Source organism: Pseudoalteromonas sp. SG44-17, assembly GCF_014164235.1.
Classification (GTDB): Bacteria; Pseudomonadota; Gammaproteobacteria; order Enterobacterales; family Alteromonadaceae; genus Pseudoalteromonas; species Pseudoalteromonas rhizosphaerae.
Genome location: NZ_JACJEV010000001.1, coordinates 256953 through 314623 on the forward strand (window position 1 = coordinate 256953; position 57671 = coordinate 314623).

A 57671-nucleotide genomic window follows, 5' to 3' on the forward strand; every position below is an offset into this window, starting at 1 on the left:
CGCCGATTATAACCACTCTACTATTCTACGAATAAAGAATGGTGGGTCATGATGGACTTGAACCATCGACCAATGGATTAAAAGTCCACTGCTCTACCAACTGAGCTAATGACCCGCTCTGCTGTTGCAACTAAATGCAACCAAACACTAATACGTAAATCCGCCGATAAAAGACCATTCTATAACTTGCTAATGAATGGTGGGTCATGATGGACTTGAACCATCGACCAATGGATTAAAAGTCCACTGCTCTACCAACTGAGCTAATGACCCGCTCTTTTTGCCGCAATTTGAGTGGTTGAACCATTCGTTTGCTGCGGGCGCTTATAATACTTATTTAAAAAATGAGTGCAACAGAAAATGTCTCTTTTTTTAAGTTTTTATGTCTAGCTGACCAATTTTAGACCGCTTATGACAAAAAGCAGTCTAATCAAGCTGATTCTACATTTTTGAAAGGCGATCAGTGGCCAATTTTGCAGCAGTTGTACTTGGGTATTGGTTAAGCAGATCCTGAAAGGTTTTTGATGCTTGATCGGCTAAACCTTGCTCTTGCAATAAAGTTCCAAGCTTTAACATTGCATCTGGACGCTTATTTGAATTTGGAAATTCATTTACAACAACTTTAAAATGTTCCGATGCTTTTACTGCATCATTTTTAATTGTCAGCAATTGCCCTAACCAATAATGAGCGTTGGACGCATAAACAGAATTTGGATACGTTGTTAAAAACGTTTGAAACTCTGGAATTGCCTGATCGTAGCGCTTGTCCTTCATAATTAATGCCACTGCACGCTCGTAAGCCTCATTCTCAGACAGATCCGAACTAATAGCTTGCGATGCAACAGGCTCTGCATATTGCTCTGTACTGGGTTGCGAGTAAGCTTGGCTCACGCGATTTTCAATTTCTTGATACAGCTCACGTTGGCGTTGCAGTACTTTCTCAAGCTTATAGGTCTGTTCTTCGGTGATCCCGCGAACTTGACTCACTTCATCTTGCAGCATATTTAGCTGTTGCTGTAACTCAACTTGTAATAAATTTCTCGACTGCATCATACTTTCAAGGGCAGCAAGGCGTTTTTCTATACTCGATTGTGAACTCGCAGCTTCTGAAACAGGAGCGGGAGCAGCCCAAACTTGGGTGCTCCCGCTCAATATCATGGCTGCCAAAATAATTTTCGGCTTCATAATGTCTCTAATTTAGTAAACTAGTACCGCACGGCGGTTTTTAGCGAAAGCAGATTCAGTGCGTGATTTAACCATCGGCTTTTCTTCACCGTAGCTCACTACTGACATTTGGCTTGCAGAAACACCTAAACTTTGAAGGTATTTTTCAACTGCTTGGCCACGATGCTCACCCAATGCGATATTGTACTCAGGTGTACCACGCTCATCTGCATGACCTTCAATTAGTACTTTAACTGATGGATTCTTTACTAAAAACTCAGCATGAGCTCGAAGTAATTCACCGTACTGACCTTGAATCGTCGCTTTATCAAAATCAAAGTAAATTACTTGCTCTTGACGTAATGCTTCGTATTTTTGAGTGAGTTCTTCTTGTGCTTTTTGATCAGGTGTTAATGTTGCCACTTCAACAGTGTCATTATTAGCTGTTTGCTCAACTGTCGCTTGATTTGATTGATTTGCTGCACCTTCGTCGATATCTGAAGATGAGCTACAAGCTGCTAGAGTCATAACAGGCACAGCAATTAGCAGGCCTTTAAGTATTTTATTAAGTTGCATTGAGTAGATTCCTATATTGAGTAAACCAGCAAATATTACTGTAAATAAGGCGACCACGCGGGTGCCTTTACTTGTCCATTTAGCACAGGTAAACGTGCTTTAAAACGACCGTCCATTGATACCAGCGCTAGTACCTGCTTATTATTATGTAGCGTGCTATAAATAATCATCGAGCCATTAGGTGCGATACTCGGTGATTCATCTAGACGCGTTCGAGTTAATACTTGAAACGCTCCAGTAGCCAGCTCTTTCTTAGCAAGATGGTACTGCCCGTTAGTACGGTTAACCATCACTAATTCTTTGCCATCAGGGGTAATAGAACCTGCTAGATTCATATCACCATCAAAGGTCATTCGTTGTGACCTACCTGTTTGTAAATTTAACTTATAAATCTGAGCATTACCACCCCTTTCCGAGGTAAACACGATATCTTGACCATTCGGATGCCAAGACGGTTCAGTATCTATACTACGGTGGCGAGTAAGGCGTGTTTCTTTACGTGTAGCTAAATCTAACATATACACTTCTGTGGCACCGTTTCTGTCTTTTGACAGTACTAATAATAGTTTTTTACCGTCAGGTGAAAACTGTGGCGCACCATTGATACCTTGATGGCTGGTAATGATTTCACGCTTACCAGTGTATAAATCTTGCATATAGATTTGGCTTTGACGATTTTCAAACGTCACATAAGCTAATTTAGTACCATCAGGTGACCATGCTGGAGACATTAACGGCTCTTGAGAGCGTAATAAAACTTGTTCATTAAACCCATCGTAATCAGCAACAACAAGCTGATAAGGTTTTGGTTCGTCATCACGCACAATGACGTAAGCAATTTTTGTTAAAAAGGCACCGCGCTCACCGGTAAGTTTTTCATAAATAACATCACTAATACGATGAGCGTAGCGTCTAAACCCAGATTCGCTTATCACACTTTCGCGTGCTTCTTGAACATGATCTTGATTTTTAACTAATTTACCATTGCTCATCATTTGCGTTTCACCGCCGGTGATTTGGCCGCGGATAACATCAACAAGCTCATAACGTACCAAATAACGGCCATCTGTTTGCTGTTCAACTTCACCAACTAAAATTGCTTCAACACCCTTATTTACCCACGCACCATAATCTATATCTGCATTTTTGCTTGGCAGCTGTGGCATTTCGTCAACACTAATTGGTTTAAATTTACCACTGCGCATCAAATCGGCAGCAATAACATCACTGAGCTTTTGTGGAATTGGCCCAACACCTTTATATTTAAAAGGGATGATGGCTATAGGGCGTGCACTATCAACACCTTCTGTTATGACTATTTCAAGCGCAGCATTTGCAACACTGGTAAAGCCAAGAACTAAAATTAAACAAACTGTTTTCAACTGATTGAACATATAATTCCTTTAAAATTGTGGCTTGATCGTTAAGTTAATATTTTTTAATTGCTCAAACACGTCTTGATCTTTAGATACCGGCAGTGTTTCAGCCATACGAACCGCCCTTAGCGCCGCTTCGCATACTAACTTATCACCACCTAAAGATTTCACTTGTGTGACCAGACCATTAAAACCTAAGCGAATATTCACACGGCATTGTTGGTTTTTCATTTTTTCATCAATTAATAAATTTTGCTGAATACGCGCCATAATTAATGCTTTGTATTTATCAACCTCAGTGCCGACCTGTTGCTGACGCAATTTATTTCGCGCGGCTTGCTCCGTGGCTAACTGCTCTTGCAGCATTTGCTCTTGTAATGCTTTTTGACGCGCCTCTTCAGCAGCTTCTGCGCGTTTTTTAGCGGCTAACTCTTCACGTTTGCGGTCGTCTTCGGCTTTTTTTAATGCCTCTTCTGCCTGTTTACGTTTCTCAGCTGCCGCTTTTGCAGCTAACTCAGACGCTTCTTTTTGCTTTTCAGCCTGCTGCGCTTTTTCACGTTCTTTTTGCTCTATTTCACGCGCTTTTTTAGCCTGTGCTTGCGCTTGTGCCGTTTCTTTCTCTTTTGCTCGGCGCTCTTGCTCTAGCTTCTTAATTCGACGATCTTCAGCTTCACGTTGTTTACGTGCATCAGATGCTCGGCGCTCTAAATCACGAATGCGTTTATCTTCAGCACGTTTTTTATCATCTTCTTTGCGTTTCAACTCAGCAATTTTTTGTTCAACCATTTTCTGGTCAACAGTCACTGCTGAAACAGCATTTTCAGCATCAGGCATAGCCTTGTTCAAGGTGACTTCCATTACTTTAGGCGGTGAAGTATGAAAACTCGCGGTTCCTACCAGAACGCCTATTATAGCGAGGTGCAATAACACTGATTTTAATACTGAAGCACCCATATTAGTTTTTATTCCCTTCAAACGACTCAGTCATTAATCCAACTGAAGGTACACCGGCATTTTTTAAGAAATCCATCAATAATAATACTTCTTGATACGATACTTTACCTGAGCCTTTGATCATCACTGGAGTTTCTGGGTTTTTCATCAGTTGCAACTTAATAACAGCGGCAACATCTAATGCTTCCATCGGTTCTTCTGGATCAGTACCAATACTGACATAGTACTTACCTTGTGCATCAATTGAAGCAATGATCGGTGGCGTATCTTTAGTATCGACTAAATCTGATTCTTCCATTTTTGGCAAATCAACTTTAACACCATGAGTGATCAAAGGCGCAGTAGCCATAAAAATAATCAGTAGCACCAGCATTACATCAATGTAAGGAACTACGTTTATCTCTGCAACAGGACGACGCTTCTTACGCTGATACATTCGCTTTTGCCTCTATTTGGGTAGCTGCTTGACGGTGTAAAATATTTGCAAACTCTTCCATAAAGTTAATGTAGTTAGATTCTAGCTTTTCAACTCTATTAGCAAAACGGTTGTATGCAATAACCGCAGGAATAGCTGCGAATAACCCCATAGCTGTTGCAATAAGCGCTTCAGCTATACCTGGGGCAACCATTTGCAAGGTTGCTTGCTTAACTTCGCCTAACGCGATAAAGGCATTCATAATGCCCCACACAGTCCCAAACAAACCAATGTAAGGACTGATAGACCCCACTGTTGCTAAAAACGATAAACTTGATTCTAATTTTTCGATTTCACGAGATAACGCAACTCGCATTGAACGATGCGTCCCTTCCATTACAATGCTAGCACTTTGAAAAGAGTTTTTCTTATGGCGAGCAAACTCTTTAAAGCCTGCTATAAATAATGCTTCAACGCCGGTTGAGCTACCGCTACGCGATGAGATCTCATTGTAGAGTTTACTTAAATCAATGCCTGACCAAAATTTTTGCTCAAATCGCTTAGTATTGGATAATGCATCTGAAATTGCTTTTTTGCGCTGAAAAATAATTGCCCATGACATCACTGACATACCTACTAATGCCAGCATAACTAATTGCACAAGAAAACTTGCTTCTAGAATTAAATCTAAAAAATTAAGCCCTGAACCCACATTAAACTCCTAATAAGATTTCTTGTATAAATAACATTTCATTATACGCTAGGTATATGACCGAAAAAATGGCCAAAAGTTGCAACTAGTGTATCGATTCAGCTCAGTACTGACAACGCTATTGCTGTGAATTAGCAACAAAAAACGTTGAAGAGCAGGCTGACACCATTTTTATAACCTTATTAGTCAATCTTAACGCAACTATTTAAGACTGGGCTGTTAAGGTAAATACATGCTGCGGTGCTTATTTATAAACAAAAACTGTGTAAAACACCCCGTTTATTCACTCTTAATGAATAAACAAGCATAACTGACTGTAAGCATGGTCAATGCAACAGTTTAACTAATCTATAAAAAAAACACTCAAACAAATAAAACATCACAAATTCAACAAATTAATATATTACCGTGAACTTTATGAACAAAAATAAAGCGTTCATAAAAATCTTGCTATTAGTTTTTTTTATCTGAAAATTAAATTTTTCTAGTTTGAACAAAAACCAACTATTGCGTATTATTCTCCCATACCGAGCTAGCGCAGCAATGAATACTTCATTCAGCCCAGTTCTTTGCAATATGATTCTGATTTTTCGTATTGCTATGCTTAAAGTCTTCTTGATAAAACTTGATGAATTTAAGCAGTGTTACTTAGATTACTTCCTTCAACTTGTTGTTTGCCCGCATTTTATGCGGGCTTTTTTTTGTCTGCAAATCACGCACAGCACTACCTCGCTATGGCGCATACAATATCGTTTACAAACTTAACAGCATGTGAATTGTATTAGCCCAAATAACTAAATAATCTAAACTTTAAGTAATATGCTAATCACGCGATTAACTTAAACACAGCAAAATAGACATTTGAATAGTGGCTAAAAGAACAGTATAGAAGATGTGAGAGGTGAGTTTGCAGCCATACGCACGCATACAGCTACAATAAATGTACTTTATTCTTGTTTGGGTAATAAGCCAAAGTGATGATAGGCGTTATCAGACACAATACGCCCTCTTGGCGTACGTTGGATAAATCCTTGCTGGATGAGGTAAGGCTCGATCACATCTTCAATGGTTTCTTTTTCTTCACCGATAGCGGCGGCTAAGTTGTCTAACCCTACCGGACCCCCCATAAACTTTTCAATGATCGCGAGTAAATATTTACGGTCCATATAATCAAAGCCGCTTTTATCGACATCAATCATATTAAGTGCCAGCTCTGCCACTTCGGCATTTACAGTACCGTCTGATTTAACTTGCGTGTAATCTCGTACCCGGCGTAATAATCGATTAGCGATACGTGGCGTACCACGAGAGCGTTTAGCAATTTCAATGGCACCTTCATCACACATGGCTAAATTTAAATAATGAGCAGAACGCCCCACTATAGTCGATAAATCTGCCACCGAATAAAACTCTAAACGCTGCACAATACCAAAACGGTCTCTAAGTGGTGAAGTTAACGAGCCTGCGCGAGTGGTTGCGCCAATTAAGGTAAAAGCGGGTAAATCGAGCTTAATGGAACGAGCTGCAGGCCCTTCACCAATCATTAAATCGAGTTGATAATCTTCCATTGCAGGATAGAGTATTTCTTCAACTTGCGGGCTTAGCCTATGTATTTCATCAATAAAAAGTACATCGCCTTCTTCTAAATTGGTCAGTAGTGCGGCTAAATCACCGGCTTTTTCAAGCACTGGGCCCGAGGTTGTTTTAATACTGACATTTAGCTCATTGGCAACAATGTTTGCTAGTGTGGTTTTCCCCAAACCCGGCGGACCAAATATTAATAAATGATCAAGCGCTTCACCCCGACTACGTGCAGCTTCTATAAATATTTCCATTTGCTGTTTAACATGGGGCTGACCAGTATAATCGGCTAATAGTTTTGGTCTAATCGCGCGATCGACTACATCTTCATTACTTTGTTCAGTCGCATCTATTAAACGATCCGCTTCAATCATGGTTTACTCACAACATTGATTTTAGAGATTCTTTGATCAGAACCTCTGTAGACATACCAGGCTTGGCCACTGATTTTACTGTTTTTTGTGCTTGCGCCAATTTATAACCTAATGACACTAACGCAGAGATTGCATCATCTGCCGCATTATTAGCAATAAGTGCGTCAGAGGCGGGCTCTATAACTGCATTATCACTAAATGGCGTGAATAAGTCATTACCCCAATCTTTTAATCGGTCTTTCATTTCAAGTACCAGGCGCTCTGCGGTTTTTTTACCCACACCTGGCAGTTTCACTAAACTGGTGGCATCTTCGTTATTCACACAGCTAACAAATTGCTTAGCCGACATCCCTGAAAGTATTGCTAATCCGAGCTTTGGCCCAACGCCATTGGCTTTTAATAGCTCTCTAAATAATGCTCGCTCAATTTTATTATTAAAGCCAAATAATAACTGGGCGTCTTCTCTTACTACAAAATGAGTATACACAATGGCATTTTCGCCAATGTTTGGTAAATCATAAAAACACGTCATCGGCATGTTAACTTCGTAACCAACACCGCTTACTTCAAGCAAAATTTCTGGCGGTTGTTTTTCTACTAAGATGCCATTTAAGCGACCTATCATGTTATTTCCTTAATCGTCCTCTAACGGTTTTACTGGCACTGCCCGCTAGTTTTATTAAATTTTGATCGGAATGAGCATGGCATATCGCAATGGCTAATGCATCGGCTGCATCCGCTTGCGGTGTGCCTGGCAATTTTAAAATATTTTTAACCATATGCTGCACTTGCGATTTATCGGCACCACCGTGCCCTACCACCGCTTGTTTAATTTGCCGCGCCGAGTATTCAAACACCGGTAACTCAGCCATTGCCGCACCAACAATTGCAGCTCCTCTGGCTTGGCCTAATTTAAGAGCTGAATCAGGATTATGCGCCATAAATACTTTTTCAATGGCAAAATGATCGGGAGAGAATTGTTCGATTAGTTGACTGATCCCCTGATAAATCATTTTTAATCGAATAGGAAACTCGTGATCGGCCAGTTTTATACAACCGCTGCCTAAATAAGTAAATTTAGCACCTTGATGGGCAATCACCCCATAACCGGTTAATCGTGAGCCAGGATCAATCCCTAAAATAATAGCCAATACTTGCCCAATCAGTGTAAATAGTTAAGTACGCTAATAATGCCAGAGCACTGTATAAATTACCAGTGCATTATTGGCATAAAAAAGCCCGTAAAAACGGGCTTGTTTACTTGCTAACCTTTTAGGCTAAAGAGCGTAGTAACCCTTGGGTATTTTTACGCATGGTTCTAGCTATCATAAAGTAGCCCAGTGATGCCACAAACACACCACCCACTAATGGTCCAATAAGCCAAATATGCGGGTGCAGCTTACCTGCTAAGTCAAACATCTCACGTTGCACTATTAATAAAGCCACATCACTGACCAACGCAGCGACAAAACCAGCAGCGCTGCCCAGCAATAAAAACTCATATAAAGTGGCATTTTTTATTAGCCGCCCTTTGGCGCCTAAGGTACGCAATATGACAATTTCCTGCATCCGTTCACCAAGGCTTGCTTGCACTTGCGAAATTAAAACCAAGCCACCACACATCACCACTATCGCCAGTACAAATCCAATTGCCAGCGATACTTGCGAAATAGTAGAACGTATTTGTTTGACAAAGCTGTCAACGTCGATGGCGTTGATTGTCGGGTAGGCACGTAGTAGCTCACTAAAATCGCGTTTTTGCTCGGCTTCGATACGCACTGATGAAATATACGTCGCAGGAAAATCAGCCAGTACATCAGGGCTTAATATAATAAAGAAATTAGGCTTTAAAGTAGCCCAATTAACTTTACGAACACTGGTGATTTTGGCATCAAATGACTGGGCGCCAATCAAAAATGTTAGCGTATCACCCAGTTTCACATCTAAACGTTCTAGCATAGATTCTTCGATGGATACCTCAGCGGTGGCATTGTCGCCAAACCACTGCCCGTCTATGATCTCATTTTGCACAGGGACTTGCTCTAACCATGTAAGATTTAGCTCACGGCCAATACCTGCGCGTGCTTCTTCGTCTTTCTTCTCGTTGTCTTGCAATGAGACTTCGCGAGCAACTAATTCACCGTTAACAGCGTTTACGCGACCACGAATAGTCGGATAGAACTCAGATACTTGAATATTTTTTTGCTCTAAAAAGCTTGTTACGTCTGGCAATTCAGTTTCGGTTATATTGACTAAAAAAGCATTCGGCGCGTCGCTTGGAAGTTGCGATTGCCAATCTGCGATCATATCGTTTTTCAGCACCACTAAAAATAACAATAGCTTTATTGCCAACGAAAAACTGATCAACTGTACCGCATTAGCATTGGCACGTTTTTGCAACGAAGCAATCGCTAATGACCAACTATTCCCCGGGCGCAATCCTAGTTTACGTCCGCTGCCAAAGATTAACCGCGATAATACAAATAGTATTGCAATCAAAATTAAAGTGGAGACAAACAAAATAGCGGTAATTTTAAGGTTATTACTAAACAACCACATTAATAAAAAGACTGTTAAGCCCGACATCGCTAAATGCACTTTACTTACTAATAGCTTATCGCCTAAGTTACGGCGTAATACCCTAAGCGGTGGAATATCAAATAAATCTAATAACGGCTTGATTGAAAACATCACCGCACAGATAACGCCAGTACTAATCGCCACAAACCACGGTTTTATACCCGCAGCAGGAAGAGTATTGTTCATTGATTTAGCTAAATAACTAGTAGCTATCTCTTGTAAACCATAGCCAATGGCTAAGCCAAGTATGACCGACAAAGCACACACCAGTGATAAATGCAGTAAGTAAATTTTGCGAATTGTCGATCGGCTACCACCTAAGGTTTTCATCATCGCAACTGGGTCATATTGGCGTTCGCAATAACGCTTTGCAGACACGGCAATCGCCACCGCCGCTAAAATAATGCCCAATAATCCCGCTAATAATAGAAAGCTTTCAGCGCGGTTTAAGCTATTTGCAATCGGCGACTGTCTGTCTTTAACACCATACCATTGCTGATTTTCTTTCATTTGTGGTTTTAGCCAGCTATAAAAGTCAGTAAGGTTACTCTCATCCCCTGCATACAACTGACGGTAAAAAACACGGCTGCCCGGCTGGATCACTTCAGTTTTGTCTACATCTTGGTTATTTAACAACACACGACGACTACTTGAAAAAATATTAAATGGTGCATCTGGCTCTTCCACCAATACTTTTTCAATATTAAATTGCGCAGCGCCAAGCTCAACCGTATCACCTACTCTTACATTTAGTGCATAAAATACCGATTCACTAAACCACACATTACCAACAGTTGGCCCTTGCGTAGCCACTTCAACCTCGCCGGTTAAGCTGCTTTTAACTTTTAGTTCGCCCTTAAGTGGGTAATGCTCAGACACCGCTTTTACTGAGCTTAATTGCATTTCGTCATTAGCAAACAACATAGTATCAAAGTAAGTGAGCTGTGCTGTTTGTAAGTTGTATTCGCCTGCTGTTGTTAAATATTCACCCGGTAATTCATGGTTGCTTGCCAACACGCGATCAGCGGCAATAAAGGCACTGCTTTTTTGTGCAATGCTTTGCCCTATGCGATCAGTCACCATAGAAAGCGTTAGTACTGTTAATACTGCCAACGCTATGGCCGCACAAATCACCGTGAGTTCACCACGGCGAAATTCACGGCTAAATAATTTTAATGCTAATTTAACCCACATTCGCCACAGCCTCATTGGTATTTTTAACTAATTGACCCGCTTCAATTTGTAACACATGCTGGCACTTTGCTGCTAACGCCTCGTCATGTGTGACTAAAATCAACGTCGTGCCATGAAGCTGATTAAGCTCGAATAACAGTGACTCAATTAACTTACCATTTTTGCTATCAAGATTTGCTGATGGCTCATCGGCGAATAAAATCTTTGGTGTGCCAATAAATGCGCGAGCAATCGCTACACGCTGCTGCTCACCACCAGACAATTGCGACGGATAATGCTCAATTCGATGACTTAAACCTACTTTTTCCAGTAGATCGAGTGCTTGTTGCTTGGCATTTTTTTCACCAGCGAGCTCTGCCGGTAACATCACATTCTCAAGTGCTGTTAAACTCTGTACCAACATAAATGATTGAAATACAAAACCGACTTTTGCAGCTCTTAATGCCGCACGCGCTTCTTCATCAAGTTCATGCAGCGGCTCACCATCTAAATAAATTGATCCCTGAGTCGATTGGTCAAGCCCGGCGAGCAAACTTAATAAAGTTGATTTACCTGAACCCGAGGTACCAACTACAGCAACTGAGTCTCCAGACTTGACATTAAAGGTGATGTCACTGAGGATGGGCAAATCCCCTTCAAGGGTATTAACCGTTTTAGAAAGACCTTTAACCTGAATGATATTTAATTGAGATAGCGCTGACATATGATGTATTCAATCCTACGTTTTATTTTCGTTTTACTATTAGTAATCAAACCACTTAGTGCGGCAGCTGACAACACAATTTTAATTTTAGGTGATAGTTTAAGCGCCGCCTACGGCTTAAAACAAGAGCAAGGCTGGGTTAAACTGTTACAAGATAAGTACGACAACGAGCAAGCACCAATCCAACTTATCAATGCCAGTATCAGTGGCGAAACCACCGGTGGCGCACTGCGTCGTTTAGACGCCCTACTTAATGAGTTTCAACCGAGCCATGTACTTATAGAGCTTGGTGGTAACGACGGCCTGCGTGGCTTTCCAATTAAACGCCTAAAAGAAAACCTAGCCAGTTTAGTGAGCAAGAGCAAACAAGCTGATGCCAAAGTAGCGATTATGGAAATACACATCCCGCCTAACTATGGTCCACGTTATACCGGATTATTTACCGCTAGTTTTGCTGAGGTTGCTGGTGCCACAAACAGCCATTTAATGCCATTTTTTATCTTGAATGTCGCTGCTGATAATAGCCTGATGCAAAACGACAACATACACCCTAACAAAACTGCTCAACCTATACTACGAGATGTGATGTATAAATCGATCAATGACTGGATAAATAACTAAACATCCTCATAAAATGATTTATTTCACTCAGTACGTGCAATAAATGTTCAAACAAACAAAAGCTTATTGATTTTTGAAAAAATATACGTACTATTGCTTGCAACGTCGGTATGTAGCGCAGCTTGGTAGCGCACTGTCATGGGGTGGCAGGGGTCGAGAGTTCGAATCTCTCCATACCGACCATTTAATTTATTTAAGTATTAAACACTTATAATTTAAATAAATTATAAGTAGCTTCACTGCTTACAGCTAATTCAGCTCGCTCATATGTGTAGTTATTAGATAAATCACTTTAATATGTAACAACATCCCTATCTTTTCCCTAACACACTAATGTGTAGCATAACTCTTAATCGTAAAACTTAAAACGTCAATTGATAACACAAGGCTCTAGGTGTAGGATTAAATGAGTTGCTCATTTACGATGATTAAATCTCATAGTTTAAAATTATCAATAACTACTAATAAGCCAAAAGATTGCAATACTAATCATCATCAACGCCGAAATCCTGCCTAATAATTGACCTTGCCCTCGAGCTAGTAGCAATCTGTTAATTTTTTGGCCTCCATAAGCATAGATGAGTAAATTTAAGCATTCAATTAGTGCGATCAAGCCTGTAAAAAGTAACGTTTGTAGACCCGATGGCAAAGCTGAGTTCATAAAAGGTGGCAGCAATGTCATTAGAAATAACCAGGACTTAGGGTTTGAAATCGAAACTAAGAAGCCGCGCAACATTAAATCAATGTTATCACTGTCAACTTGCACTGTAGCTGCATTAACTTTTGCATCCAGCCAAACATTAATACCCATCCATATAAGATAAAAAGCACCAACATATTTGAACAATTGCATAGCTGCGGGAAATTCAACCAGCACTTTGGTATAACCCAGTAGGGCTGTTAGAGCAATAAGTGATACCCCAAAAACCTCACCAAAAATGACCCAAACTGCCCTTTTTACGCCCAAGCTGGCACCGTAACTCAGGGCAAGCATCATAGACAAACCTGGTGACACTGAAATCAGGAAAAAGGTCGGAATAAATATCAACAACAACGCCCAATCAGACATCATGCTTCTTTTACTCGCTCAAGCACACCGGTCATAGACCTTAGGTACTTCAGTGCCTCAAAACTGAACCCCTGCTCGGCTATCCATGACTCGCTAAATGGCGGATAAATTAGTGAAGCGCCCTCATTGACTCGCTTTACCCAGTCTGGATTACCTAATGCGGCAGTACCAATAGCCACTAAATCTGCGCCACCAGCCAATGCCAACTTAGCGTCTTTTTCATCTTGAATTTTTCCTGCTACCATCATAGGAATATTGGCTGGATTAGCTTTACTTAACTCAGTCAACAAGTCAGTGCCAACCTTGCCGTTAACTGATTTAAAAGTATTGCCCATTGAATAATGCACATAATCAATTTCCTCAGCTGCCAGTAAACGGGTGACAGCTAACTGATTTTCTAGTTCGATCCCAACCACATTGGCATAACTTTCTGGCGATAGACGTACGCCTATCAGGAACTTACGTGGCATACGTGCACGAATCCCTCGCACTATTTCGATCAAAAACCGAGCTCTATTTTGTATACTGCCTCCCCACTGATCAGTGCGTCGATTAACTTGGGGATTGAGGAAGTTACATAGTAAAAAATTATGTGCTGCGTGCAATTCAACACCATGTAAGCCTGCGTCATAAGCTCGTTGCGATGATCGAACAAATGCCTCGATGAGCTCATGAATATCATTATCTTTCAGTTCCGTTACCCCCAGAGCATAACGGTCGCCTGGTTGCTCAGCGCTAGGCCCTGAAGGAGCACCTTCATTCAAATCAGGTAAAGCCCTTACTCCACCATGATGAAGCTGTACCAATACCTGCGCTTCATTTTCATCCGCTATTTTAGCTAAACGCGAAAAGGCATTCTGCTGCGAAAGCGTCATAAGTGCGGGTTGTCCTGACCAGCAACGACCACCAGGCAACACTTGAGTTGCCGCGGCAATAATTAAACCAAACCCGCCACGAATACAATTTGCAAGCCAATCAAGTTCAGCTTGACTTGGATCGCCATTGTCAGCACTCATGTTATGAGTAAGAGGCGCAAGTACTGCACGATTTTTAAGCTGCACTCCTGCTTGAAGAAATTCAAACGTATTATTTATATCTTTTTGCATGTCTTTAACCTGTTATGAAATGATATTTAGTACATTGTAACCAATGCCAAACAGGATATAATCAGAGCACCAGGAAATACATTAATGCCCAACAGGACATAACAATGAATAATCACAAAACAGATACTCTTTATCTTATGCGCCTGTTGGTCGCTATAGTTCGATTCGACTCGTTCGTCTTGGCGGCCGAGCATCTTGGCATAACGCCAAGTAAAGCCTCTAAAGACATTAAATATTTAGAACACACTTTAGGAACCGTATTACTCAACCGCACCACTCGAAAACTTCACCTCACAGATGCAGGTGAGCTGACCTTTAGCCAAGCAGAACAAATGATCACATTGCATGAGCAGTTAATTGATGGTTTACACAATCGACGCAACGCACTCAGTGGCGAGCTTCGCATCTCAGCCCCTACCTTGTGGGGTGAAATAATGCTCACGCCTATACTGCTTAAATTTCGCGCCGAACACCCTCAGGTACGTTTAATAACTGACTTCAGCAACCATAAATCTGACCTACATAGAGACAATATCCATGTGGTATTTCGCAGCACTGAGCTAAACAACGAACCCTATCTCGCTCGCTTCATTGCAAAAGATGAAATGGTATTGTGTGCAACTGACGCATACCTGTTACAGAATCCACCACTCAGTCATCCAGAGGACTTACAAGCGCATAGTCTAATCACTCGATGTAACGGATATTCACGCTATGAGCAATGGATCTTATTAAATGATGGCAAAGAGTTGATAGTGAATGTTGCCGGCGAATTGGCTTTTAGTGACAAAAAAGCAATCCACGCTGCGATGTTACAGGGAGTTGGAATAGCACAGCTACCTCGCTATCTAGTCGCCAGCAAATTAGAACAAGGAACAGTTCGTGAAGTATTACCAGCCTTTCGCCCAAAGGGCGCACGTTTTTACGCCCTTTATACCCAGCGACGCGCTGAGTCAGCCTTAGTGACTCATTTTGTAGAGTATGTTACTCAATCACTAGGTGAAAAACTAAATTAGCCGTAGAGTTGTATCTTACATAATATTTTTCTATTTTAAGTTATGCTGACTTTTTATGTATGAAAAGCAAATATATTAACAAAAACCACTAAGTAGAAGGATTTACTGATGCCAGGTGCCTTTGCACACATTACTGCGGCTAACTTAGCTACTGAGAATAACGCCCTGATTGGAATGAATATTCCTACCAAAGCAAAGCTGATATTAAGTCAAAATCAAAAATACCTTGAGTTAGGCTGTGTATCGCCTGACTACCCTTATTTAGCTGTGGGTAATTCAGAGCAAAATAAATGGGCTGATTTAATGCATTATCACAATACCGGTGATGTAATTAAAGAAGCAGTAAAGTATTGCAAAAATCTAGAGGGATCAGCGCAAGAAAAATGCTTTGCTTGGCTGTGTGGTTATATGTCGCATGTTGCAGCTGATATCACCATTCATCCGGTGGTCGAGCTTAAAGTGGGCCCGTATGAGCAAAACCAAACTGATCACCGCACTTGTGAAATGAATCAAGACGCTTACATTTGGCCAAAGTTAAACTTGGGTGAAATTGGCCTTGCTGAACGCGTTGAGCTGAATATCGGCTCGTGTACCAACCAGAATAATTGCCTTGATGAAAATATTAAACAACTATGGCAGCATGTTTTATCGCATATCCACCCAGATTACGCACAATCAGCAGCTCCTGACTTTGATGCGTGGCATTCAGGCTTTCAACTGGTTGTTGATCATGCTGAAGAAGGATATCGGCTTTTTCCATGGGCAAGGCATGTTGCGGCAAACAATGGGCTACTCTACCCTCGCCAAGATGAGATTAATTACACTTACATTGAGCAGCTTAATACTCCAAATGGCCCAATGCACTACGACGACATTTTTAATTTAGCGGTTAAAAATATACAGTATTTTATATCGATTATTGATAATGCTATTTTTAATGATGAAGAGTGCTGGCAAATTTGTAATTGGAATTTAGACAACGGTAAAGACGAAAATGGCAACTTAACCGCTTGGAATATTTAAAATGAAATACTTAACTCTAATCTTAGTAATTGTTTTATCTGTGGGCTGCTCTAGCCTAGCTAATGCACATGATCCAGAAAAGATGGCTGATCTTGCATCACAACTAAAAGATATTTCAGCCGCGGTTGATGGCACATTAAAGTTCAGCACCAAAACCTATACTGATCCGCAAGCATTACTAATGGCTGCTATCAACAGCAATAAAAACAACCTCATCCCTTTTGAGGGCTATCAGTTAAAAGTTTTCATTCAAGATAAAAATGCCGTTTTATTACTTTGTGAGGATGACATTTTACTTATTGAAGATGCCGGTTGTACTGCGCCATCCGATATCCAGCATTGGCAATCAATTGACACTCAAGCCTGTAAAGTTACTATCAACGCCAGCAAAATTTGTAAGCGTTAAAAAATTGCGATTTATTCTTTTTTATAAAGTTTAATTAGGCCAACTTATTTTTTAAATACAATGTTTACCTTCATTAATAAAAGGAATTTCAATGAATAACAAAATAACCAAGGTACTTATATTTTGTATCGCCCCCCTAATATGTGTATTTAACCTACACGCAGAGCCTTTGCTTTCCCCCTATCCAAGTGCCAAGCTGGAGAACTCCGTTATTTTAGCGGGTGAAGAAACTCGCCTTGTTACAAAGTTTGTTGCTACAGCTGAAAAGTCTCAACAATTTGAGTATAAAAAATTCATTGGTGATACAGGCCATTACGCTTATACGATAAAAAATGTTGCTTCGTTAAAGGTAACAAAAAATTATGAAAGTGCGTTAAGTGATGCTGGTTTTAAAGTGGTTTATACATGTTCTTTAAGTGATTGTTATTCAGGAGATAAACGTGAACAAAGAAAATTATTAGCTGAAAAGTCTAGCTACTTTAACCCTAGTAATCAATTCCAACAACCTCACTATATTTTCGCCACAAAAGGGGATGAGTCCCCCGATGCTGCTATTTCGTTATTTGTTGGTCAGTATAAAAATACGACGCGAGTATTATTAACCACAGTGGATATAAGAGACATTGAATCAGGACTTGTCACTGCCAATTTTGACGCATTTACCAAACACAATAGTAAACAGATAACCAAGGCACCGCGTAAAGATAAAGGGGGCTCAGCAGATCATCCATTAATAAGTCGCTACCCTAGTAGTTATATTGAAGATTACAAACAGGTTGATTATGAAGAATTCAGCATTCCTGTTGGTATTGTTGATACAAAAACTAACACACTCCCAATGCTAGACGTTACCGGAGACTTAACCCAAATTACTTATGTCGTAAACAGGGTGTCAACGCTAAAAATTTATCATAATTATCTAAGTGCTTTAGTAAAAGAAGGGTTTGAAACGGTATTCTCTTGTCAAAAAGATTCATGCAGTGGTAATACCAGAGATAGGTTAATCCGTGAGGATTTACAAAAGTTAGGGGATAAACTCGCTGTAAAACAAGCTTATAATTACTGGCGCCAACCTCGATACCAAGTTATGAAAAGTACTGTTGAGGGCCAAACTACCTATGTAGCTTTTTTTATAGGTAACTATGAAGGCGATTCTCGTATTCAGCTTGTAGTGATGCAGAGCGAGCCATTATTAACTGGGTTAATAGAGACAAATAGCGATAAAGTGTTAGAGCAACTTAAGCAAAAAGGTAAAGCCTCAATCTATGGGGTGTTATTTGACTACGATAAAGCGGTCATAAAGCCTGAATCTAAACAATCATTGGATGTCATTGCGCAAGTTTTAGAAAAAAATAAGGCATTGAGTTTGTATGTTGTTGGTCACACAGATGATAAAGGCTCTGCTGAATATAATTTAGACCTTTCTAAACGTCGGGCTGATGCGGTAGTTAAAGCTTTAATTGCTGACTATGGTATCGCTAAAACAAGATTAATACCTCAAGGTGTTGGCCCCTATTCTCCCGCAGCCACTAACAAAAACGAATTAGGTCGAGAGCTGAATCGGCGTGTTGAATTAGTCGAAAGGTTATCTGATTCAAAATAATTACGTATCGCGAAAAATGCATATTAACGCCATTGCCTTAATATGCATCTTTATCACCAATTAGGTACGAAGTTCTATTGCAAAGTGGTCACTAGGCTCGCATTGAAGACTAAGCCTTTATCTATAGTGGCTTTAAAACTGCAAAACGCGCCATTCACTAAACATAAATTGGGTGCAACATGTCCGATATCAGCGTCGATGATAACTGGGAATAAACAATTACCTAACGCAAGCTCAAGGGCTTGGTAATAATCAATGTCTTGCTCTGGAGAGCTAAGCAAAGCACTACGCCCCAGAATAATACCGTTAATATCAGCAAACACACCATTTAACCGCAAAGCCATTAAAGTACGGGCCACTGCTGTAGGTGAAAGCTCTGCATTTTCTAAATAAAGTAGTAAACCTTCTGGCGCATATGTTTGCTTAAAGTTATGCAGATCAAGATATGGAGAAGCCAGTAACACGTTAAGTGAGTCTAGACAGCCACCAAATAACCGCCCCGTCAGCTCTACTTGCCTTGAGTCTTGATAGTTTAGGCAGCGCCATTGACTCGGCTGAGTATAATCAAATAATGCATCTGGCTCTTTTGCGTAATCAATCACTTTATTCTGATAATACTTGGCAGGCACCTGTTCGAAATAGCTATTTTTCTCAAGCGCCAGAACATCAAAAACTTGCAAGCAGTAGTTGTCTTCCTCGTTAGGATGTAATTGCATTAGATTTGCAGCATGAAGTGTTACCCAACCACATCGCACTGTAAGCATACAGGCAAACGTGCTCACATCTGAAAAACCTACTAACCACTTTGGCTTGGCAGACTTAACCGCATTAAAATCAATATACTGAAGTATTTCCATGGCAAGCTCACCACCCCACGGCGGCATAATTGCGGCAATGCTGTCATCTAGTAAGAACGCCATTAGCTCATCAGCGCGTTGTTTTGCTGGGCTACTTTGTTGTCTTAAGCATTTACCCTCGACTACTTGGTAGCCACGGCGTGTTAAGCCAGAAAGTACGCGTTCCAAACGTGGGTGAAAGATGCTCTCAACACCGGATGAAAATGCGCAAATGGCAATTTTATCGCCGTTTTTTAATGCGTCAGGAAAAGTAATAGCTGTCATCAACATCTGCAAATTATCAATATGTTAGCTTAACGTACCCAATTTATTAAGAAATGTCGAGATTGTTTATGGCATAAAAAAACCGATGCAAGCATCGGTTTTTAAAAACGTGAAAATGAGTAAAGTAATTAAATGTACTCAACCTCAATGATTTCGTATTCCACGTCGCCTTTCGGGGTTTTAATGATCACAGCATCATCTGCTTGTTTACCAATTAAACCACGGGCAATCGGTGAATTAACCGAAATACGGTTATCTTTAATACTTGCTTCATCATCACCAACAATTTGGTATTTAACTTCAGCATCAGTCTCAACATTAACGATTGTTACTGTGGTACCAAAAATAACTTTACCCGTATTTGGTAGTTTAGTCACATCAATGATTTGTACATTTGAAAGCTTAGCTTCAATTTCTTGAATACGGCCTTCGCAAAAACCCTGTTGCTCACGCGCTGCGTGATATTCAGCGTTTTCTTTTAAGTCACCATGTTCACGTGCAACTGCAATATCAGATACAATTTTTGGACGGGTAACTGTTTTTAATTCGTTAAGTTCTTTGCGCATTAAATCTGCGCCACGAACTGTCATCGGAATTGTTTGCATACTTTTCTCACTTAATCCCAAGGCCGATAAACGGCCTTGGCACATTTCCTTAGTTCAATCGCAGGTGTAGTTCTTGAACTGACGTCACTTTGCTGCGGTCGTCTGCTTGGTTAGCAGTACAGTTAGCAAATGCCGCATTCAAGGTCGTTGTATAGTTAGTTTTGTGTTGCAATGCACCACGACGTAACACCTTCGAATCTTCGATCGCTTGGCGACCTTCGGTAGTATTAACGATATAGCTATACTCGCCATTTTTGATTCTATCAAGAATGTGCGGGCGACCTTCAAATACTTTGTTTACACGACGTACTGCAATACCAGCATCTTCAAGTGCAGCGGCTGTGCCACCTGTTGCATCTAGTTCAAAACCTAGGTCTGTCATGGTTTTAGCTAGTTCAACAATACGTGGCTTATCGCTATTACGCACAGATAGTAACGCGCGGCCACCGCGTGGTAAAGTGTTGCTTGCACCTAATTGTGCTTTTGCAAAGGCTTCGGCGAATGTATCACCGACACCCATTACTTCACCAGTAGAGCGCATTTCAGGGCCACGGATAGGATCCACACCTTGGAACTTAGCAAATGGCAATACCACTTCTTTTACGCTGTAGTAAGGTGGTATCACTTCTTTAGTAATGCCTTGGCTTGCTAAAGATTGACCCGCCATACAACGTGCCGCTACTTTTGCAAGTGCCACACCGGTCGCTTTTGATACGAACGGTACCGTACGCGCTGCACGTGGGTTTACTTCGATTAAGTACACTTTGCCATCTTTAACAGCAAACTGTGTATTCATCAAACCAACAACGCCAAGCTCCAGTGCCATGTCAGTTACTTGCTTGCGCATTACGTCTTGCACTTCTTGTGATAACGAATGGGCTGGTAATGAACAGGCTGAGTCACCTGAGTGAACACCCGCTTGTTCAATGTGTTCCATGATGCCGCCGATGATCACTTGCTCGCCGTCGCAAATTGCGTCAACGTCAACTTCAATCGCGTTATCTAAGAAACGGTCAAGTAGTACTGGTGCTTCATTTGATGCAGATACGGCTTCGGTCATGTAACGACGTAAGTCTTGCTCGTCATACACGATTTCCATTGCGCGACCACCTAGTACATACGAAGGACGCACAACCAGTGGGAAACCAATTTCAGCTGATTTTAAAATCGCTTCTTCAGTTGAAGTAACAGTAGCATTTTCAGGCTGAAGCAGGTTTAAACGCTCAACAAGTTGTTGGAAACGCTCACGGTCTTCTGCACGGTCAATCGCATCTGGTGAAGTACCAATTACTGGCACGCCGTTAGCTTCAAGTTCACGGGCAAGTTTAAGTGGTGTTTGACCACCGTATTGCACGATTACACCAACAGGCTTTTCTACACGTACGATTTCAAGTACGTCTTCAAGGGTAATTGGTTCAAAGTATAAACGGTCTGACGTATCGTAGTCGGTAGAAACCGTTTCAGGGTTACAGTTAACCATGATAGTTTCGTAACCGTCTTCACGTAGTGCAAGGGCTGCGTGAACACAACAGTAATCAAATTCAATACCTTGGCCAATACGGTTAGGACCGCCACCAATAACCATGATTTTATCACGATCAGATGGGTTAGCTTCACACTCTTCATCGTACGTTGAGTACATGTATGCAGTATCAGAGCTAAACTCTGCAGCGCACGTATCAACGCGCTTGTATACTGGCACGATGTTTAATAAATGACGCTTTTTACGAATTTCAGCTTCAGACACACCGGCAATTTCAGCGATACGAGGGTCAGCAAAACCTTTACGTTTTAACTTACGAAGGAAATCAGCGCTTAAGCCAGCCATGCCCACTTCGGCAATTTTAGCTTCGTCTTTTAAGATGTCTTCAATCTGTACTAAGTACCAACGGTCAACTTTCGTTAACTGAAACACTTCTTCAACGCTCATGCCGTGACGCATTGCATCAGCAATGTACCAAATACGCTCAGCGCCTGGCTCACGTAATTCACGGATGATTTTCTCTTTCGCTTTCGGGTCGTCAAGTGCCACGATTGGGTTGAAACCCGTTGCGCCAACTTCCAGACCACGTAATGCTTTTTGTAACGACTCTTGTTGGTTACGACCAATCGCCATTACTTCGCCTACAGATTTCATTTGCGTGGTTAAACGGTCGTTTGCACCAGCAAATTTTTCAAAGTTAAAGCGAGGAATTTTTGTGACTACATAGTCGATTGATGGCTCGAACGACGCAGGTGTTTTACCACCGGTGATGTCATTTTGTAGCTCATCAAGTGTGTAGCCTACCGCTAGCTTAGCAGCGATTTTAGCAATCGGGAAACCGGTTGCTTTTGAAGCAAGTGCTGATGAACGTGATACACGTGGGTTCATCTCGATAATAACCATACGGCCGTCATCTGGATTAACACCAAACTGTACGTTTGAGCCACCTGTTTCAACACCAATTTCACGCAGTACTGCCATAGAGGCATTACGCATTAGTTGGTATTCTTTGTCAGTTAATGTTTGCGCAGGAGCAACGGTGATTGAATCGCCAGTATGAACACCCATTGGGTCAAAGTTTTCAATTGCACAAACGATAATGCAGTTGTCGTTTTTGTCACGCACAACTTCCATTTCGTACTCTTTCCAACCGATCAATGATTCATCAATCAATAGCTCGCTGGTTGGAGAAAGGTCTAAACCGCGTTCACAAATTTCTTCAAACTCTTCTAAGTTATACGCCACACCGCCGCCGGTGCCGCCCATAGTGAAAGAAGGTCGAATAATACACGGTAATCCAATGCGTGTGATGATGTCTTTTGCTTCATCCATTGAATGAGCAATTTCAGCACGCGGGCATTCTAAACCGATATTTCTCATTGCGATGTCGAAACGTTCGCGGTTTTCTGCTTTGTCGATTGCATCAGCTGTTGCGCCAATTAGCTCAACACCGTGCTTTGCCAATACACCGTGCTTGTCTAGTTCTAGCGCACAGTTTAATGCGGTTTGACCACCCATTGTAGGTAGCACTGCATCTGGCTTTTCTTTTTCAATGATTTTTTCTACCACTTCCCAATGAATTGGCTCGATGTAGGTCGCATCAGCCATATCAGGATCGGTCATAATTGTTGCAGGGTTTGAGTTAACTAAAATAACTCGATAGCCTTCTTCTCTAAGTGCTTTACACGCTTGAGCACCAGAGTAGTCAAATTCACAGGCTTGGCCGATTACAATCGGGCCTGCGCCTAGGATAAGAATGCTTTTTATGTCGGTACGTTTTGGCATTGTTACTCCGGTTTAATTAGTTGTTACGCGCTTGCATCAAATCGATGAAGTGGTCAAATAATGGGGCTGCATCGTGTGGACCTGGGCTTGCTTCAGGGTGACCTTGGAAGCTAAAAGCAGGTTTGTCGGTGCGGTGAATACCTTGCAACGTTCCGTCAAATAACGATTTATGCGTAGCACGAAGGTTATCTGGTAACGTTGTTTCATCGGCAGCAAAACCATGGTTTTGCGCAGTGATCATTACTACGTTACGGTCTAAATCTTTCACTGGGTGGTTACCACCGTGATGACCAAACTTCATTTTCACTGTTTTTGCACCCGAGGCAAGGGCTAACAATTGGTGACCTAAACAGATACCAAAAATAGGAATTTCAGTTTCTAAAAAGGCTTTAATTGCTTCAATGGCGTAAGTACACGGTTCAGGATCGCCCGGGCCATTCGATAAGAAGATACCATCTGGGTTAAGTGCTAACACGTCAGCTGCCGAGGTTTGTGCAGGTACAACGGTTAATTTACAACCACGGTCTACAAGCATACGTAGAATATTACGCTTCACACCGAAATCATAAGCAACAACGTGAAACTTTTCATCGGCTGCGTTTAGAGTTTTGAACCCTGCGCCTAATGTCCAGCTTGATTCACGCCACTCGAAATTTTCCTTGGTTGATACTACTTTCGCTAAATCCATACCTTTTAAGCCTGGGAAGGCTTGCGCAGCTGCGAGCGCTTGGTTTTCATCTAATTCGTCACCTGCAATAATACAACCGTTTTGAGCGCCTTTATCGCGCAAAATACGGGTAAGCTTACGGGTGTCGATGTCTGCAATACCTAAGATATTACGTTCTTTTAAGTAATCATCTAACGATTGCTCGTTACGGAAATTACTTGCTAGCAGTGGCAAATCACGGATCACTAGGCCTTTAGCCCAAATGTGACTCGCTTCTTCGTCTTCGCTGTTAGTACCCGTATTACCTATGTGTGGGTACGTCAAAGTTACGATTTGTTCCGCGTATGAAGGGTCAGTCAGAATTTCCTGATAACCAGTCATTGATGTATTGAATACTACTTCACCGACAGACATGCCGTCAGCGCCGATTGCAGTACCGCGAAACACTGTGCCGTCTTCTAGAACTAACAGAGCGGATTTAGTCAAGTTAACCTCCTAACAGTAAAAAACGGGAGTAAAGTCATTTGCTTTACTACCCGTTTATAGCGATTGGAAACACGCAATTATGAATTTTTGGCAAATTAGCGCTATTTTATAGTAATTTGCCTTTTAGGTCTAACCCTATTTCAATAATCAGTAAAAATAAGCCCTATAAGCCAAAAAAGCCACCAAACACCCAAAAAAGTAACTAAACTACTTCAAGTCGAGGACATCTTGCATGTCATAAAGTCCTGCAGGCTTATTTTTCAACCAGCCCGCAGCTCTTACTGCGCCTAATGCAAAGGTCATTCGAGAACTTGCTTTATGAGTTAATTCAAGCCTTTCGCCAGAAGTTGCGAAATATGCGGTATGTTCACCAACTATATCTCCGCCTCGGAGCACCGAATAACCAATTTCATTTTGCGATTTTTCTGTTTCTACTCGGCTGCGATCAAATACCGCAACCTCATCATGCACCCACCCTTTTGCATCGGCAATTGCCTCACCAATGGCAAGTGCAGTGCCTGATGGCGCATCTATTTTATGGCGATGATGCGCTTCAAAAATTTCGATATCTAAATCATCACCAAATTTAGTGGCGGCGGTTTGCACTAAATTCAACAGTAAATTTACGCCTACGCTGTAATTTCGCGCAAACACAATTGGAATCTGCTTGGCAGCCGTTTGTAACGCCAGCATATCGTCGTCATTTAAACCGGTGGTGCCAATCACCATCGGGATATTTTGTGCAACAGCTGTTTTTAAATGCTCACGCATACCCGCTGGGAGCGTAAAATCAATCAGTACGTCGGTATTGTCAACGTTGCGTTCATCACTAAAATTAATTGTCGCAGGTGCTGCGCTATTTAATTGATTAACGGCAATATTTAATAAGGGAGAACTGCTGCGTACATAGGCTGCACTAAGCTCGGTATGATTATTTTTGTGAGCGGCTTCAATTAATGCCAACCCCATTCTTCCGTTTGCGCCAAATACGCCTATTCGATTCATATTAATAACCTATGCATTTTTGAGTTGGCTAGATTTTATCTAAAACTCGTGTAATAGTCAGGTAAGCCTTTTAAAAAATAATAATAACAGATACCCATAGACTTTAGCCATCTATACATTTAAACTTCTTTCTTTGCGCCGATTTGGTCTTTGGCTTGCGGGCGCTGTTGAGGTACTTATCATTGTGGTAGGTATGACAACTAAATTCAGCTAAAAGAGGGATGTTTTGGCTGTGTTAGTTGTGCAAGAAGTTATCTAACGAGGAATATGATGCAGCCATCATTTAATAAAACAACAGCAAAACTATCTTTGCTCCCCCTATTAACCTTTGTGGCCTTATTTTTAGGTGCTGGTTTATACCTGCAATCACAAGGGGTCGATTACGCTTTTTATCAGCTCCCTGCCCCTGTTGCTATTTTACCGGCGATTATGCTGGCGTTTATGTTAAATAAGAACACCATTAACCACAGTGTAGAAACCTTTATAAAAGGTGCCGGTCACAACAACATCATTACCATGTGCTTAATTTATTTACTTGCTGGGGCATTTTCTGCCGTCGCAGGTGCAACAGGCGGCGTGGATGCGGTTGTTAACGCCGGTTTATCACTTATTCCACCAGCATTACTTTTACCGGGCTTATTTTTAATTGCAGCGGTAGTTTCTACGGCCATGGGTACTTCAATGGGTACTATCGGAGCGATTGGCCCGATTGCGTATGCGGTCTCTATTAAAACCGGTATTGATCCAGCATTAATGGCCGGTACGATTGTGTCAGGTGCGATGTTTGGCGATAACTTATCAATTATTTCTGATACCACCATTGCTGCAACGCGTACCCAAGGCTGTGAGATGAAAGATAAATTCCGTGAGAATTTAAAAATCGCATTGCCAGCAGCTATCCTCACTATTGGTTTATTATTCTTTTTAACTCCTGCGGCTCAAGCAGTAGAAACTAAAGATTACGATATTCTATTAGTACTACCTTATGCATTTATTTTAGTACTAGCGGTGATGGGCTTTAATGTATTTGTGGTGCTGTTCAGCGGTATTATATTTGCGGCACTGATGGGCTTTACTGGCAGTTATGAAGGTGCCAGCTTTGTAAAAGACATTTATAAGGGCTTTACTGATATGCAAGAAATATTCTTGCTGTCGATGTTTATTGGTGGCTTATCAGAGTTTATTCGCATTAACGGTGGCCTTGATTATATCGCGCAAAAGATTCAAGCCATTACTAAAGTCATTGCAAAATGGCACAGAAAAGTGGCAGATCAACTTGGTATTGCCGCGTTAGTTATGACCAGCAACGTATGTATAGCGAATAATACCGTGTCGATTATTGTTGCCGGTCCTATCGCCAAAAAACTTGCCGATGATGGTGAGATCAGCGGTAAGCGTTCAGCAAGCTTACTGGATATTTTCGCCTGTGTTACGCAAGGATCTCTCCCTTATGGTGCACAAGCGTTACTACTTGGCGCAACATTTAAAATTAGCCCGTGGCAAGTATCAACCTCATCTTACTACTGCTTTATATTGGCATTTACTGCTATAGCTGTAATTTGCCTACGCCGAAATAAGGCATAAATACTTAAGCAGATGCGCTCACGTTTGGGCGTATCTGCTATACTTTGCACTTTACTCCCCATTAAACATATAGTTATGAATATAAAATCAACATTATCTTTATTCGCCCTTTGTGCAGTTAGTACATCTAGCTTTGCTGCAAATTGGAGCGCAACGCAACTACATTTAAACTACGGCGATTTTAAAAACCCATTTACTGAACAAGAAGCAGGTACATCAATCGCTTCACTGCAACACGCCTCTGGCTATGACTATGGTGATAACTTTTTCTTCATAGATTACATTAATGATAATGTTGATGATGGCTATCAAGACCGTGACTTTTATGGCGAATGGTATTCAACTTTTAGCCTTTCTAAAATAACCGGTAATGACTTTTCGTTTGGCGCTATTGCTGACGTTGGATTAACAGCGGGCTTTAACGCCGCAGGTGATGCTAAGGTATTGAAGTATTTACCCGGTGTTAAAGTAAATTGGCAAGCGCCAGGATTTAGTTTTTTATCAACCCTAGTTACGGCCTATATAGATGATAACGAGGGTGTTGCGCGTGGCGGCGCGCCTATTGAAACTAACAGCTGGATGCTAGATGTTGCATGGGGTTACCCGTTTTCGATTGGTTCACAAAAATTTAATATAACTGGCCATGTTGAATATATTGCTGAGCGCGAAAATGAATTTGGTGAAGATGTTAAGGCGTGGATCTTAGCGCAGCCTATCATTACTTGGGACTTGGGTAATGCCATCAGCATGAAAGAAAACACCTTACTACTTGGCCTTGAGTGGCAATATTGGCACAACAAGCTAGGGACCGATACCACTGAGTCGGTACCGCAATTTCATGTTGAGTGGACGTTTTAATAGTTAGCGAGAATAATAAAGCGCGATATCAATTGTATTGCGCTTTTTTTACTTACCATGAACACAGATCACGTTAGCTTTATTTCATAAACACCTAAACGCTGCTGTTGCTGATTAGCAAGGAAGATTGATGTCTCTTTTTGATAATATTTAAATTGTGCGCCTGCGCGTTGCACAACCTTTATACTCGCTAAGTTTTCCTCTAAACAACAAAACTCAATCACTTTTGCATGACTATTATTTTTTATATAAGGCACTATTTTAGTAAGCACTTGATTCATGGCTCTTTGCCCGCGTGCAAAATCAGCTAACCAATAACCGCATTCAGCACCCTTACTGTCAGGATCAATGTGTTTAATACCAAATACACCGCTTAAGCGATCCTCTATATATACCGCAAACCACTGAGAACCTGCTTTACCGCTGTGTAGTCGTTCATATATATAACGTTTAGTTGAATTAACATCTATTACGTAATCCACCCAAGGTAAAAATTGACTCAGATTTTCCCGACTATCGGCGATAACTTGGTAAAGTTCAACTGCGTGACTAATATCTAATGGCTTTAAAGTTATTGAATCTGAAATCACCAGTTCCATTTAGTCAGCCTCAACTACTTTTGCTAAACGCATATGTAGCAGCGGAAACGGCTTTCCTTGACCATCTAATTCAGAGCGCCCTATTTGCTCAAACCCTCTACTTAAATAAAAACCATGGGCTTTAGGGTTTTGCTCGTTAACATCAACATGAGTTGCCGCTAAATTATCAATCGCGTAATTAATTAAGAACGTGCCAACCCCCTTCGCAAAGAAAGTCGGCTCAACAAACAGCATTTCAATATTGCCGCCAGCAACGCCAATAAACCCAATTATTTTTCCACTGTTGTCTTTACAACAAAAAAGACTAACAGCATCAAAATAATGTGCCAAAATCAATGGTTTCAGTTCATCTATGTGTTGTTGGGTTAAAAAGTCATGGGTATGAGAAACGCAAGCCTCCCAGATCTCAATTAAAGAGGCGTAATCTTTTTGCTCGGCGGATTTAATAAGCATTGTTAGTTCCTTTGAATATTAAAATAACCATCATCAGTTTTGCAAAAATATTGTAGCGGAGTTGGGCAACAGCTCCGAGGCTAAATCAACAAAAAGCAGCGTAAACGCTGCTTTTATAGTACTTACATTTTAGTCTCTAACTTTGCGTTAAATAAAACGCTTAATAATAAAATCAACTTTGACACGCTTGGCTTGCCCCAGCAATTTTTTAACCGCTGGCGGGTAATCGTCCATGGTTTCTAAATCTTCGGCACCGTTTAAACGACGACAGTGTTGTAATATCTCGGCTCTTTCATTGTCGATTGCTGGCATGAGACTTTGCTCAGGATCTTCTAATAAAATGCCATTTTCGATATCTAATCCCCAGGCACGAGGATTTAAATTATGACCACTCAATAAATGATATTTACGATCAGCACAAATACCTTTCAAATGAAATGAGTTACTTTCATGCTGCCACAAATACACATTTAAATTACCGTTAATAATATGGCGCTTTTGCGATTTTAAAAATTTATGCAAAATCGTTTCATACAAGTATGGCAAAGCACCTATTTTACTAAATGGTTCACTTGGTGGCAGGTAAAAATCATTCGCCGTTTTATCGCCTACTACGATTGTTACTTGCTTGCCCTGTTTTAGTAAGCGGCGCAAGGAACGCATTAACGGTGCAGGAAAATTAAAGTATGGGGTATACAGCACTAACTCTTGCTCGGTGGCATCAAATAAGGATTTGATCACACGATTAAGCTCGTTATTACGTCGTCCCAGTCCTAAAAATAGTCGCACGCCAAGTGCTTGCTCATTTTGCTCCACACTGTGAGCGTAGTTAGCTTGCTTTAATGAACGCATCAATTGTTTTTGTGCGATTTTAATATCATTAAACTTTGTTAAAGGCCGCACATCAATACGTGGAACGGCTTCAGAACTCAACAATTCATGTTCAATAAAGTCAATCACAGAATCACATAGTGAGGCCTGCTCGACTAAAAAATAGCGATCTAACCGGTAGCGCTCTTGATACTGCAAATACACATTATTTAAACTCGCACCGCTGTAAAGCAGCGTATCATCAATTACAAAACCTTTTAAATGCAGCACCCCAAAAAGTTCTTTTGCTTTTACTGGTACGCCAAAAATTTGTACATTTGATTGATATTTTTCTTGATATTCACAATATAAACTGGCGTTACCATCTGACTTTGCCGCACCAATTAAACCGCGTTGGGCACGATGAAAGTCAACCAACACTTTTACATCTAATGCGGGGTTTGCTAATGAAGCCTGATGTAACGCTGCTAACACTTCACGCCCTGCTTCATCATCTTGCAGATAAAGTGTCGTAATATAAATACGTGTTTTTGCCTGCGCAATCAGTGCTAGTAAATGCGTGCGATATTCTTGTGCATTGGTTAAGACGTTAACGTCTTTTGAAGTCAACCCGTACGCGGGTTTTTCCTGCCAAAATAACATAATTGCCTATTCACTTAGGTCACCCTTAATCAGGGTCACAAATCAAAATTAGTTAAAACATATCAAAAAAACACAGTTTGGTCATGAATTAACGTCGCATGCGGAGTTAATACTGAATTAATAGCTCAGATATCATACAAATCGTACACTTATCATGATTCTAGTACACAATATTTGACAGCTTTGTGATTTAGAAAAAAAAATAATCGCCGCTTTTATTTACTTCCCTCTTGTTTCTCTTAAAATCGAGCGCATTAATACGCTATTAAACGTTTAGGATATAAAAACATGAGTGAAGTAAAACATTGTAAGTTGCTAATTTTAGGATCTGGACCTGCGGGTTACACTGCAGCAGTTTACGCAGCACGCGCAAATTTAAACCCGGTATTGATCACCGGTATGCAACAAGGCGGTCAACTTACAACAACGACTGAAGTTGAAAACTGGCCGGGCGATGCTCACGGTTTAACAGGTCCAGCATTAATGGATCGTATGAAAGAGCATGCCGAGCGTTTTGAAACTGAAATTGTCTTTGATCACATACACACTGTTGATGTATCTAAGCGCCCTTTCACGCTAACTGGCGACCAAGGTACTTACACGTGTGATGCGCTGATCATTGCAACGGGTGCATCTGCTAAGTACTTGGGCCTAGAGTCTGAAACTAACTTCCAAGGCCGTGGTGTGTCAGCATGTGCAACCTGTGATGGTTTTTTCTATAAAGGTCAAAAAGTTGCGGTTGTTGGCGGTGGTAATACCGCGGTTGAAGAAGCGCTTTATTTATCGAACATTGCTGATGAAGTACATGTAATTCACCGTCGTGATAGCTTCCGCAGTGAAAAAATCTTAGCCGATCGCCTCGCTGAAAAAGCAGCAAACGGTAACGTAGTCATGCATTATAACCGTACGCTTGATGAAGTACTGGGCGACCAAATGGGTGTTACCGGTGTTCGTATCAAGGATGCAAACTCAGAAGCCACTGAAGAAATTGATTTAGCGGGCGTATTTATTGCAATTGGTCATAAACCAAATACTGATATGTTTGTTGGCCAACTTGAAATGAAAGATGGCTACTTAGTGGTTGAGTCAGGCCTAAACGGCAATGCAACACAAACAAGTGTACCAGGTGTTTTTGCTGCAGGTGATGTGTCTGATCATATCTACCGTCAAGCAATCACTTCTGCTGGTACTGGCTGTATGGCAGCACTTGATGCTGAGCGTTTCTTAGATAACCTATAAGTTTACACAACATATAGTAAGGGCTGAATTTTCAGCCCTTTTTTTTGGCCAAAAATTATAAAGGCTCATCCAACACCGAAAAGTACTCATTGCAGTCGCATCAACATTCACCACGCTTATACTCGGAATCAATCATATTTATACAATTAATGGCTTAGGTGCGATAGGATCTAAGTTCGAGCAATGAATATCGTCAAAGTATAGTAAGTAAAACTAGCTATAATTATAGTTAGGCAGAAAAGCTTTATTCATTTAGGCATTACTAGAGACTGTAAAATCAGTTAAAATGCTTAACTTCATATCAAGTAAAATACCGAGAGTTTTCTATGAGTTTGTATACAAAATATATGGAAGAAATCCAAACCCGTAAAACGGAGCTTGGATTAAACCCACAACCAATCGATAGCGCTGAACTAGTATCAGAAATCATTAATCAAATTAAAGATACTAATAACGAGCACCGTAAAGATTCACTGCATTTCTTTATTTTTAATACATTACCAGGAACAACCAGTGCTGCGGGCGTTAAAGCACAGTTTCTAAAAGAAATTATTTTGGGTGAAGAGCAAGTTGCAGAGATCACTCCAGAATTCGCATTTGAACTGCTTTCACACATGAAAGGCGGCCCGTCAATTGAAATGCTAATTGATTTAGTATTTGCTGATGACGCAACAATCGCAGCACAAGCGGCTGAAGTACTTAAGACTCAAGTATTCTTATACGATGCAGATATGGCTCGCATAAAAGCGGCATACGAAGCAGGCAATGCAATTGCTAAAGAATTACTAGAGAGCTTCGCACAAGCTGAATTCTTCACAAAATTACCTGACATCGAAGAAAAAATCGATGTAGTAACCTATATCGCCGGTGAAGGCGACATCTCAACTGATTTACTGTCTCCAGGTAACCAAGCACATTCACGCGCTGACCGTGAACTACACGGTAAATGCATGATCACTGAAGAAGCACAGCAAGAAATTGTTGCGCTTCAAAAGAAACACCCTAACGCTAAAGTAATGCTTATTGCTGAAAAAGGCACGATGGGCGTTGGTTCATCTCGTATGTCTGGTGTGAATAACGTAGCACTTTGGGCGGGTAAACAAGCAAGCCCATACGTTCCTTTCATCAATATTGCACCTGTTGTTGCAGGTACCAATGGTATTGCGCCAATCTTCTTAACAACCGTTGATGTAACTGGCGGTATTGGTCTTGACCTTAAAAACTGGGTTAAAAAAGTAGACGCAAACGGCAATACAGTGACTGATGACAATGGTGATGCAGTGCTTGAAGAAGCGTACTCTGTTGCTACCGGTACTGTGTTAACAATCAATACTAAAGAGAAAAAGCTTTATAACGGTGATAAAGAACTTGTTGATATTTCATCAGCATTCACACCGCAAAAAGTTGAATTCATGAGAGCCGGTGGTTCTTACGCTGTTGTATTCGGTAAAAAACTACAAACGTTTGCTGCTGAAACACTCGGCATTGAAACTCCACTTGTGTATGCACCTTCAAAAGAAATTTCACATGAAGGCCAAGGCTTAACAGCGGTTGAAAAAATCTTTAACCGTAATGCAGTAGGTGTACTATCAGATACGCCACTTCACGCAGGCTCAAATGTTCGCGTTAAAGTGAACATCGTTGGTTCGCAAGATACAACCGGCCCAATGACAGCACAAGAATTAGAAGCCATGGCTGCTTCTACGATTTCACCTCTTGTTGATGGTGCATATCAGTCTGGTTGTCACACTGCATCTGTATGGGATAGCAAAGCGCAAGCAAACATTCCTAAACTAATGGCGTTCATGAATAAGTTTGGTTTGATCACTGCACGTGACCCGAAAGGCGTTTATCATGCAATGACTGACGTTATTCACAAAGTATTGAACGACATTACTATTGATGACCGCGCAATCATCATCGGTGGTGACTCGCATACACGTATGTCTAAAGGTGTTGCCTTTGGTGCCGACTCGGGTACGGTTGCTGTTGCACTTGCAACGGGTGAATCAGCTATGCCAATTCCTGATTCAGTTAAAGTGACGTTTAAAGGCAAAATGGCTAAGCACATGGATTTCCGCGACGTTGTACATGCAACGCAAGCGCAAATGCTTAAGCAATTTGGTGGCGAAAACGTGTTCCAAGGTCGCATCATTGAAGTGCATATTGGTACTCTTATGGCTGACCAAGCGTTTACCTTCACTGACTGGACTGCAGAGATGAAAGCGAAAGCATCAATCTGTATTTCAAATGATGAAACGTTAATTAAGTCAATTGAACTTGCTAAGTCACGTATCCAAATCATGATCAACAAAGGGATGGATAACGAGGCGCAAACGCTACAAGGTCTAATCGACTTAGCCGACAAGCGTATTGCAGGTATTCAATCTGGTGAAGAGCCAGCACTTTCTCCAGACGATAATGCTAAATACCACGCAGAAGTTGTGGTTGATTTAGACCAAATCGTTGAGCCAATGATTGCCGATCCAGATGTAAATAACGATGATGTTTCTAAGCGTTATACTCACGATGTGATCCGCCCTGTTTCTTTTTACAACGACAAGCCTGTTGATTTAGCTTTTGTTGGTTCGTGTATGGTTCATAAAGGCGATATGAAAATTATTGCTCACATGCTACGTAACCTTGAGAAGAAAAACGGTTCTATCTCATTCAAAGCGCCATTGGTCGTTGCGCCACCAACATATAACATTGTTGATGAGCTTAAAGCGGAAGGCGATTGGGATATCCTTGCTAAATACGCAGGGTTTGAATTTGACGATGCAAAACCAAAAACGGCTGCACGTACTAAGTATGAAAATATCTTATACCTAGAACGCCCTGGTTGTAACCTATGTATGGGTAACCAAGAAAAAGCTGAACCTGGTGACACTGTTATCGCAACGTCAACACGTCTGTTCCAAGGCCGTGTAGTAGCTGATACATCTGAGAAAAAAGGTGAGTCACTACTGGGTTCAACGCCAGTTGTAGTACTTTCTTCTGTTCTTGGTCGTTTCCCGACTATCGAAGAGTATAAGTCTGCAGTTGAAGGTATTGACCTTACATCGTTTGTACCTGTTGAAGAAGCGATGACAACTAAGTTCAACGCAGGTCAAGCAGTACCCGTAAAAGTGGTTAGCTAATTCGATTAGTTAATGGTTCAATTAAGCGCGTTTTTTAACGCGCTTTTTTTATGCCTACAATTTGCCTATCATAAGTAAGCGCTGTACGAGGGGATGGATAACACAATAATTTGTGGTTTGTGAATTTAAAGCAACAGGTTACACTTTATCTTGACCATTCAGTTATTCAATCGGTGTTATGACTAAACAACTTTATCAACTCGCTAAAAGCCACTTTGCTTTTCCTGATCCCACCCATGCATTAGATGATCCAGATGGTTTACTTGCCATTGGTGGATGCTTATCTGTAACGCGATTAAAAAATGCCTATCGCTACGGTATTTTTCCATGGTTTAGTGAATACGAGCCAATTATGTGGTGGTCGCCAAGTATGCGCGGCATCATTGAACTCGATGAATTTCATATTAGCCGAAGCTTACGCAAGCATCTGAAAAAAAATCCGGTTAAAGTGACTATTAATACCGAATTTACTCAGGTGATTGAAGCCTGTCGCCAACAACGCTTAGAAACCGATGGCACCTGGATCACAAAAAAAATGCTCAACGCTTATAAAGATGCACATAAAGCAGGCTTAGCGCATAGTTTAGAAATCTGGTCAGACGACAAACTTGTTGGTGGCTTGTACGGTATTATGCAGCATGGCGTATTTTGCGGCGAATCAATGTTCCATCATCAAGCTAATTGTTCAAAATTAGCCATGTGGGCATTGGTCAATTGGTTGAAACGTCACCATGCGCATTTTATTGACTGTCAGCTTGAGAATCCTTATTTAGTCACTTTAGGTGAAAAAGTGCTACCGCGCTCAGAATTTTTAACTAAACTAAAACAAGCAGAAGAGTTTATTATTCCAACAACAATGTGGCAACCTCAGGAGCTTATCGCTATTTATGACTGAACACTTACCTGCTCGTTTAGGTTTAAGCCAACAATTTGATTGTAGCTACCTAGCCGATCGCCAAGAGCAATTATTAGTCATTTTGGATCCAAGTTGTTATACCCCGGGCAAATTTGAGCAATTACTGGCCCTCGGTTTTCGCCGTAGTGGTGACCAAATTTACCGACCACACTGCCCTGTTTGCAGCGCATGTAAGTCTGTGCGTGTATTAGCTAAGGCATTTTTACCGACAAAATCACAAAAACGTAAACTTAATAAAGCAAAAAATGCCTTTAGTGTGAAATATTCAGACCAACAACGCCCTGAATACTTTCCGTTATACAGTAAATACATTACCGAGCGTCACCAAGACGGTTCTATGTACCCACCAGAACAAAGTCAGTTCAACAGCTTTATATTTTGTCACTGGTTACCAATTACTTTTATTGAATTATGGGACCAAGAGAAACTGGTTGCAGTGGCAGTAACTGATTGTATGCACAACGCTGTTTCTGCTATTTACACTTTTTTTGATCCTGATTATGAGCACTTCAGTGTGGGCACAATTATGATTTTAGAGCAGCTCAAATTCGCCAAACAATATGATAAAGAATTTGTCTATTTAGGTTATCAAATTGATGAATGTGCAAAAATGCGTTACAAAACCCAATTTTTACCTGCCCAAAATAGGGTTGCAGACCAGTGGCTGGCTATTTAATTTACAAAAATGCCTACTGCGGCTTTACTTATTGGTGTATTTTCGGCAGAATCTGCATCGTTTAACTATTAAAGAGGTGTTACGCTAAACATGGCGAAAGAAGACGTAATCGAAATGCAAGGGACGGTCCTTGATACTTTACCAAATACAATGTTCCGAGTTGAGCTTGAAAATGGTCACGTAGTTGTGGCTCACATTTCAGGTAAAATGCGTAAAAACTATATCCGCATTTTAACCGGCGATAAAGTTACCGTAGAAATGACCCCATACGATTTATCAAAAGGTCGCATCGTATTCCGTGCTCGCTAAGTTAGTGCGTTAACGAAATATCAAGTTTTTAGCTAAGTTGTCTGAGTAACTTAGTTACTTTCTACATTAGCTTGAAGCGTTTATTAAATGTAATTGATAGCTAAACTAACAATTACATTTAATAAACAAAAAGCCCAGCAATTGCTGGGCTTTTTGTTTTCTATTTAACGCTGCAATTATGCAGGTGTTAAATTCGTTTCATAATCAAAACGTAATTTTTTATCTTTGATAGACACTTTCACTGTGCCACCGTCGATAAGTTGCCCAAATAAGATCTCGTTTGCCAGCGGCTTTTTCAATTGCTCTTGGATCACGCGGCCCATTGGACGTGCGCCCATAGCTTTATCGTAGCCTTTATCTGCCAACCATTCCCGCGCTTTGTTAGTAAGCTCAAGATTAACTGACTTTTTATCCAGCTGCGCTTGTAGCTCAACAATAAATTTATCAACAACCAGTAAAGTTACATCACGATCAAGGTGGTTAAACCAAATGATGTTATCTAGGCGGTTTCTAAATTCTGGCGAAAATACTTTATTGATTTCGCTCATCGCATCATGAGAATGATCTTGATCAGTAAAGCCTATTGATTTACGTACTGTTTCTTGTACGCCCGCATTAGTAGTCATCACCACCACAACGTTTCTAAAGTCAGCTTTACGGCCGTTATTATCGGTCAGCGTGCCATGATCCATCACTTGCAGTAAGATATTGTAAATATCTGAGTGAGCTTTCTCAATCTCATCCAGTAATACAACCGAATGTGGATTTTTAATCACAGCCTCAGTTAACAAACCACCTTGTTCAAAACCAACGTAGCCTGGAGGCGCACCAATTAAACGGCTTACCGCGTGGCGCTCAACATACTCAGACATATCAAAACGGATAAACTCAACACCCATACATTTTGCAAGCTGTTTAGTTACCTCCGTTTTACCTACACCCGTTGGTCCTGCAAACAAAAACGAACCGACTGGTTTATCTTCATTTGATAAGCCTGAACGTGATAAGCGAATGGCCGAGGTTAGTGCATCGATTGATTGATCTTGGCCAAATACCAACATCTTCAAGTTACGATCAAGATTTTTAAGAGTCTCTTTATCGCTTGATGACACACTTTGCTGCGGAATACGCGCCATTTTTGCCACGATCAATTCGATATCTGCCACACCAATGGTTTTTTTGCGTTTAGAGATCGGTTGTAATCGTTGGCTAGCACCCGCTTCATCAATAACATCAATGGCTTTATCAGGTAAGTGACGCTCATTAATGTACTTAGCACTGAGCTCTGCGGCCGCTTTTAACGCTTTTTGCGTATAGCGAATGCCATGATGCTCTTCGTAACGTTCTTTTAAACCATTAAGTATTTTAGTGGTATCAGCGACACTTGGTTCAAGTACATCAATTTTCTGAAAACGGCGCACTAACGCACGGTCTTTTTCAAAGATATTTTTATACTCGTTATAGGTAGTTGAGCCCATACAACGTAACTTACCGCTCGAAAGCAGTGGTTTAAGCAGGTTAGATGCGTCCATAACGCCACCAGAGGCTGCGCCGGCACCAATTATTGTATGGATCTCATCAATAAACAAAATAGCGCCAGGTTTCGCCTGAAGCTCTTTTAGTAATGCTTTAAAGCGCTTTTCAAAATCACCGCGGTATTTAGTACCAGCAAGTAATGCCCCCATATCTAACGAGTACACCACAGCATCGGCAATCACTTCGGGTACTTGTTCATGCACTATGCGATACGCTAGACCTTCAGCAATAGCGGTTTTACCTACCCCAGCTTCGCCAACTAATAACGGATTATTCTTTTTACGACGACACAGTACTTGCACCGTGCGTTCTACTTCACTATCACGGCCCACCAATGGGTCGATATTCCCTTCACGGGCGAGTACATTCAAATTAGACGTGAAGTTTTCTAATTTACTTGGCTCTTCGCCTTGAACGGCTTGTACTTCTTCATTGATGTCATCAGCATCCTCACCGCCCATGTCATCGTCTGCTTTAGAGATACCATGAGATATAAAGTTCACAATATCTAGTCGCGAGATATCAGCTTTTTTCAGCAAGTAAACCGCTTGGCTTTCTTGTTCTGAAAAAATGGCAACCAGCACATTGACGCCTGTTACTTCGTTTTTACCCGATGATTGCACATGAAATACTGCGCGTTGCAATACCCGCTGAAAACCAAGTGTTGGTTGAGTTTCACGTTCTTCTTCTAAATCAGGAATGACTGGAGTGGTCTCATTAATAAACTCTGATAGCTCAGCTTTTAATGCTGCCATATCAATCCCGCAGGCGTGTAGCGCTTCTCCAGCCGATGGATTATCAAGTAGGGCAAGTAATAGGTGCTCTACAGTCATAAATTCATGGCGACGTGTACGCGCTTCGCGAAACGCCGCGTTTAAAGTTAGTTCTAAATCTTTGTTTAGCATTAGCAACCCCTTACTGAGATAATATTTTTATACCGTTGTGATGGGTATTTTGATCACCCTACCTTGGTATTATTCCTGCTCACAACTACATAGCAGTGGATGCTCGTTATCTCGTGCATAACGGTTAACTTGTTCAACTTTGGTATACGCTACATCTGCGGTATAAACACCGCAAATTGCGCGACCATTTTGATGAACTTGCAGCATCACATCTGTTGCTCTATCGCTATCCATATTAAAAAACGTCGTTAGTACTTCTATCACAAAGTCCATTGGCGTGTAATCATCATTATTTAAAATGACTTTGTATTTTCGCGGTGGTTGCAGTTTTTGCTTCTCACTATCGCGAACCGTATCTAAAACACCTGAATCTTTCATGCCACTCATAATTAAATATAGTCTTGTCTTTGGAACTCAAGCAAACTTGAATAAAAAATAAATTAAATGTTAAAAAAATAGTTTAAAACACTTGACTGATCGGCGAAATAAACTACAGTCAGTTGTAGATTGATTAAACCTTAGTCAGTCTATCAAACTATACGGTTTAGAATAACTAAATTAGTCAACTTATAGAAGGATGTAGAAGTATGGCTTGTGGTAAAGTCAAATGGTTCAATAATGCCAAAGGTTTTGGTTTCATCGTAGAAGACGGCTGCGAGAATGATATATTCGCCCATTACTCAACGATTGTAATGGACGGTTATAAAACACTTAAAGCTGGTCAAGATGTAACATTCGAATTGCAGCAAGGCCCTAAAGGCATGCATGCGACTAATATAGCGCCTAACGAAGAGTTAGTGTAGTTGTTTAGACGTTCGACTAAAGCGAGCGACCTGTAAAGATCCTCGCTTAATTCCTCTAAACTATTTAATCTCAATTAAATTTTACATTCAGATTCAAAGCTGGCATTTCTAATCTATTAGAAATTAAACGTACAGAATGAACAAAAACTGTCCTTCCTCTTGAAATTCTTTTTTAATACCCCCATGTTATATTTGTTATTAGCCCTTTGTTATATTTGTTATTAGCCCTTTGTTGCCAAGCTTGTTACACTCTTAGGTGCTTAAAAGCAGCCTCAAAAGGCCCTTTAAACACTAATAATTAGGCTAATGGCTAATTTACTTAGTTTATAAATAACATAAAATTAAATACAGTTCGTCAGGTGTGATTATTTAATCAACAGTATTAACACCTAACTGACTGATCATTGTCACGTCGTGCACGCATGATGGCGATGATATTTCTTTGCATTGTTGAATATGGCTCTTACGCCTACTATCTAGGAATGATGATGACATCAAAAATTATCTACACTAAAACAGACGAAGCTCCGGCACTAGCAACATACTCTTTGCTGCCGATCATCCAAGCATACACTAATGCCGCAGGCGTTGAAGTTGAAACACGTGACATCTCTTTAGCGGGTCGTGTTATTGCTAACTTCTCTGAGTATTTAACTGAAGAACAACGTATTGGTGATGCGCTTGCTGAATTAGGCGAGCTGGCTAAAAAACCTGAAGCAAACATCATTAAATTACCAAATATCAGTGCATCAGTTCCACAATTACGTGCTGTTATCAAAGAATTACAAGCAAAAGGTTACGCACTGCCAGACTACCCTGCTGAACCTAAAACAGATGAAGAAAAAGCAATTCAAGCAACTTACGACAAAATCAAAGGTAGTGCTGTAAACCCAGTATTACGTGAAGGTAACTCTGATCGTCGTGCTCCTGGCTCTGTAAAAGAATATGCACGTAACAACCCACATTCAATGGGTGCATGGAGCAAAGATTCTGCTTCAAATGTTGCGAGCATGAGCGAAGGCGATTTCTTTGGCTCTGAGCAATCAGTAACGCTTGATACTGCTACTGATGTACGTATTGAGCACGTTGCTGAAAATGGCGACGTATCTGTTCTTAAAGCAAGCACGCCATTACTTGCTGGTGAAGTGATTGACGCATCTTCAATCAGTATTACGAAACTACAAGCTTTCTTAGCGGCTGAAATCGATGCTGCAAAAGAAAAAGGCATTCTGTTTTCATTACATATGAAAGCAACCATGATGAAAGTATCTGATCCAATCATCTTTGGTCATGCGGTAAAAGTATTCTATAAAGACGTTTTTGCTAAGCACGGCGCTTTATTTGCTGAGCTAGGTGTTGATGTTAATAATGGTCTTGGTGATGTTTACGCTAAAATCCAAACATTAGACGATGCTAAACGCGCTGAAATCGAAGCTGATATTGACGCTGTATACGCTACACGCCCTGCAATTGCGATGGTTGATTCTGATCGTGGTATCACTAACTTACACGTACCAAGTGATGTGATCATCGATGCGTCTATGCCTGCTGCAATTCGTTCAAGCGGTCAAATGTGGAACAGTGAAGGTAAATTACAAGATACTAGCTTTGTCATTCCTGATCGTTGTTACTCTGGTGTTTATCAAGCAACAATTGATTTCTGTAAAGAACACGGTGCATTTGATCCAACCACTATGGGTAGCGTTCCTAACGTTGGCCTAATGGCACAAAAAGCTGAAGAATATGGTTCACACGACAAAACCTTTGAAGCACCAGCAAATGGTGTGATCCGCGTTGTTGATAGTGCTGACAACGTATTGCTACAACACACTGTTGAGCAAGGCGATGTATGGCGCATGTGCCAAGTTAAAGATGCACCAATTCAAGATTGGGTAAAATTAGCTGTAAACCGTGCACGCGCTACCGGTAACCCTGCTATTTTCTGGCTTGACGAAAACCGTGCGCACGATGCACAGTTAATCAAGAAAGTTAACGCATACTTGCCAGACCACGATACATCGGGCCTTGATATTCAAATACTTGCACCACTTGAAGCAACCTTATTCTCTCTTGCACGCATTAAAGATGGCCTAGATACTATTTCAGTAACAGGTAACGTATTACGTGATTACCTAACTGATTTATTCCCAATTCTTGAGCTTGGTACGAGTGCAAAAATGCTTTCAATCGTACCACTTATGAATGGCGGCGGTTTATTTGAAACTGGCGCGGGTGGTTCAGCACCGAAGCACGTTCAACAATTCGAAAAAGAAAACCACTTACGTTGGGATTCGTTAGGTGAGTTTTTAGCACTTGCGGCATCACTTGAGCACCTAGCTGTCAATACTGGTAACAACAAAGCACAAGTGCTTGCTGATACCCTTGATAAAGCAACAGGTACTTTCCTTGCTGAAAACAAATCACCGTCTCGTAAAGTGAAAGAAATTGATAACCGTGGTTCTCACTTCTTCCTATCTTTATTCTGGGCGCAAGAGCTTGCCAAGCAAAACGATGACAGTGAACTTAAAGCACAGTTCACACAAATCGCCAGTGATTTAGAAACCAACAAAGAACAAATCGTTAACGAACTTAACGATGCACAAGGCCCAGCTGTAAACATCGGTGGTTATTTCCAACCAAATGATGATGCAGCATTTAAAGCAATGCGCCCTAGCACAACATTTAACGATATCTTAGCTAAACTAGTATAAGTATCGATTTAAATTTAAAAGGCGCTCACTGTTAAAGTGAGCGCCTTTTTTGTGGTTTTTAAATAATGTTTTATTTTTCACTGATACAAAAAGCAAAAAGGCCGCAAATGCAGCCTTTAAATTGTTCAAGTTACTAAGCCGAACGTAGTTACTTAGTATATGCGCGAGGCATATCTGAGTCAGTAGTATAACGCTTACGGAGTTTATCTTGGCGTGCTTCAGTTGAAACTTCTTCGCCGTTAATAAACATTTTAGTTACGTGACTAGTAAAATCAAATGGGTCATCGTTCCACATCACTAAGTCAGCAGCTTTACCTACCGCCACACTACCGGCATTAATTCCAAATACATCAGCAACATTCGCTGTTATCGCTTTTAATGCACCCGCTTGTGTCATGCCATAAGAAACCGCATTACCCGCGTCAAAACGCAATTGATAAACATTGTGACTGGCATCGCCTGCGATCGACAACAACACCTTTACGCCTGCTTTTTCGAGTTTGCCTGCATTATCTAAACTCGCATGTAGCGAATCAAAACTGCCTGGCAAGCTCTCCATAGAACTTACAATGACTGGAACATTTGCTTGCGCTAATTGCTCTTTTACAACCACGGCATCTTGTGCGCCTGCAATCACTAAATTAAGTGAAAACTGTTGTTTTACTTTGATTAGCTCAATAATATCTGCGGCGCGAGAAGCCGTTACTAATAGTGGCATTTCACCCGCTAATACTTTATCGAGCACTTTATCTTCAGTGCTTGGTACAGCATCGTCTTTTTTATCTTTTTTGCTGGCTTTTTGTTGATGTGCTGCTAACTTATCAATCAAGTTTTTCAGCGACATTGCGCGCGAGCCTTTGCTTTTCTCACCTAAATTAACTACCAGCGCGACTTGCGTTTGCTTAACACTGTCAAACTCACCGCTTAAATCAACTACGCTGGCAAGGCCTGCAAAAATACTTTCTCCGCCATGTGGGGTGATCACATCACGGGTGATGCCACCTTTACGTGCATACGGGATCAAGCTTGAGTGAGCATTAAATGCTAGGCTTGGATCAAAATCGATCCCCGCTTTATCATCGCCAGCATCGCGAGAGCCAGCAACAGCGCCCACTTCAACTAGACCTAACTGATTCATGCTGCCAATAAAGCCAGCTGTAACAATTTGCCCTTTGGCATCAATAATCGTATCAGCTTCGACTGTTGCAGGATTAATAGCAATAATTTTGCCTTCATCCATGATGATGCTAGCGCCTTGTAAAATACCTTGCTCAGTTGAGGTATGAACAGTGGCGTTGATGATCGCGACTGATTGGGCGTTCACCGCAGTACTTGCTAACAAACCAGCAGCAACTAGCGAGAGTGAAAATGAATGTGTTAATTTTGTCATCCTAGTTACTCCTTATTTTTGACCTAACATAAAATCGCTTTGTGCTTGGAATGTATCATCGTAGCGATCATACACTTTCGCACCATCAACAAATACTTGCTCAGCTTTAGCATAAACACTAAACGGACTTTGATTCCAAATTACCACATCAGCCTGTTTGCCAGCTTCGAGTGAACCGGTTTTATCAGCTATACCTAGCGATTTTGCAGCATTCGAAGTGATCCATTTAATTGCGTGCTGTTCTGAAATATTAAACCCATTATCGTTAGCGCGGTACATTACTTTACCGGCTTCTTGGTTTAAGCGCTGGATTGTGGTGTCAGAATCTGAATGAACAACAGCACAAGAATTTTTAACCGCATCAACAATCGCTACGTTCTCTTGTACCATGTCGTAAGCTTCCATTTTAAAGCCCCACCAATCAGGCCAAAGCGCAGCACATGAGCCGTTATCTGCAAGTAAATCAGCAATTTTGTATGCTTCAATACCGTGATGGAAAGTACCCGCGTGATAACCAAACTCTTTTGAAAGGTCAATCATCATTGCCATTTCTTCTGCTTTGTAACAATGATTGTGGATCATTACTTCGCCTTCTAATACACCACGCAATGTATCGTATTTAATATCACGATGCGGCACCTCTGGATTTTTACCTGCTGCATAATCAGCATCGTATTTATCCCACGCGCGTTTATATTCAGCGGCGCCAATCCAAGCAGTGCGATAGCCAGCCATATTGCCCATTCGTGTTGATGGTAAAACCCCTTTACGCCCGTAAACACGCTTAGGGTTTTCACCACAGGCCATTTTTAAACCATACGGTGCGTCAGGGAACTTCATACCCTGCATCGTGTGCGATGGAACATTTTTTAAAGTAACCCCTCGACCACCAAATAAATTAGCTGAGCCAGGTAAAATTTGTAATGCGGTAATACCGCCTTCACGCGCGCGGTTAAAGCCAGGGTCTTGCGGCCAAATTGAATGCTCAACCCACACTTCGGCAGTATTTGGGCTGGTCATTTCATTGCCGTCCTGATGAGATTCAACAGAAGGGCTTGGGTATGCTCCTAAATGTGAATGTACATCAATGAGCCCAGGTGTAACCCATTTACCTTGTGCATCAATAGTCAAATCAGCTTGTGCAGTTAGATCTTTACCGACTTGTTGCACTTTTCCGTCAACAAGTAATACATCGGCTTCTTCTAAACGCTCACCTGTACCTGTTAGTACTGTTGCATTGGTGATAAGCGTCGTGGTTGATTTAAGTACCTTATAGGTACTTGGATATGGATTTTTATTGATTGTTACTTTGTCGTCTTGTGGGCCGTTGTCTTGGCAGCCGGCAATCGCCACACCAAGTGCAACAACCAACAATGAAGGAGCAAATTTTTGCATCATATTAGTCTCTGTTGTTGTTTTTTTGTTACTTTATATAAACACACAACATAAAGCTAAAAAATCAGCTAGAGCTGCATTTATATAAGATGAATGTTATTTCTTAATATAATTGTTATACAGTTGCTCAAGTGCAGCTTCTGTTGTCAAACTTGGATCTTTACTAATAAAGTGCTTAACAGTGCGAGTTACGAAGTCTGAATTTTGTTTATGCAATTTTGAAAAATCCTTAATTAGGCAATCGCCATCTTTAGCGGCAGTCACTTTATCGTGACGATGACGATACTGACTCAAGGCTTTATTAAAATCACCTTGGTAGTCTTCTACTAAAATTTTATAAAAATCACTTTTTTGTACTTTTAATTCGCTAATACAATAATTTAAAGCTTCTTTAAAATCAGTAAAAATGGCGCCTTCAACATCAAACTCAGCCGTTTTTTCTCGCACTGTGACCTTGGCTTCTTCGGTTGCATAACTAAAACCACTAAACGCCAAGCGCTCTGCGGCTTCTTTTCCTAACGCCATACCCGCTTTAATGCTATGTGCAAACTCATCACTCATATCGCTAAGTTCATTCTCATGCCACATATTATAAACCCGCAGTGGTTTAGCGTATTTGGCACCGAGTTTGTTTTTTAACTTAGTAAAGCGTTCATCAATCGTCATTAAGCGCTCGTTGTGCAATATTGCATAGCATTCATAGCACGCTGGAATACTAATAAACTCAGCTTCTTCACCTAAATCAATAATGCTTTGTAGCATATGCAATGGCGGGCAATGATCGCGCTCAGTCGCTTCACAGCCACAATAAAAGCAACGGTTAAAATTATGCTGTTCACAGGCGTATGCTTGCTGATAATAACTCGCCAATGTTTTACTCACAGAGTCTCCTAATAGACAGGTATTTTGATAATCAAGACGATCATAACAGGGTTGAAAAATATGTCAGTAATGCTGCACAACAAAGTACAATGACTCTAAAGTAAATATAATGTAAAACCTATGAAAGCAGATTGAAAAACAACCAAAAACAATAAAAAAAGTGAAAAATAATTTGTTTGAAATATGTCAAAATACATACATTAAATCATTTATTATCAGATAGTTAATTATTATAAAACACATCCACACACGGTGTTACATCTTGTCGATTTTCATTTACAGCTTTATTTAAAAATAAAGCTGATAATTAACTCATCAACAAGCAGACATACCCAAACCACTGGAGAATGATGATGAATACTTTATCAACAACGATTTGTACAACATTACTTTTAAGCTCTGCAGCACTTACTGCAACAAATACTGAGGCTGCACAATTTGTTGCAGCTGATAATAGTCCAAGTACCCAAATATGCATGGCGGTGAGCTCCAATAGGCCTTCGCAACTTTATGCAACGATGAGAGACTTACGTATTAGCAAAACAACCACAACCGATAAACTGCGTTGTAACGACATGAGTATCGCAAAATTTGCGGGAACTTACGGTTTTAATAAAACGGCAAAGTATCTAAACCTTGAAACGACAACGGGTACCTCAATTCAAGATTTAGCAAAACTAGACCAACAAACAATTATGGTTGTTGCCGGTTCTAAGTAGTATGGCTAGGCAATATCAAATTTAAGCAGGCGAGTCGTTGGCCTGCTTAAAAATTAATTTATATGATTGCAGCAATCAGGCCAAACAAACCACCGAATACCCCGCCCCATACAACTAACCAGCCTAAATGCTCACGGATCATGGTTTGTATAATATCTTTGACCATTTTTGGTGTCAGCTCGTCTAAACGCTCATCAACCAACCCAGAAACAGTGTTAAACAACGAATCACTTGCGAGCCCTGATTGCGTCAATTTTTCATTCACCAAACTTTTAAACTCATCGGTTTCGCTCATATTAAGTAATGATCCACGCATTTTGTCAATAAATGCTTCGCGCATTGGCTCAACCGCGGCACTACCTCCAAACATCGCTAACATGCTACCAAATTGGGAGTGCTCAATAACGTCAAGTAAGTTATCAAAAGCAGGATTTAAATCGACTTCATTGATCACTGGCTGTAGGTCGACATTGATATTTTTGTTGCCTAACAATTGAGATATTTTTTGCTCTGAAAAGAACTCGGTTAAAATAAGATTTTTAATCGCCACTTTAAAACCTGCAAACTTCAGCTGGATCACGCCCGAACCATATAACAAAGGTACTTTTTCAAATAACATATGCACTGCGAGTAAATTAGTCACTGCGCCTGAGAGTGCAAATAAGCCGATTGACAGTACAATTGCTTGGTCAAATAGAAAACCCGTCACCACTAAAATCCCGGCAATTACATTGGTAATAAGGCTTTTATTCATCATTCTCTCCACTTGTTTGTTGCATAAAGCTTAGCGCGCGCTTATAAAACATTAATTTTACTCTCAAGAGTTTGTTTATTTAACTACTTTTTGCCATAGTTTAACTATCTGTATAAAAGGTGAACAATGCTATGTGGAATACGGTTAACGAACAGATCAGCCAAGCAATGCATTTTGACTTTAAACACACTATAAAACGCCAACTGCAAAGCCCAAATAACGATAAACTATTTCAACTCAGTGATGGTACACACCAGTATTTTGTTAAAGTAGCTCATCGTAGTGACTTAGAGCGATTTGAAAACGAAGCCCACAATTTACAACTGCTCACTAAAGAGAGCTTATTTATGGTGCCAGATTGTATCACTACAGGTGCTAATATTGAGTTTTCATTTATCGTTTTAGAATGGCTTGAACTTGACCAACAACCTCATACCAACTGGCATATTATGGGTGGCCACCTTGCAAGCCTGCATCTGAAACATCGCCAAGCCATGTTTGGTTTTGATCAGGATAACTTTATTGGCCCAACAACTCAGCCCAATCGCTGGCATAAAAAATGGAATATATTTTTTGCCGAAGAGCGCATTGGCTGGCAGCTCCAATTACTGCATGAAAAAGGCATTGATCTCGTCGACAAAGATTACTTTGTCGCACTGATAAAAGACATGCTACATGGTCATACCGTAAAGCCATCATTGTTGCATGGCGATTTTTGGCGTGGCAACATGGGATTTATTCAATCAGTACCGAGTGTATTTGATCCGAGTTGCTATTATGGTGATCGGGAAGTTGATATTGCCATGAGCGAGCTGTTTGCTCCTTTACCTGACGCTTTTTACATCGCCTATAACAAGCATTACCCACTAACACAGGGCTATGAGCAACGTAAGTTAATTTACCAGCTTTACCCTATTTTAAATCATGCAAATATCTTTGCCGGCCACTATCTTACTGAAGCTAAACAACAAATAGAACTACTACTGAAATAAGGTCGTTTTTATTGTCAAATAGATGTCATAAATGAATAAAGCAGACTATATTTAGATATCGCCTAATGTTGAACAACCCCAGCAATGACAGGCGCTAGCGTTCAATTATGGGGTGCATAACCATTTATCAGCAGCGATAAATAATTACCTTTTATTGCTCTGCTTTGTAAGGTTGAATCATTTATGAAAAACCAACTCTCACAACGGATCTGCTGCCCACATTGTGGCCATCATATTCATATTACCCTTGATGCTAGTGATGGCGATCAAGATTACTTCGAAGATTGCGCAGCATGCTGTAACCCTATCCATTTTAATATGCATATTGACTATGCAAATAGTAAGGTAGAGTTACATATTGATAGCGATGACGAACAAATATTTTAGCCTAGCATTTATATTTGACTACGAAGCCTGCTGTCGTAAGTAATTTTCGACCGTATTGATGATGGTATAAGTTTGTTGATCAACCTCGATATTTAGCGCATCACCAATTGCAGCCTTACCAATATTGGTAATAGCTAACGTCTCTGGGATCAAATGCAGCCAAAAGCCCTGCTCATCGGTTTCACCTACCGTGAGACTAGCGCCATTGACTGATACAAAACCTTTATACATCACATACTTTTGCCATTGACTTGGTAAGCATAACTGTATTTTACAATTATCTTGTGTGTGAATAATATTTTCAATCTGGGCGGTGCAGTGAATGTGACCAGATACAATATGCCCACCTAACTCAGTACCAAAAGTCATAGAGCGCTCATAGTTAACGGTACTGCCAGCAATAAGCTTTCCTAAGTTAGTTAACTGTAATGTTTCGTCAATTACATCATAGTGAACCTGAGCAAGCGGTTGATCAGAGATATTTTCTACTTTAACAACCGTTAAACAGCAACCATTAATGGCAACGCTGGCACCTAACTCAAGTTTTGTAACATATTGCTTTGCTACAGCGAGCACTAAACGCATCACACCTTGCTGCTGGTTAGTCGAAATCACCGTCGCTTGTGTTTGCACAATTCCTGTAAACATAAATCAATTCACCTTTTATTACCCAAAGTAGATACTACTCATATTATTTCACGCTTTAGTTTACTCGATCCACATTATTATTACTGTAACCAATAACATTGACTCATCGCTATAATTTTTGATTCTGTGCTTTATCGATTACACTATCAGCCTCTTCAGTTTACGTAGTAAGTAATATGACTTTTTGTAGTTGGGAAGCCAAACGGTTAGTTTCTCTGGCAATCCCTGTTTTTTTAGCACAAGTAACCTTAGTTTTAATGTCAGTGGTCGACACCATTATGGCAGGACAAGTGAGTCCTACCGATTTAGCAGCATTGTCAATTGCAACCGGCGTATGGAACCCCGCCATGTTGGCTCTGCAAGGTATATTATTAGCCCTGACTGGCATAATTGCGCAATTTTCCGGCGCTAACGATAAAACCGGCATCAGCCATTACTTTCAACAAGGCTTGTACCTTGCTGGTGTATTGAGTGTTCTCGGTTTATCTATTGCCTATTTTGCCGATATTATTATTCTCAAACTCGATACCAGCCCTGCTATTGCCAATATGGCCTATGACTATATTCATTTTGTAAAATGGGGCATTATTGGATTTTTAGTATTCAGTGTTTATCGTAATATTACCGAAGGCATGGGGATGACAAAGCCGGCTTTTTATATCAGCTTAATTGGTTTAGCCATCAATATCCCAGCCAACTATGTGTTTATTCACGGTATGTTTGGTATGCCCGCACTCGGTGGTGCAGGCTGTGGGATTGCCACAGCATTGGTATTCACTGCCATGGCCATCGCACAAGTTATTTATTGCCAGTTAAGTAAAAAAGTAGATGCCAAAACACTATTAGCAAACTTTCAAGCACCGCAATTACCAACCATGTGGGCAATCACTAAGGTGGGCATACCAATCTCACTTGCTACATTTTTTGAAGTCACTTTATTTGCCTGTATTCCTTTATTTATTGCGCACTTAGGTGCGGTTGCGGTAGCCGGCCATCAGATTGCTGCAAGTGTCACAACCTTGCTGTTTATGATGCCACTGAGTTTATCTATTGCGATCAGTATTCGGATTGGCAATTTATACGGCCAACATCATTTTGAGCAGCTTAAAAAAGCTATTTCAACAAGCTATATTCTAGCCATGATCATTGCCGTTATACTTGCTGCCATCACCTTCTTTGGCCGTGACGTGATCAGTCAACTTTATACAGATGATGCACGTGTTATTGCCTTAGCAACGTCAATCATGATTCTAGCGTGTATTTATCAGCTACCTGATTCCCTACAAGTAGCAGCCAACGGTATATTAAGGGGTTTAAAACACACAGCACCGATTTCGTATATCACCTTTATATCTTACTGGTTGATTGGTTTTTCACTGGGTTTTGTTTTAGCACGCACCGATTTAATAGTGCCAGCAATGGGCCCGCATGGTTTTTGGGTAGGTATCATCGTCGGCTTAAGTGTAGCCGCAGTGCTATTAATGCTCACTGTCGCGAATAGATTCAAACATGAACCACTTAAAAGCGCTTAAAAAATCGCACCAACAAGGTAACCAAACGTCGCGGTTTGGTTACCTTTGTAGTTTACTGTGCTGTTTACTGCTACTTTGTGCATGCACAGATAAACCCGCTGATGTGTATTTAGAATATCAGCAGCGCCTCGCGAATGCGTTAGATAAGCCAACTCCTGATACAGCAAAACTTACCAATGTTGCGCTATCAGCTGTTAGCAACAACAAACCAACAAATGCACAACAGTTGAGCATATTTCAACTGGCACAACTTTCACACTGTAAACTCAATACCCTTATTGCTGAACATAATAGTCAACTAGGAAAACTCGCCTCTCCTGCTAGCCAGTTAATATACCAGCTTCAATTTATTCAATTTGCACCACAGTGCTTAGATAGTCTAGAACCTGATTCAAAAAGTTATCAAGCCATAAGTAACGAATTACATAATAAAAAACAACAGTTATTAGAGCAGTTCAAGCAGCTACTTTATAAAGACCCAGAACTAAAACGCACATGGCAGCTAACCGGCTATACACTTGATACAAACTTAGCCGGCCTTGTAGAAACCGAACTTGCGCTGCAAAGCCTAGTGAATTTAAAACAGCAAATAATACAGCAGCAATATGCACAAATAGACTCTCAAGCGCTCTATCCGCTACTGGCACAATTGCGCCAGTTTAACTTCAATCAAGCTTTAATAAGCGCAGTACGCCAACAAACACAGCTAAATAATAGTACTAGTAACTTTTTAGCGAATATTGAGCTAAGCACACTATGCAACCCGCTAAAAAATAAACGCAAAGCACAGATCCTCAGCAACGTATTCAAGAAATATTACTTGCAGCAGTTACAACCCTATCAGGCTCAACTATCAGGTGCTTTAGAGCGCCTAATGCCGTTGTATCGAGCATTATGGCAAGACTCCAGCCCAACACAACCGCAACTAACGGCATTACTAAGCCCAGCGCAGCCAAGTAATATACTCACAGCATTTAAAGACTCCACCAAAACACACGTTATTTGGTGGCAAAAATTTTATAAAACGTGTGAAATCAGCCCAATATGAATAAAAAAACGGCAAACGAACTAAAAAAAGCGTTTCTCGCTTGATTCACTTCAGCGCACGCTATATATTAGCGACCGTTGTTAAGCAATTAGCACAACTTAAATTTATGATACGACCGTAGCTCAGTTGGTTAGAGCACTACCTTGACATGGTAGGGGTCGGTGGTTCGAATCCACTCGGTCGTACCAAATTTAAGGAAAAGTCCTATTAAAATATATTGTACGACTGTAGCTCAGTTGGTTAGAGCACTACCTTGACATGGTAGGGGTCGGTGGTTCGAATCCACTCAGTCGTACCAATTCAAGTAAAAACAAAAATCAGCCTAACCTACTTTATAAATCTTAAGTAAACTACAACTCAGCTGGTTAGAGCACTACCCACTCTTGATCACCCGGTCCAAAGGTCAGTGGTTCGGATCCACTCAGTCGTATCAATTCTGAATAAATAAATTAAAAAATGCCCGCCACGATTTGACTCTACACAGAAGATCAATGATTCAAATATTAAATACCCAGCTCTTTCCTTCGCCATACAAATGCGCTTGATTGCTTATTGAAAATAGTAACATTTTCATATTCATCACTTGCTCTGCCAGCTAAGCCATAGCATACATGCAGTGGTAATAGATGCTCTTCTCGCGGATGACAATAACGTGCATGAGGCGCTTTATGCCAGTTTTGCATCATTAAATTACGCTTTGGTTCAGGCACGGTGTTATCACTTAAGGTCGATCGTAGCCACTGTTCAAATTCGTGGTTATTGATTTGGCTCTGCTGATTATCCTGCGCGAAAAATGCCTGCATGTTATGAAACGAAAAACCAGAGCCAATAACTAATAAGTTTTCATAATCCAAAGATTGCAACGCTTTACCGATTGCTAAGTGCTGTGCAGCATCTAAGTTATTCACTAGTGATAGTTGAATCGCGGGTATATCGGCTGCTGGGTACATTAATGTTAAAGGCACATACAAACCATGATCGTAACCGCGATGATGATCTAACTTCGCTTCAATACCAGCATGTTGTAACACTTGTTGTACTTTTTCAGCTAACTTGGGCTCTCCCTGACTTGAGTATTGCACTTGATAGGCAGCTGGCGGAAAACCATAATAATCGTAAATCATTCCCGGTGCAGCATTGGCAGTAATAGTCGCTACTGACTCCTCCCAATGAGCGCTAATCAATAAAATGGCACTTGGTTTTTTTAGCGTGCTTGCAAGTGATTTTAAATAAGCAACCAATTGTGTATGGTTTGGTTCATTTAACAGTGGCATTGGGCCGCCACCATGAGAGATAAATGCAATGTCTACATTATTCATAGTTACTCCAAACAAGCTCACTTAACATGAGCAAGTAAACCTTGATAGTTAAACTAACGCAAAGCTAAGACGCGGATTTATCCGTAATCCACGTCATTTCATAATAGTGATTAAACATGCTTGGACTGTAACTGCCTAGACGTTAATTTATTCGCTATAAAGTTATCAATACTAAAACGACCACCACCTTGTAATGTTAGCGCAATCAGTACTACAAACAGTGTCAGTGCATATTCGTAGCCGTTATTTGCCATAAACAAGCCATTGTCTATATGTACTGAAAAAATAGCCACTAGCATGGTAAATGCTGAAATAAGTGCAGCAGGACGAGTCAATAACCCAAGTAATAATGCTAAACCGCCAAAAAATTCAGCACTGCCTGCGAGTAATGCCATTAAATAGCCTGGAGTAATACCGATACTCGCCATCCATTGACCTGTTCCTTCCAGACCATAACCACCAAACCAAGCAAACAATTTTTGTGATCCATGTGCAGCTAAAATCAAACCAATTGGCGCGCGAAGTATTAAAGCGGCAAGTCCTGCATCTGATTTTAGTATCGTGTTTATTAGTTTCATTATTTGTTCCTCTTTAGCAAAGTATTTATTTACGTTTTAATTAGACCCTGTTGGGATAAGTACACTTTACTATCAATGTCATGGCGGAGTAAGATGACAAATAAAGAATAATTAACAACAAAATGTTGTTAATCAATTTAAATATGAGAAAAATTATGGATAGAATTGATGCAATGCGAGCCTTTGTATCTGTGGTGATCGAAGGTAGTTTTAGCAATGCGGCAACAACCTTACAACTTTCACCACAATTGGTTAGTAAGTACGTTTCTAAACTAGAAGAACGCCTTGCTGTACGGTTACTAAATCGCACTACCCGTAAAGTAAGCCTCACTGAAGCTGGCACACATTATTTTCAGCATGCGCAACAGATATTGTTAAGTATTGATGAAATGGATTCACAATTAGGGGGCTTACAGCAGCACCCAACCGGAACTCTGAGAATAAGTGCTCCAGTGTCATTCGCGTTAAAACACATGGGTAAATTAGTGACTGAGTTCCAATCACATTACCCTTTTGTTAATGTTGATTTGCAACTGAACGACCGCAAAGTTGACATTGTTGATGAAGGTTATGATGTAGCACTGCGTATTGGTCGACTCAAAAGTTCGTCTTTGATTGCCAAGCAGGTCGCGCCCATTAGATTAATTTTATGTGCCTCACCTGACTACCTTGAAAAACATGGTACTCCTGAAAAACCTGAAGACCTAAAAAACCACCGATACTTGCATTATAGCTACACAGAAATGGATACTAAAGACGAAATATATCAGTGGTTAAGGGTAAAAAACACGCAACGTAGTAGCGAGTTTCAAAGTAATAATGGGGATGTATTGGTTGATTGTGCTATCGCTGGTGCAGGGATCGCATTACAGCCTACATTTATCGCCAGTGAAGCCATTAATAGTGGCAAGTTGATCGAAGTTTTACCTCAATTTGCAACGGGATCTGTTGGTTTATATGTTGTTTATGCCCACCGAAAATTACTACCACATAAAATCAGGTGTTTTATTGATTTTATAAACGGATACTATGGTACGCCACCATATTGGGACAAAGTAGTAACCTAATAATTAATGAGTAATGTCGATTGAATTATATAAGTTTAGCCATGTGGATAAAACTGCGGTAGTGCTACCGTTTAACAATTATTACACGTCATAACTCTTATACAATTTTAGCGGGTACTTTACTTACTGTAAAAAGCTTACCTGAACAACTAAGCCAATGATCACTCCTTATCCTGCTGTGCTCTAACGCCTTTTATACCTGTGACGAGTTTGGAACAGGCGCTTAACAATATAGCGCGATTAATTTGATCTTACTGAACAAAATTAGAGCTCTATCATTATTAACTTAGCAATGTAATAACCTCGTTTACTATATGCTAGTACCAATTTTAAAAACGGCGATCTTAATGAGCAGTAATTTAATTGTGTTGCAATTTTACGATAACAACACCTCGCGTAAATAATTCCAATCTGATATCTTTACTGCTAGCTCATTGGATTATAACTGATGGTAATATACTTATTAGTTTAGCCACTTTCGAACCTAACAAGTTTAGCTTTGATGGCCTATCACCCGTTAATCATAAATTGCGCACTAATTATGTTAATTCGTGAATACCAATATATAATAACTATACCAATAGTTGCTGAAGCAGCACGATTAAACAAGGCAGATTCATAATGCTACATTTACCCACTGTGATTAGCATCTCGTTACTTTTGAATGTCCTGATCGGCGGCTTTTTTTTTACCGTTTATAAGTATAAAAAACAACCCTGCTATTTATACTTAGGCGGGTCGTGTATGATATTTGTGGTCTCGCAAATCTTAGCATGTCTACGGATAGTACTTGATAGCCCTTTTATTACGCACTATCTGGCAGATATGTGCATCATAATCAGTCCTATACTCGCTCTTATTGGTTTGCAGAAAGTAACTAATCTAACTAGAAATACTAATCGGCACTTTTTAACCTTAGTGATTGCCAGTGCAATTGTGTTACTACCAATCTATGCGATTACAGCAGGCCAATTGGTGACAAGTCTCGTTATTGCAACACTCTTTATTTACGGTGCATACTTAGTTTATAAGATGAAATGCGTAGCACCAATGCAACAAAAAATCTTGTCCGGCTGTTTTATTAGCCACTCTCTCATCATGTATATACAAGTATTTATGTTAGCAGCTCCTTTGGTTAGTAATTCTGCAACTGATTATAGTCTTTGGCTACAAGCAATTTTAGTAAGCCATATAATACTAGCCACTGCTACAGCATTGGTATTGCCGTTTTTATTATTTGTAAATATTGAAGAAAACCTTCAGCGTCTAGTTAATCACGATGTATTAACAGGTCTGTTAAATCGACGTGGTTTTTTTATGCAAGGTGAAAAACTTCTCAAACAAGGTGTTGCATATCAGCAATCATTTTCGGTAGTTATGATCGATATTGATTACTTCAAAAGTGTTAATGATAAATATGGTCACAGCACAGGTGATACCGCTATAAAATGGATAGCGCAACATATCATGGCACAATTAAATGATAACGATATTGCTGCGCGAATTGGTGGTGAAGAGTTTGCTTTATTACTTCCAGATCAATCACTTAATCAAGCTCAGGTAACAGCTCAAAAACTCTGTGATGCAATTAGAGGGCATAGCTTACGTTTTAAAGGTAACACTATAAATTTATCAGTAAGTGTGGGAATTAGCAGTAGTTATGATGCCAATGCTTCAATTAAAATATTGTTAGATCAAGCCGATAAACGCTTATATATCGCTAAAGCAAAAGGCCGGGATCAAGTGGTTATTAGTGATCAACAAACCGACCATGTTGCCAACGGTGTTATGTAACCGAACTGAATTGTAATTTTTTAAACACTGAATCCACTGAGTATAACCACTGATTAAACTTAGCCTGGTGTCTTTGTCATATACAAACAATTAGCAAGTGGTATTGGCTCTGGGTAATCAGCAAGTACAAAGCCAAGTTTCTTATACGCTTTAATCGCACTTTTGTTATGAGCTAATACAAATAAAGAACATGTTTGCGTAGCTAAAGTTAATTGACCTAGTTCACTGAGCTGGGTAATTAGTGTTGCTACAATGCCACTGCCACGATACTCCGGGTTAACCACTAACCTACCTAGATGACAACGACCAATACGTAAATAAAACTGACCAAAAGCCATT

At 40.6% G+C, this 57671-nt stretch carries 52 protein-coding genes and 5 tRNA genes (1 of these 57 only partly in view); 24 read left to right on the plus strand and 33 right to left on the minus strand.

Annotated features, from left to right (window positions below):
* Nucleotides 1-39: 39 nt before the first annotated feature.
* From H5182_RS01145 to H5182_RS01205, 13 genes are all read right to left on the minus strand, one after another.
* Nucleotides 40-115 (minus strand) — tRNA-Lys (locus H5182_RS01145).
* 82 nt (nucleotides 116-197) lie between these two features.
* Nucleotides 198-273: transfer RNA gene (locus tag H5182_RS01150), tRNA-Lys, on the minus strand.
* A gap of 168 nt (nucleotides 274-441) precedes the next feature.
* Nucleotides 442-1185, minus strand: a complete 744-nt coding sequence (ybgF, locus tag H5182_RS01155; RefSeq protein ID WP_182730648.1) for a tol-pal system protein YbgF — start codon at nucleotides 1183-1185, stop codon at nucleotides 442-444.
* Between the two features lie 12 nt (nucleotides 1186-1197).
* The gene (gene pal / locus H5182_RS01160) at nucleotides 1198-1740 is read right to left on the minus strand and encodes a peptidoglycan-associated lipoprotein Pal (protein WP_182759357.1); all 543 of its coding nucleotides are present in this window, start codon (nucleotides 1738-1740) and stop codon (nucleotides 1198-1200) included.
* 35 nt (nucleotides 1741-1775) lie between these two features.
* The gene (tolB, locus tag H5182_RS01165; protein ID WP_145233096.1) at nucleotides 1776-3134 is read right to left on the minus strand and encodes a Tol-Pal system beta propeller repeat protein TolB; all 1359 of its coding nucleotides are present in this window, start codon (nucleotides 3132-3134) and stop codon (nucleotides 1776-1778) included.
* Between the two features lie 9 nt (nucleotides 3135-3143).
* Nucleotides 3144-4070 carry a cell envelope integrity protein TolA gene (tolA, locus tag H5182_RS01170; RefSeq protein WP_145233095.1) on the minus strand — a complete coding sequence of 309 codons (927 nt, stop codon included), beginning with the start codon at nucleotides 4068-4070 and terminating at the stop codon, nucleotides 3144-3146.
* Nucleotide 4071: 1 nt separating this feature from the next.
* Nucleotides 4072-4506, minus strand: a complete 435-nt coding sequence (gene tolR / locus H5182_RS01175) for a protein TolR (protein WP_145233094.1) — start codon at nucleotides 4504-4506, stop codon at nucleotides 4072-4074.
* On the minus strand, nucleotides 4493-5197 hold the full coding sequence (gene tolQ, locus H5182_RS01180) for a protein TolQ (RefSeq protein ID WP_145233093.1): 705 nt from the start codon (nucleotides 5195-5197) through the stop codon (nucleotides 4493-4495). Before tolQ ends, tolR begins: the two co-directional genes overlap by 14 nt.
* Before the next feature lie 947 nt (nucleotides 5198-6144).
* On the minus strand, nucleotides 6145-7152 hold the full coding sequence (gene ruvB, locus H5182_RS01185; RefSeq protein WP_145233092.1) for a Holliday junction branch migration DNA helicase RuvB: 1008 nt from the start codon (nucleotides 7150-7152) through the stop codon (nucleotides 6145-6147).
* Nucleotides 7153-7159: 7 nt separating this feature from the next.
* Entirely contained in the window at nucleotides 7160-7777 is a 618-nt protein-coding gene (ruvA, locus tag H5182_RS01190) for a Holliday junction branch migration protein RuvA (protein WP_145233091.1), read from the minus strand.
* A gap of 1 nt (nucleotide 7778) precedes the next feature.
* Nucleotides 7779-8303, minus strand: a complete 525-nt coding sequence (gene ruvC, locus H5182_RS01195; RefSeq protein ID WP_145233090.1) for a crossover junction endodeoxyribonuclease RuvC — start codon at nucleotides 8301-8303, stop codon at nucleotides 7779-7781.
* Between the two features lie 121 nt (nucleotides 8304-8424).
* Nucleotides 8425-10926 carry an ABC transporter permease gene (locus H5182_RS01200; protein WP_182759358.1) on the minus strand — a complete coding sequence of 834 codons (2502 nt, stop codon included), beginning with the start codon at nucleotides 10924-10926 and terminating at the stop codon, nucleotides 8425-8427.
* A complete protein-coding gene (locus tag H5182_RS01205) occupies nucleotides 10916-11629 on the minus strand; it encodes an ABC transporter ATP-binding protein (RefSeq protein WP_145233088.1) in 714 nt (237 codons plus the stop codon). Before H5182_RS01205 ends, H5182_RS01200 begins: the two co-directional genes overlap by 11 nt.
* On the opposite strand from H5182_RS01205, the gene H5182_RS01210 reads away from it, so the two are divergent.
* Nucleotides 11630-12250: an arylesterase gene (locus H5182_RS01210; RefSeq protein ID WP_182759359.1), complete on the plus strand. Its 621-nt coding sequence runs from the start codon at nucleotides 11630-11632 to the stop codon at nucleotides 12248-12250.
* 106 nt (nucleotides 12251-12356) lie between these two features.
* A tRNA-Pro gene (locus H5182_RS01215) sits at nucleotides 12357-12433 on the plus strand.
* Nucleotides 12434-12701: 268 nt separating this feature from the next.
* On the opposite strand, the gene H5182_RS01220 is transcribed toward H5182_RS01215, so the two are convergent.
* Both H5182_RS01220 and H5182_RS01225 read right to left on the minus strand, forming a co-directional pair.
* Nucleotides 12702-13322 carry a LysE family translocator gene (locus H5182_RS01220; RefSeq protein ID WP_257326125.1) on the minus strand — a complete coding sequence of 207 codons (621 nt, stop codon included), beginning with the start codon at nucleotides 13320-13322 and terminating at the stop codon, nucleotides 12702-12704.
* A complete protein-coding gene (locus H5182_RS01225) occupies nucleotides 13319-14425 on the minus strand; it encodes an NADH:flavin oxidoreductase (RefSeq protein ID WP_182759360.1) in 1107 nt (368 codons plus the stop codon). Before H5182_RS01225 ends, H5182_RS01220 begins: the two co-directional genes overlap by 4 nt.
* A gap of 104 nt (nucleotides 14426-14529) precedes the next feature.
* Here H5182_RS01225 and H5182_RS01230 point away from each other — a divergent pair, with 104 nt between their 5' ends.
* From H5182_RS01230 to H5182_RS01245, 4 genes are all read left to right on the plus strand, one after another.
* Complete coding sequence (locus tag H5182_RS01230; protein ID WP_182759361.1) at nucleotides 14530-15441, plus strand: LysR family transcriptional regulator; 912 nt, start codon at nucleotides 14530-14532, stop codon at nucleotides 15439-15441.
* A gap of 108 nt (nucleotides 15442-15549) precedes the next feature.
* A complete protein-coding gene (locus tag H5182_RS01235; protein WP_182759362.1) occupies nucleotides 15550-16464 on the plus strand; it encodes a zinc dependent phospholipase C family protein in 915 nt (304 codons plus the stop codon).
* Nucleotide 16465: 1 nt separating this feature from the next.
* On the plus strand, nucleotides 16466-16870 hold the full coding sequence (locus tag H5182_RS01240; RefSeq protein WP_182759363.1) for a hypothetical protein: 405 nt from the start codon (nucleotides 16466-16468) through the stop codon (nucleotides 16868-16870).
* Between the two features lie 91 nt (nucleotides 16871-16961).
* The gene (locus H5182_RS01245) at nucleotides 16962-18473 is read left to right on the plus strand and encodes an OmpA family protein (protein WP_182759364.1); all 1512 of its coding nucleotides are present in this window, start codon (nucleotides 16962-16964) and stop codon (nucleotides 18471-18473) included.
* 74 nt (nucleotides 18474-18547) lie between these two features.
* On the opposite strand, the gene H5182_RS01250 is transcribed toward H5182_RS01245, so the two are convergent.
* From H5182_RS01250 to dapB, 5 genes are all read right to left on the minus strand, one after another.
* Nucleotides 18548-19594 carry a S66 peptidase family protein gene (locus H5182_RS01250; RefSeq protein ID WP_182759365.1) on the minus strand — a complete coding sequence of 349 codons (1047 nt, stop codon included), beginning with the start codon at nucleotides 19592-19594 and terminating at the stop codon, nucleotides 18548-18550.
* A 128-nt stretch (nucleotides 19595-19722) separates the two neighbouring features.
* A complete protein-coding gene (gene greA, locus H5182_RS01255) occupies nucleotides 19723-20199 on the minus strand; it encodes a transcription elongation factor GreA (RefSeq protein WP_145233085.1) in 477 nt (158 codons plus the stop codon).
* 49 nt (nucleotides 20200-20248) lie between these two features.
* Nucleotides 20249-23467, minus strand: a complete 3219-nt coding sequence (gene carB, locus H5182_RS01260) for a carbamoyl-phosphate synthase large subunit (RefSeq protein ID WP_145233084.1) — start codon at nucleotides 23465-23467, stop codon at nucleotides 20249-20251.
* A 16-nt stretch (nucleotides 23468-23483) separates the two neighbouring features.
* Nucleotides 23484-24620, minus strand: coding sequence for a glutamine-hydrolyzing carbamoyl-phosphate synthase small subunit (carA, locus tag H5182_RS01265; protein WP_145233083.1), 1137 nt, complete (start codon nucleotides 24618-24620; stop codon nucleotides 23484-23486).
* Nucleotides 24621-24827: 207 nt separating this feature from the next.
* Nucleotides 24828-25625 carry a 4-hydroxy-tetrahydrodipicolinate reductase gene (gene dapB, locus H5182_RS01270; protein ID WP_145233082.1) on the minus strand — a complete coding sequence of 266 codons (798 nt, stop codon included), beginning with the start codon at nucleotides 25623-25625 and terminating at the stop codon, nucleotides 24828-24830.
* A gap of 270 nt (nucleotides 25626-25895) precedes the next feature.
* On the opposite strand from dapB, the gene H5182_RS01275 reads away from it, so the two are divergent.
* Complete coding sequence (locus H5182_RS01275; protein WP_145233394.1) at nucleotides 25896-27209, plus strand: Na+/H+ antiporter NhaC family protein; 1314 nt, start codon at nucleotides 25896-25898, stop codon at nucleotides 27207-27209.
* A 75-nt stretch (nucleotides 27210-27284) separates the two neighbouring features.
* On the plus strand, nucleotides 27285-28067 hold the full coding sequence (locus H5182_RS01280) for a nucleoside-binding protein (RefSeq protein ID WP_182759366.1): 783 nt from the start codon (nucleotides 27285-27287) through the stop codon (nucleotides 28065-28067).
* 68 nt (nucleotides 28068-28135) lie between these two features.
* Here the strand turns inward: H5182_RS01280 and H5182_RS01285 are convergent, their stop codons facing one another.
* The 3 genes from H5182_RS01285 to pssA all read right to left on the minus strand — a co-directional run bounded on the left by H5182_RS01285 (nucleotide 28136) and on the right by pssA (nucleotide 30592).
* Nucleotides 28136-28666 carry a GNAT family N-acetyltransferase gene (locus H5182_RS01285; protein ID WP_182734301.1) on the minus strand — a complete coding sequence of 177 codons (531 nt, stop codon included), beginning with the start codon at nucleotides 28664-28666 and terminating at the stop codon, nucleotides 28136-28138.
* Nucleotides 28667-29119, minus strand: coding sequence for a GNAT family N-acetyltransferase (locus H5182_RS01290; protein WP_149982340.1), 453 nt, complete (start codon nucleotides 29117-29119; stop codon nucleotides 28667-28669). It abuts the gene before it with no gap.
* 147 nt (nucleotides 29120-29266) lie between these two features.
* Nucleotides 29267-30592, minus strand: coding sequence for a CDP-diacylglycerol--serine O-phosphatidyltransferase (gene pssA, locus H5182_RS01295; protein ID WP_149982341.1), 1326 nt, complete (start codon nucleotides 30590-30592; stop codon nucleotides 29267-29269).
* Nucleotides 30593-30880: 288 nt separating this feature from the next.
* On the opposite strand from pssA, the gene trxB reads away from it, so the two are divergent.
* The 5 genes from trxB to infA all read left to right on the plus strand — a co-directional run bounded on the left by trxB (nucleotide 30881) and on the right by infA (nucleotide 36872).
* Nucleotides 30881-31831: a thioredoxin-disulfide reductase gene (gene trxB / locus H5182_RS01300; RefSeq protein ID WP_138562378.1), complete on the plus strand. Its 951-nt coding sequence runs from the start codon at nucleotides 30881-30883 to the stop codon at nucleotides 31829-31831.
* Nucleotides 31832-32157: 326 nt separating this feature from the next.
* A complete protein-coding gene (locus H5182_RS01305; RefSeq protein WP_182717360.1) occupies nucleotides 32158-34971 on the plus strand; it encodes a bifunctional aconitate hydratase 2/2-methylisocitrate dehydratase in 2814 nt (937 codons plus the stop codon).
* A gap of 178 nt (nucleotides 34972-35149) precedes the next feature.
* Nucleotides 35150-35866 carry a leucyl/phenylalanyl-tRNA--protein transferase gene (gene aat, locus H5182_RS01310; protein ID WP_145233076.1) on the plus strand — a complete coding sequence of 239 codons (717 nt, stop codon included), beginning with the start codon at nucleotides 35150-35152 and terminating at the stop codon, nucleotides 35864-35866.
* Nucleotides 35859-36563: an arginyltransferase gene (locus tag H5182_RS01315; protein ID WP_145233075.1), complete on the plus strand. Its 705-nt coding sequence runs from the start codon at nucleotides 35859-35861 to the stop codon at nucleotides 36561-36563. The genes aat and H5182_RS01315 overlap by 8 nt, the downstream gene beginning before the upstream one ends.
* 90 nt (nucleotides 36564-36653) lie before the next feature.
* Nucleotides 36654-36872, plus strand: coding sequence for a translation initiation factor IF-1 (infA, locus tag H5182_RS01320; RefSeq protein WP_002962494.1), 219 nt, complete (start codon nucleotides 36654-36656; stop codon nucleotides 36870-36872).
* 176 nt (nucleotides 36873-37048) lie between these two features.
* On the opposite strand, the gene clpA is transcribed toward infA, so the two are convergent.
* The gene (gene clpA / locus H5182_RS01325; RefSeq protein WP_182759367.1) at nucleotides 37049-39313 is read right to left on the minus strand and encodes an ATP-dependent Clp protease ATP-binding subunit ClpA; all 2265 of its coding nucleotides are present in this window, start codon (nucleotides 39311-39313) and stop codon (nucleotides 37049-37051) included.
* Between the two features lie 69 nt (nucleotides 39314-39382).
* The gene (gene clpS / locus H5182_RS01330; RefSeq protein ID WP_179959204.1) at nucleotides 39383-39691 is read right to left on the minus strand and encodes an ATP-dependent Clp protease adapter ClpS; all 309 of its coding nucleotides are present in this window, start codon (nucleotides 39689-39691) and stop codon (nucleotides 39383-39385) included.
* A gap of 209 nt (nucleotides 39692-39900) precedes the next feature.
* Here clpS and cspD point away from each other — a divergent pair, with 209 nt between their 5' ends.
* Together cspD and H5182_RS01340 are read left to right on the plus strand one after the other, a co-directional pair.
* Nucleotides 39901-40116, plus strand: coding sequence for a cold shock domain-containing protein CspD (cspD, locus tag H5182_RS01335; RefSeq protein WP_054204685.1), 216 nt, complete (start codon nucleotides 39901-39903; stop codon nucleotides 40114-40116).
* Between the two features lie 488 nt (nucleotides 40117-40604).
* Nucleotides 40605-42827: an NADP-dependent isocitrate dehydrogenase gene (locus H5182_RS01340; RefSeq protein ID WP_145233392.1), complete on the plus strand. Its 2223-nt coding sequence runs from the start codon at nucleotides 40605-40607 to the stop codon at nucleotides 42825-42827.
* 148 nt (nucleotides 42828-42975) lie between these two features.
* On the opposite strand, the gene H5182_RS01345 is transcribed toward H5182_RS01340, so the two are convergent.
* The 3 genes from H5182_RS01345 to H5182_RS01355 form a co-directional block, all read right to left on the minus strand.
* The gene (locus H5182_RS01345) at nucleotides 42976-44217 is read right to left on the minus strand and encodes an amidohydrolase family protein (protein WP_145233072.1); all 1242 of its coding nucleotides are present in this window, start codon (nucleotides 44215-44217) and stop codon (nucleotides 42976-42978) included.
* Between the two features lie 12 nt (nucleotides 44218-44229).
* Nucleotides 44230-45612: an amidohydrolase gene (locus H5182_RS01350; RefSeq protein ID WP_145233390.1), complete on the minus strand. Its 1383-nt coding sequence runs from the start codon at nucleotides 45610-45612 to the stop codon at nucleotides 44230-44232.
* Nucleotides 45613-45708: 96 nt separating this feature from the next.
* Nucleotides 45709-46494 carry a hypothetical protein gene (locus H5182_RS01355; protein WP_145233071.1) on the minus strand — a complete coding sequence of 262 codons (786 nt, stop codon included), beginning with the start codon at nucleotides 46492-46494 and terminating at the stop codon, nucleotides 45709-45711.
* A gap of 353 nt (nucleotides 46495-46847) precedes the next feature.
* On the opposite strand from H5182_RS01355, the gene H5182_RS01360 reads away from it, so the two are divergent.
* On the plus strand, nucleotides 46848-47213 hold the full coding sequence (locus H5182_RS01360; RefSeq protein WP_145233070.1) for a DUF3718 domain-containing protein: 366 nt from the start codon (nucleotides 46848-46850) through the stop codon (nucleotides 47211-47213).
* A gap of 58 nt (nucleotides 47214-47271) precedes the next feature.
* Here H5182_RS01360 and H5182_RS01365 read toward each other — a convergent pair whose 3' ends face one another.
* A complete protein-coding gene (locus H5182_RS01365) occupies nucleotides 47272-47967 on the minus strand; it encodes a DUF445 domain-containing protein (protein WP_182734304.1) in 696 nt (231 codons plus the stop codon).
* Nucleotides 47968-48098: 131 nt separating this feature from the next.
* On the opposite strand from H5182_RS01365, the gene H5182_RS01370 reads away from it, so the two are divergent.
* Nucleotides 48099-48959 (plus strand): fructosamine kinase family protein, encoded by an 861-nt coding sequence (locus tag H5182_RS01370; protein WP_182717354.1) that lies wholly within the window; start codon nucleotides 48099-48101, stop codon nucleotides 48957-48959.
* 183 nt (nucleotides 48960-49142) lie between these two features.
* Complete coding sequence (locus H5182_RS01375; protein ID WP_145233067.1) at nucleotides 49143-49346, plus strand: CPXCG motif-containing cysteine-rich protein; 204 nt, start codon at nucleotides 49143-49145, stop codon at nucleotides 49344-49346.
* An 18-nt stretch (nucleotides 49347-49364) separates the two neighbouring features.
* Here the strand turns inward: H5182_RS01375 and H5182_RS01380 are convergent, their stop codons facing one another.
* Nucleotides 49365-49994, minus strand: a complete 630-nt coding sequence (locus tag H5182_RS01380) for a riboflavin synthase subunit alpha (RefSeq protein ID WP_182759368.1) — start codon at nucleotides 49992-49994, stop codon at nucleotides 49365-49367.
* Between the two features lie 176 nt (nucleotides 49995-50170).
* Here H5182_RS01380 and H5182_RS01385 point away from each other — a divergent pair, with 176 nt between their 5' ends.
* The 4 genes from H5182_RS01385 to H5182_RS01400 all read left to right on the plus strand — a co-directional run bounded on the left by H5182_RS01385 (nucleotide 50171) and on the right by H5182_RS01400 (nucleotide 52872).
* Entirely contained in the window at nucleotides 50171-51526 is a 1356-nt protein-coding gene (locus H5182_RS01385) for an MATE family efflux transporter (RefSeq protein ID WP_182759369.1), read from the plus strand.
* Nucleotides 51504-52574, plus strand: coding sequence for a DUF3080 family protein (locus H5182_RS01390; protein WP_182759370.1), 1071 nt, complete (start codon nucleotides 51504-51506; stop codon nucleotides 52572-52574). The genes H5182_RS01385 and H5182_RS01390 overlap by 23 nt, the downstream gene beginning before the upstream one ends.
* Before the next feature lie 111 nt (nucleotides 52575-52685).
* A tRNA-Val gene (locus H5182_RS01395) sits at nucleotides 52686-52762 on the plus strand.
* A gap of 33 nt (nucleotides 52763-52795) precedes the next feature.
* Nucleotides 52796-52872, plus strand: a tRNA-Val gene (locus H5182_RS01400).
* 205 nt (nucleotides 52873-53077) lie between these two features.
* Here the strand turns inward: H5182_RS01400 and H5182_RS01405 are convergent.
* Nucleotides 53078-53893 (minus strand): class III extradiol ring-cleavage dioxygenase, encoded by an 816-nt coding sequence (locus H5182_RS01405; protein WP_257326135.1) that lies wholly within the window; start codon nucleotides 53891-53893, stop codon nucleotides 53078-53080.
* A 110-nt stretch (nucleotides 53894-54003) separates the two neighbouring features.
* The gene (locus H5182_RS01410) at nucleotides 54004-54471 is read right to left on the minus strand and encodes a DoxX family protein (RefSeq protein WP_145233063.1); all 468 of its coding nucleotides are present in this window, start codon (nucleotides 54469-54471) and stop codon (nucleotides 54004-54006) included.
* 155 nt (nucleotides 54472-54626) lie between these two features.
* Here H5182_RS01410 and H5182_RS01415 point away from each other — a divergent pair, with 155 nt between their 5' ends.
* Both H5182_RS01415 and H5182_RS01420 read left to right on the plus strand, forming a co-directional pair.
* Nucleotides 54627-55538, plus strand: coding sequence for a LysR family transcriptional regulator (locus H5182_RS01415; RefSeq protein WP_145233062.1), 912 nt, complete (start codon nucleotides 54627-54629; stop codon nucleotides 55536-55538).
* A 744-nt stretch (nucleotides 55539-56282) separates the two neighbouring features.
* The gene (locus tag H5182_RS01420) at nucleotides 56283-57332 is read left to right on the plus strand and encodes a GGDEF domain-containing protein (RefSeq protein WP_182731280.1); all 1050 of its coding nucleotides are present in this window, start codon (nucleotides 56283-56285) and stop codon (nucleotides 57330-57332) included.
* A 59-nt stretch (nucleotides 57333-57391) separates the two neighbouring features.
* Here the strand turns inward: H5182_RS01420 and H5182_RS01425 are convergent, their stop codons facing one another.
* A protein-coding gene (locus H5182_RS01425; RefSeq protein ID WP_145233060.1) for an N-acetyltransferase crosses the window boundary here: on the minus strand, nucleotides 57392-57671 show its 3' portion. 185 nt of this gene lie beyond the right edge of the window; the window shows 280 of its 465 coding nt (coding positions 186-465); the start codon falls outside the window, past its right edge; its stop codon occupies nucleotides 57392-57394.

Excerpts from the sequence above, each read along its gene's own strand:
- ybgF (WP_182730648.1), bottom strand. The coding sequence starts at position 1,185 with ATGAAGCCGAAAATTATTTTGGCAGCCATGATATTGAGCGGGAGCACC.
- pal (WP_182759357.1), bottom strand. The coding sequence starts at position 1,740 with ATGCAACTTAATAAAATACTTAAAGGCCTGCTAATTGCTGTGCCTGTT.
- tolB (WP_145233096.1), bottom strand. The coding sequence starts at position 3,134 with ATGTTCAATCAGTTGAAAACAGTTTGTTTAATTTTAGTTCTTGGCTTT.
- tolA (WP_145233095.1), bottom strand. The coding sequence starts at position 4,070 with ATGGGTGCTTCAGTATTAAAATCAGTGTTATTGCACCTCGCTATAATA.
- tolR (WP_145233094.1), bottom strand. The coding sequence starts at position 4,506 with ATGTATCAGCGTAAGAAGCGTCGTCCTGTTGCAGAGATAAACGTAGTT.
- ruvB (WP_145233092.1), bottom strand. The coding sequence starts at position 7,152 with ATGATTGAAGCGGATCGTTTAATAGATGCGACTGAACAAAGTAATGAA.
- ruvA (WP_145233091.1), bottom strand. The coding sequence starts at position 7,777 with ATGATAGGTCGCTTAAATGGCATCTTAGTAGAAAAACAACCGCCAGAA.
- H5182_RS01200 (WP_182759358.1), bottom strand. The coding sequence starts at position 10,926 with ATGTGGGTTAAATTAGCATTAAAATTATTTAGCCGTGAATTTCGCCGT.
- H5182_RS01205 (WP_145233088.1), bottom strand. The coding sequence starts at position 11,629 with ATGTCAGCGCTATCTCAATTAAATATCATTCAGGTTAAAGGTCTTTCT.
- H5182_RS01210 (WP_182759359.1), top strand. The coding sequence starts at position 11,630 with ATGATGTATTCAATCCTACGTTTTATTTTCGTTTTACTATTAGTAATC.
- H5182_RS01220 (WP_257326125.1), bottom strand. The coding sequence starts at position 13,322 with ATGATGTCTGATTGGGCGTTGTTGTTGATATTTATTCCGACCTTTTTC.
- H5182_RS01225 (WP_182759360.1), bottom strand. The coding sequence starts at position 14,425 with ATGCAAAAAGATATAAATAATACGTTTGAATTTCTTCAAGCAGGAGTG.
- H5182_RS01230 (WP_182759361.1), top strand. The coding sequence starts at position 14,530 with ATGAATAATCACAAAACAGATACTCTTTATCTTATGCGCCTGTTGGTC.
- H5182_RS01235 (WP_182759362.1), top strand. The coding sequence starts at position 15,550 with ATGCCAGGTGCCTTTGCACACATTACTGCGGCTAACTTAGCTACTGAG.
- H5182_RS01240 (WP_182759363.1), top strand. The coding sequence starts at position 16,466 with ATGAAATACTTAACTCTAATCTTAGTAATTGTTTTATCTGTGGGCTGC.
- H5182_RS01245 (WP_182759364.1), top strand. The coding sequence starts at position 16,962 with ATGAATAACAAAATAACCAAGGTACTTATATTTTGTATCGCCCCCCTA.
- H5182_RS01250 (WP_182759365.1), bottom strand. The coding sequence starts at position 19,594 with ATGACAGCTATTACTTTTCCTGACGCATTAAAAAACGGCGATAAAATT.
- greA (WP_145233085.1), bottom strand. The coding sequence starts at position 20,199 with ATGCAAACAATTCCGATGACAGTTCGTGGCGCAGATTTAATGCGCAAA.
- carB (WP_145233084.1), bottom strand. The coding sequence starts at position 23,467 with ATGCCAAAACGTACCGACATAAAAAGCATTCTTATCCTAGGCGCAGGC.
- dapB (WP_145233082.1), bottom strand. The coding sequence starts at position 25,625 with ATGAATCGAATAGGCGTATTTGGCGCAAACGGAAGAATGGGGTTGGCA.
- H5182_RS01275 (WP_145233394.1), top strand. The coding sequence starts at position 25,896 with ATGCAGCCATCATTTAATAAAACAACAGCAAAACTATCTTTGCTCCCC.
- H5182_RS01280 (WP_182759366.1), top strand. The coding sequence starts at position 27,285 with ATGAATATAAAATCAACATTATCTTTATTCGCCCTTTGTGCAGTTAGT.
- H5182_RS01285 (WP_182734301.1), bottom strand. The coding sequence starts at position 28,666 with ATGGAACTGGTGATTTCAGATTCAATAACTTTAAAGCCATTAGATATT.
- H5182_RS01290 (WP_149982340.1), bottom strand. The coding sequence starts at position 29,119 with ATGCTTATTAAATCCGCCGAGCAAAAAGATTACGCCTCTTTAATTGAG.
- pssA (WP_149982341.1), bottom strand. The coding sequence starts at position 30,592 with ATGTTATTTTGGCAGGAAAAACCCGCGTACGGGTTGACTTCAAAAGAC.
- trxB (WP_138562378.1), top strand. The coding sequence starts at position 30,881 with ATGAGTGAAGTAAAACATTGTAAGTTGCTAATTTTAGGATCTGGACCT.
- H5182_RS01305 (WP_182717360.1), top strand. The coding sequence starts at position 32,158 with ATGAGTTTGTATACAAAATATATGGAAGAAATCCAAACCCGTAAAACG.
- aat (WP_145233076.1), top strand. The coding sequence starts at position 35,150 with ATGACTAAACAACTTTATCAACTCGCTAAAAGCCACTTTGCTTTTCCT.
- H5182_RS01315 (WP_145233075.1), top strand. The coding sequence starts at position 35,859 with ATGACTGAACACTTACCTGCTCGTTTAGGTTTAAGCCAACAATTTGAT.
- infA (WP_002962494.1), top strand. The coding sequence starts at position 36,654 with ATGGCGAAAGAAGACGTAATCGAAATGCAAGGGACGGTCCTTGATACT.
- clpA (WP_182759367.1), bottom strand. The coding sequence starts at position 39,313 with ATGCTAAACAAAGATTTAGAACTAACTTTAAACGCGGCGTTTCGCGAA.
- clpS (WP_179959204.1), bottom strand. The coding sequence starts at position 39,691 with ATGAAAGATTCAGGTGTTTTAGATACGGTTCGCGATAGTGAGAAGCAA.
- cspD (WP_054204685.1), top strand. The coding sequence starts at position 39,901 with ATGGCTTGTGGTAAAGTCAAATGGTTCAATAATGCCAAAGGTTTTGGT.
- H5182_RS01340 (WP_145233392.1), top strand. The coding sequence starts at position 40,605 with ATGACATCAAAAATTATCTACACTAAAACAGACGAAGCTCCGGCACTA.
- H5182_RS01345 (WP_145233072.1), bottom strand. The coding sequence starts at position 44,217 with ATGACAAAATTAACACATTCATTTTCACTCTCGCTAGTTGCTGCTGGT.
- H5182_RS01350 (WP_145233390.1), bottom strand. The coding sequence starts at position 45,612 with ATGCAAAAATTTGCTCCTTCATTGTTGGTTGTTGCACTTGGTGTGGCG.
- H5182_RS01360 (WP_145233070.1), top strand. The coding sequence starts at position 46,848 with ATGAATACTTTATCAACAACGATTTGTACAACATTACTTTTAAGCTCT.
- H5182_RS01365 (WP_182734304.1), bottom strand. The coding sequence starts at position 47,967 with ATGAATAAAAGCCTTATTACCAATGTAATTGCCGGGATTTTAGTGGTG.
- H5182_RS01370 (WP_182717354.1), top strand. The coding sequence starts at position 48,099 with ATGTGGAATACGGTTAACGAACAGATCAGCCAAGCAATGCATTTTGAC.
- H5182_RS01375 (WP_145233067.1), top strand. The coding sequence starts at position 49,143 with ATGAAAAACCAACTCTCACAACGGATCTGCTGCCCACATTGTGGCCAT.
- H5182_RS01380 (WP_182759368.1), bottom strand. The coding sequence starts at position 49,994 with ATGTTTACAGGAATTGTGCAAACACAAGCGACGGTGATTTCGACTAAC.
- H5182_RS01385 (WP_182759369.1), top strand. The coding sequence starts at position 50,171 with ATGACTTTTTGTAGTTGGGAAGCCAAACGGTTAGTTTCTCTGGCAATC.
- H5182_RS01390 (WP_182759370.1), top strand. The coding sequence starts at position 51,504 with ATGAACCACTTAAAAGCGCTTAAAAAATCGCACCAACAAGGTAACCAA.
- H5182_RS01405 (WP_257326135.1), bottom strand. The coding sequence starts at position 53,893 with ATGAATAATGTAGACATTGCATTTATCTCTCATGGTGGCGGCCCAATG.
- H5182_RS01410 (WP_145233063.1), bottom strand. The coding sequence starts at position 54,471 with ATGAAACTAATAAACACGATACTAAAATCAGATGCAGGACTTGCCGCT.
- H5182_RS01415 (WP_145233062.1), top strand. The coding sequence starts at position 54,627 with ATGGATAGAATTGATGCAATGCGAGCCTTTGTATCTGTGGTGATCGAA.
- H5182_RS01420 (WP_182731280.1), top strand. The coding sequence starts at position 56,283 with ATGATATTTGTGGTCTCGCAAATCTTAGCATGTCTACGGATAGTACTT.